The 57,671-nt window shown below is 48.5% G+C and carries 36 protein-coding genes and 7 pseudogenes (2 of these 43 running past the window's edge); 37 read left to right on the forward strand and 6 right to left on the reverse strand.

Annotation, left to right across the window (positions count from 1 at the left end):
* From agaF to AAHA39_RS01625, 16 genes and pseudogenes are all read left to right on the forward strand, one after another.
* Window positions 1-376, forward strand: the 3' portion of a protein-coding gene (agaF, locus tag AAHA39_RS01555) for a PTS galactosamine/N-acetylgalactosamine transporter subunit IIA (RefSeq protein ID WP_320656407.1). It extends 65 nt beyond the left edge of the window; the window shows 376 of its 441 coding nt (coding positions 66-441); its start codon lies beyond the left edge, outside the window; its stop codon occupies window positions 374-376.
* On the forward strand, window positions 377-1,576 hold the full coding sequence (nagA, locus tag AAHA39_RS01560) for an N-acetylglucosamine-6-phosphate deacetylase (protein ID WP_320656406.1): 1,200 nt from the start codon (window positions 377-379) through the stop codon (window positions 1,574-1,576).
* On the forward strand, window positions 1,567-2,421 hold the full coding sequence (locus AAHA39_RS01565; RefSeq protein WP_320656405.1) for a tagatose bisphosphate family class II aldolase: 855 nt from the start codon (window positions 1,567-1,569) through the stop codon (window positions 2,419-2,421). The genes nagA and AAHA39_RS01565 overlap by 10 nt, the downstream gene beginning before the upstream one ends.
* A gap of 38 nt (window positions 2,422-2,459) precedes the next feature.
* Window positions 2,460-2,930, forward strand: coding sequence for a PTS N-acetylgalactosamine transporter subunit IIB (agaV, locus tag AAHA39_RS01570; protein ID WP_320656404.1), 471 nt, complete (start codon window positions 2,460-2,462; stop codon window positions 2,928-2,930).
* Between the two features lie 9 nt (window positions 2,931-2,939).
* The gene (gene agaW, locus AAHA39_RS01575; protein WP_320656403.1) at window positions 2,940-3,728 is read left to right on the forward strand and encodes a PTS N-acetylgalactosamine transporter subunit IIC; all 789 of its coding nucleotides are present in this window, start codon (window positions 2,940-2,942) and stop codon (window positions 3,726-3,728) included.
* A 1-nt stretch (window position 3,729) separates the two neighbouring features.
* The gene (locus tag AAHA39_RS01580) at window positions 3,730-4,569 is read left to right on the forward strand and encodes a PTS system mannose/fructose/sorbose family transporter subunit IID (protein WP_320656402.1); all 840 of its coding nucleotides are present in this window, start codon (window positions 3,730-3,732) and stop codon (window positions 4,567-4,569) included.
* Window positions 4,570-4,589: 20 nt separating this feature from the next.
* Entirely contained in the window at window positions 4,590-5,318 is a 729-nt protein-coding gene (locus AAHA39_RS01585; protein WP_320656401.1) for a sugar isomerase domain-containing protein, read from the forward strand.
* 14 nt (window positions 5,319-5,332) lie between these two features.
* Window positions 5,333-6,064, forward strand: a complete 732-nt coding sequence (locus AAHA39_RS01590; protein WP_320656400.1) for an SIS domain-containing protein — start codon at window positions 5,333-5,335, stop codon at window positions 6,062-6,064.
* A 65-nt stretch (window positions 6,065-6,129) separates the two neighbouring features.
* Window positions 6,130-7,962 (forward strand): hypothetical protein, encoded by a 1,833-nt coding sequence (locus AAHA39_RS01595; protein WP_320656399.1) that lies wholly within the window; start codon window positions 6,130-6,132, stop codon window positions 7,960-7,962.
* A gap of 143 nt (window positions 7,963-8,105) precedes the next feature.
* A pseudogene (locus AAHA39_RS01600) lies at window positions 8,106-9,443 on the forward strand (IS4-like element ISAeme15 family transposase).
* A gap of 132 nt (window positions 9,444-9,575) precedes the next feature.
* Window positions 9,576-9,668, forward strand: a pseudogene (locus AAHA39_RS01605) (IS5/IS1182 family transposase); the annotation flags it as partial.
* Between the two features lie 978 nt (window positions 9,669-10,646).
* Entirely contained in the window at window positions 10,647-10,925 is a 279-nt protein-coding gene (locus tag AAHA39_RS20550) for a LysE family transporter (protein WP_446699561.1), read from the forward strand.
* 617 nt (window positions 10,926-11,542) lie between these two features.
* Window positions 11,543-11,998: a VOC family protein gene (locus tag AAHA39_RS01610; RefSeq protein WP_320657427.1), complete on the forward strand. Its 456-nt coding sequence runs from the start codon at window positions 11,543-11,545 to the stop codon at window positions 11,996-11,998.
* A 75-nt stretch (window positions 11,999-12,073) separates the two neighbouring features.
* Complete coding sequence (locus AAHA39_RS01615; protein WP_342689988.1) at window positions 12,074-12,571, forward strand: Atu1372/SO_1960 family protein; 498 nt, start codon at window positions 12,074-12,076, stop codon at window positions 12,569-12,571.
* Window positions 12,572-12,681: 110 nt separating this feature from the next.
* Window positions 12,682-13,218, forward strand: a complete 537-nt coding sequence (locus tag AAHA39_RS01620) for a YbhB/YbcL family Raf kinase inhibitor-like protein (protein ID WP_320657417.1) — start codon at window positions 12,682-12,684, stop codon at window positions 13,216-13,218.
* Window positions 13,219-13,259: 41 nt separating this feature from the next.
* The gene (locus AAHA39_RS01625; protein ID WP_320657416.1) at window positions 13,260-14,054 is read left to right on the forward strand and encodes a DoxX family membrane protein; all 795 of its coding nucleotides are present in this window, start codon (window positions 13,260-13,262) and stop codon (window positions 14,052-14,054) included.
* Between the two features lie 320 nt (window positions 14,055-14,374).
* Here the strand turns inward: AAHA39_RS01625 and AAHA39_RS01630 are convergent, their stop codons facing one another.
* Window positions 14,375-15,271, reverse strand: a complete 897-nt coding sequence (locus AAHA39_RS01630) for a LysR family transcriptional regulator (protein WP_320657415.1) — start codon at window positions 15,269-15,271, stop codon at window positions 14,375-14,377.
* Window positions 15,272-15,414: 143 nt separating this feature from the next.
* Here AAHA39_RS01630 and AAHA39_RS01635 point away from each other — a divergent pair, with 143 nt between their 5' ends.
* The 9 genes and pseudogenes from AAHA39_RS01635 to AAHA39_RS01675 form a co-directional block, all read left to right on the forward strand.
* On the forward strand, window positions 15,415-16,089 hold the full coding sequence (locus AAHA39_RS01635) for an SDR family oxidoreductase (RefSeq protein WP_320657414.1): 675 nt from the start codon (window positions 15,415-15,417) through the stop codon (window positions 16,087-16,089).
* 17 nt (window positions 16,090-16,106) lie between these two features.
* Window positions 16,107-17,219, forward strand: a complete 1,113-nt coding sequence (locus tag AAHA39_RS01640; protein WP_320657413.1) for an MFS transporter — start codon at window positions 16,107-16,109, stop codon at window positions 17,217-17,219.
* A 113-nt stretch (window positions 17,220-17,332) separates the two neighbouring features.
* Entirely contained in the window at window positions 17,333-17,755 is a 423-nt protein-coding gene (locus AAHA39_RS01645; protein WP_320657412.1) for a VOC family protein, read from the forward strand.
* A gap of 128 nt (window positions 17,756-17,883) precedes the next feature.
* Complete coding sequence (locus tag AAHA39_RS01650; protein ID WP_320657411.1) at window positions 17,884-18,669, forward strand: glycine betaine ABC transporter substrate-binding protein; 786 nt, start codon at window positions 17,884-17,886, stop codon at window positions 18,667-18,669.
* Window positions 18,670-19,413: 744 nt separating this feature from the next.
* Window positions 19,414-20,511: a response regulator gene (locus tag AAHA39_RS01655; protein WP_320657246.1), complete on the forward strand. Its 1,098-nt coding sequence runs from the start codon at window positions 19,414-19,416 to the stop codon at window positions 20,509-20,511.
* 200 nt (window positions 20,512-20,711) lie between these two features.
* Window positions 20,712-24,542, forward strand: a complete 3,831-nt coding sequence (locus tag AAHA39_RS01660; RefSeq protein WP_320657245.1) for an ATP-binding protein — start codon at window positions 20,712-20,714, stop codon at window positions 24,540-24,542.
* A gap of 393 nt (window positions 24,543-24,935) precedes the next feature.
* Window positions 24,936-25,730: a winged helix-turn-helix domain-containing protein gene (locus tag AAHA39_RS01665; protein ID WP_320657244.1), complete on the forward strand. Its 795-nt coding sequence runs from the start codon at window positions 24,936-24,938 to the stop codon at window positions 25,728-25,730.
* A 10-nt stretch (window positions 25,731-25,740) separates the two neighbouring features.
* The gene (locus AAHA39_RS01670; protein WP_320657243.1) at window positions 25,741-26,265 is read left to right on the forward strand and encodes a hypothetical protein; all 525 of its coding nucleotides are present in this window, start codon (window positions 25,741-25,743) and stop codon (window positions 26,263-26,265) included.
* A 37-nt stretch (window positions 26,266-26,302) separates the two neighbouring features.
* A pseudogene (locus AAHA39_RS01675) lies at window positions 26,303-26,428 on the forward strand (IS5/IS1182 family transposase); the annotation flags it as partial.
* 29 nt (window positions 26,429-26,457) lie between these two features.
* Here AAHA39_RS01675 and AAHA39_RS01680 read toward each other — a convergent pair.
* On the reverse strand, window positions 26,458-27,945 hold the full coding sequence (locus AAHA39_RS01680) for a PhoPQ-activated protein PqaA family protein (RefSeq protein WP_320657242.1): 1,488 nt from the start codon (window positions 27,943-27,945) through the stop codon (window positions 26,458-26,460).
* A 745-nt stretch (window positions 27,946-28,690) separates the two neighbouring features.
* Here AAHA39_RS01680 and AAHA39_RS01685 point away from each other — a divergent pair.
* Together AAHA39_RS01685 and AAHA39_RS01690 are read left to right on the forward strand one after the other, a co-directional pair.
* Window positions 28,691-29,560: pseudogene (locus AAHA39_RS01685) on the forward strand (IS630 family transposase); the annotation flags it as partial.
* Window positions 29,561-29,729: 169 nt separating this feature from the next.
* A pseudogene (locus AAHA39_RS01690) lies at window positions 29,730-29,873 on the forward strand (IS630 family transposase); the annotation flags it as partial.
* A 210-nt stretch (window positions 29,874-30,083) separates the two neighbouring features.
* Here the strand turns inward: AAHA39_RS01690 and AAHA39_RS01695 are convergent.
* The 3 genes from AAHA39_RS01695 to AAHA39_RS01705 are packed head-to-tail and all read right to left on the reverse strand — an operon-like array spanning window position 30,084 to window position 35,637.
* Complete coding sequence (locus AAHA39_RS01695) at window positions 30,084-32,210, reverse strand: type I secretion system permease/ATPase (protein ID WP_320657241.1); 2,127 nt, start codon at window positions 32,208-32,210, stop codon at window positions 30,084-30,086.
* Window positions 32,211-32,212: 2 nt separating this feature from the next.
* Window positions 32,213-33,577: an HlyD family type I secretion periplasmic adaptor subunit gene (locus AAHA39_RS01700; RefSeq protein ID WP_320657240.1), complete on the reverse strand. Its 1,365-nt coding sequence runs from the start codon at window positions 33,575-33,577 to the stop codon at window positions 32,213-32,215.
* Window positions 33,574-35,637: a type I secretion system permease/ATPase gene (locus tag AAHA39_RS01705; RefSeq protein ID WP_342689989.1), complete on the reverse strand. Its 2,064-nt coding sequence runs from the start codon at window positions 35,635-35,637 to the stop codon at window positions 33,574-33,576. Before AAHA39_RS01705 ends, AAHA39_RS01700 begins: the two co-directional genes overlap by 4 nt.
* A gap of 452 nt (window positions 35,638-36,089) precedes the next feature.
* Between AAHA39_RS01705 and AAHA39_RS01710 the strand changes: the two genes are divergently transcribed.
* The 3 genes from AAHA39_RS01710 to rtxA are packed head-to-tail and all read left to right on the forward strand — an operon-like array spanning window position 36,090 to window position 50,741.
* Window positions 36,090-36,419 (forward strand): peptide chain release factor 1, encoded by a 330-nt coding sequence (locus tag AAHA39_RS01710; RefSeq protein WP_320657239.1) that lies wholly within the window; start codon window positions 36,090-36,092, stop codon window positions 36,417-36,419.
* A gap of 19 nt (window positions 36,420-36,438) precedes the next feature.
* Window positions 36,439-36,900, forward strand: a complete 462-nt coding sequence (rtxC, locus tag AAHA39_RS01715) for an RTX toxin-activating lysine-acyltransferase RtxC (protein WP_320657238.1) — start codon at window positions 36,439-36,441, stop codon at window positions 36,898-36,900.
* Window positions 36,901-36,917: 17 nt separating this feature from the next.
* Complete coding sequence (rtxA, locus tag AAHA39_RS01720; RefSeq protein ID WP_320657237.1) at window positions 36,918-50,741, forward strand: MARTX multifunctional-autoprocessing repeats-in-toxin holotoxin RtxA; 13,824 nt, start codon at window positions 36,918-36,920, stop codon at window positions 50,739-50,741.
* A gap of 129 nt (window positions 50,742-50,870) precedes the next feature.
* Here the strand turns inward: rtxA and AAHA39_RS01725 are convergent.
* Window positions 50,871-51,502, reverse strand: a pseudogene (locus AAHA39_RS01725) (IS3 family transposase); the annotation flags it as partial.
* 61 nt (window positions 51,503-51,563) lie between these two features.
* Between AAHA39_RS01725 and AAHA39_RS01730 the strand changes: the two are divergent.
* The 7 genes and pseudogenes from AAHA39_RS01730 to AAHA39_RS01760 form a co-directional block, all read left to right on the forward strand.
* A pseudogene (locus tag AAHA39_RS01730) lies at window positions 51,564-51,725 on the forward strand (ATP-binding protein); the annotation flags it as partial.
* A 596-nt stretch (window positions 51,726-52,321) separates the two neighbouring features.
* Window positions 52,322-52,840, forward strand: coding sequence for a thiol peroxidase (gene tpx / locus AAHA39_RS01735; protein ID WP_320657236.1), 519 nt, complete (start codon window positions 52,322-52,324; stop codon window positions 52,838-52,840).
* Between the two features lie 14 nt (window positions 52,841-52,854).
* On the forward strand, window positions 52,855-53,481 hold the full coding sequence (locus AAHA39_RS01740; protein ID WP_320657235.1) for a peroxiredoxin: 627 nt from the start codon (window positions 52,855-52,857) through the stop codon (window positions 53,479-53,481).
* 69 nt (window positions 53,482-53,550) lie between these two features.
* A complete protein-coding gene (locus AAHA39_RS01745) occupies window positions 53,551-53,769 on the forward strand; it encodes a hypothetical protein (protein ID WP_320657234.1) in 219 nt (72 codons plus the stop codon).
* Window positions 53,770-53,816: 47 nt separating this feature from the next.
* The gene (locus tag AAHA39_RS01750) at window positions 53,817-54,341 is read left to right on the forward strand and encodes a fimbrial protein (protein WP_320657233.1); all 525 of its coding nucleotides are present in this window, start codon (window positions 53,817-53,819) and stop codon (window positions 54,339-54,341) included.
* A 147-nt stretch (window positions 54,342-54,488) separates the two neighbouring features.
* Complete coding sequence (locus tag AAHA39_RS01755) at window positions 54,489-56,906, forward strand: fimbria/pilus outer membrane usher protein (protein ID WP_320657232.1); 2,418 nt, start codon at window positions 54,489-54,491, stop codon at window positions 56,904-56,906.
* Between the two features lie 2 nt (window positions 56,907-56,908).
* Window positions 56,909-57,671, forward strand: partial view of a fimbrial protein gene (locus AAHA39_RS01760; RefSeq protein ID WP_320657231.1) — the 5' portion only. 299 nt of this gene lie beyond the right edge of the window; the window shows 763 of its 1,062 coding nt (coding positions 1-763); it begins with the start codon at window positions 56,909-56,911; the stop codon falls past the right edge of the window.

Here is a 57,671-nt window from a genome sequence, read left to right on the forward strand (position 1 = left end):
GATCCTCGGTGAGCAGCCATATGTGGCGGCAATTGATTTTCCTGAATCATCGACCACCAGCAAATTGGAGCATCAACTTGCAGAAGCCATTTCGGCAGTAGAGCAGGGGGATGGTGTGGTGTTTCTCACTGACTTGCTAGGGGGAACACCTTTCCGGGTGGCCTCTTTGTTATCAATGGACGCTCCCAAACGAGAAGTGATCACCGGAACCAATCTCCAGCTGTTGTTGGAGATGCTGCTGGAGCGTGATGGCCTGAGTGTCAGTGAATTTCGTGTTCAGGCCCTCGCCTGTGGTCACCGGGGCCTCACGTCGCTGGCGGATGAGATGAGCAAAGAGCGCCATGCTGATGCCGCTCTCGTCGAGGAGGGCATTTAAATGGCCTCACGGATCCGTGCCCGTCGCCTGCTGACCGAACAGGGTTGGCTGGAACATCAGGAGCTGACCCATGAAGGGGGCATCATCACCGCCATCGTCCCCATCATTGATGGCGATCCGGTGCGGGATGTCGAGTTGCTGGTGCCAGCGCTGATCGATGGTCATGTCCACGGCGGAGCTGGCGTCGATGTCATGGATAGCGATGGTAACGCATTGGCAACCTTGTCGATGGCCAAGGCAGCAGAAGGGGTCGGCGCATTTCTCGCCACCACGGTCACCGCACCGCTCCCCGAGATAGAACAAGCCCTTGCTCACATTGCCGATGGCGTTGCCCGCGGCATGCCGGGCGCCGAGCTGCTCGGCTGCTATCTGGAAGGACCCTACTTCACTCCGGACAACAAGGGTGCCCACGATCAAGCGCTGTTTCGGGAGCTGGATGTGTCCGAGTTGAACCATCTGCAACAGCTGGCTCGCGGCACCCTGAAAGTGGTGGCGCTGGCACCAGAAAAGCCCAATGCCATCACGGCTATTCGCCATCTCGCCGCAAACGGCGTGCGGGTGATGCTGGGCCACTCGGCGGCGGATCACGACACCACCATGGCGGCGCTGGCAGCGGGCGCTTCCGGGCTGGTGCACTGCTTCAACGGCATGCGGGGTATGCACCACCGCGAGCCCGGCATGGTGGGCGCGGGTCTGGTCCATCCCGATGCCTGGCTGGAGTTGATCGCTGATGGTCATCATGTCCACCCGAGCGTGCTCAAACTCTGCCACTGCTGCGCCGGTGAGCGCCTGCTCCTCATCACCGATGCGATGCGTGCCGCTGGCATGCCAGATGGTCACTACCTGCTGGGCAACTATCGGGTCGAGATGAAAGAGGGAGTGGTTCGCACCGAGGCTGGTGGCCTGGCTGGTAGCACCCTTACGTTGCTCGATGCCGTGCGCAACATGGTCAATCTGGCAGGCGTCCCGCTTACCGATGCCATCCGGATGGCATCACTGGCCCCGGCACAGATGCTCGGCATTGCCGATCGTCTCGGTTCGCTAGCAGTTGGCAAACAGGCCAACCTGCTCGCCCTCACCACTGAACTCAATCAACAACACATCTGGGTGGCTGGCCGGGAAATTGATCCCGTCCACTTCGCCCCCCTTTTCTCAGGATCTCGCGTCAATCAGGACGCTCAGGAGTCACTATGTATCTGATCTCTTCCCATGAAATGCTCAAAGATGCTCAGCGCCGCGGCTACGCCGTACCTGCTTTCAACATCCACAACCTGGAAACCGTGCAGGTTGTTGCCCGCACCGCCGCTCGCATGCGCTCTCCGGTGATTTTGGCTGGCACTCCGGGTACCTATCGCCATGCCGGGGTCGAATATCTGGTCTCCATCTGTCAGGCAGCTGCCCATGAGTACCGCATTCCGCTGGTGCTGCATCTGGATCACCACGAAGACGAGCAGGACATCCACAGCAAGGTCGAAGCGGGCATTCGCTCGGCCATGATCGATGCCTCGCACTTTACGTTTGAAGAGAACATTGAAAAGGTGCGCAGCGTGGTGACGTTCTGCCACCGCATGGGCGCCAGCGTCGAAGCCGAACTGGGCCAGCTGGGTGGTCAGGAAGATGACCTCATCGTTGATGCCGCAAATGCCAAATTTACCAACCCGTTGAAAGCAGCTGAGTTTGTCCGCCGCACCGGCATCGACTCACTGGCCGTTGCCATTGGCACCGCCCACGGCCTCTACAAGGAGGAGCCCCGCCTCGACTTCGCCCGCCTCGCCGCGATCCGCCAGCAGGTGGATATTCCGCTGGTGCTGCACGGCGCCTCCGGCGTACCGGAAGCCGATGTGCGCCGCTGCATCGAGCTCGGGATCTGCAAGGTCAACGTTGCGACCGAACTGAAGATAGCCTTCGCCGATGCGATGAAAGCCTTCCTTGGCTCTCATCCGGATGCCAGCGACCCGCGCCAGTATCTGGTGCCCGCCATGGCAGCAATGGAAGAGGTAGTCGAAGCAAAAATCCGCATGTGTATGAGCGATAACAAATTATAAAAGTCGATATTAGTAACGTGAAATAAAGGATTACCACTATGCCAAATATTGTTTATACCCGTATCGATGAACGAGGATTACATGGTCAAGTCGCTGTAGGTCATGGCCCTCATTCTGGATGTAACCTGATTCTTTTTGCCAATGACGCGGTTTCGCAAGATCCTGCACAGCAAGCTTTGGCAAAAATGTCGGCTGGTGAATTTGATACCCGTTTTTTCAGTTTGCAGAAAACGATTGATGTCATTCATAAAGCTGCGGACCATCAAAAAATATTCATCCTTGTTCGTACACCTCAGGATGCATTGATCCTTGTTAAAGGTGGTGTGCCGATTAAGAAAATAAATGTTGGAAATATGCATTACAAGGAAGGGAAAGAGCAGGTTCATGCAACGGTGTCGTTGGATGATAATGATAAAAGTACATTCAGAGAGTTGGTCGGTCTCGGGGTTTCTTGCACCATCCAACGTAACCCATCAGATACTCCAATAAATATTGAACAATACTTGTAAGGTGAAAACATGGATATTTTAACTGTATTCGCCATTGCCCTGTGGGTTGGCTTTGCCGGGCTTGATTATTATGGCTCAGGGTTGATGTTTGGTCGGCCTATTGTCACGGGGACGGTTGTTGGTCTGCTGATGGGGGATATTGAGTCAGGCCTGTTAATTGGTGCGACGTTAGAGCTGGCCTGGCTTGGTTTAATGCCATTGGCTGGTGCTCAGCCACCTAATGTCACTATCGGATCTGCAGTTGGTGTTGTTTTCGGGATCCAGTCTGGATTGTCCCCAAGTGCTGTAGTCGGTGTTGCAATACCTTTCGCGATATTGATGCAGCAGTTGACCGTCATTCAATTTACGGCTTTTGCTACCTTGATGGCCAGAGTCGATAAAATGGCGGATAAATGTGACATAAAAGGGATTGAACGAGTCAATTACCTTGGTATGGCCGCCTACTTTTTCACGTTCTTCATCTGTGCCTTTATCCCGACTTACTTTGGTGATGTCGTTGCAAAAACAATTGTTGAGCAGGTGCCGAAGGTTATCATCGAAGGGTTAAGTATTGCTGGTGCCATGATGCCTGCGTTGGGTTTTGCAATGCTTTTGAAGATGATGTTGAAAGAGAGAAAATATACTCCATTTTTCATCATCGGCTTTGTCTGTGCGACATTTTTGAAGTTGCCCGTTATCGCTGTTGCGCTTCTTGGTTTGTCTGTCGCAATTATTGATTATTTTAATCATGCCGAGCGCAAGAATAGCAAAAATAAAGTAACTCCGCTTGACAATGAACAAATGGATGAGGGCATTTAATATGTCACAGCACACTGAAAAAATGATGAACAATGAAGAGTATCTTGACCAGGACACTAACGCAGTTCTGGACCAGAAGATTATGAGGCAGTCTTGGCTGCGGATGCTGTGGGTTCAGGCTTCTTTTAACTATCAAAGGATGCAATCATCCGGATTCCTCTATGCGATGTTACCAGCATTGCAGCGAATTCATAAGAATAAGCATGACCTCTCATTGTCATTGAAGCTGCATAACGAATTTTTTAATACTGCACCTTGGCTGGTTACTTTTATGCAAGGGGTTATCCTTGCCATGGAAAAGGGCAAGCAACCAATAGAAACCATCCGCTCTTTCAAAGTGGCGGCGATGGGACCATTAGGCGGTATTGGTGATGCAATGTGTCAACTGACAATATTGCCTATCACTGCTTCTATTGCAGCAGCCTTGGCATTGGATAAAGTTTATATCGCGCCGCTTATTTTTCTGTTGCTCTTTAACCTGGTTAGATTTGCAATATACATCCCGTTGTTTAACTATGGTTACAAATTAGGGCTCAATGCGCTTGGTTCTTTGAAGCAGCAAAGTGATGCATTTAGTCGTGGTGCAACAATTCTTGGTCTGACAGTGGTAGGTGCACTCACGGCATCATTTGTCAGGGTTAAACTAGGTGCTGAAATTCATCTCGGTGACTCGGTATTGAATATCCAGGATGGGATTTTAGACAAAATCATGCCGAATATTTTGCCTCTTATTGTCGTCATTGGGTGCTACAAGCTGATCATGCGTGGGCTATCACCTGTAAAAATGATGCTTGGCATGATTGTTGGTTCAGTGTTACTGCATTATGTCGGAATACTTTAATAGATATATGAGAGGACAACATGATTAAGTATATAGATAACTGTAAAGCCATTATTGAGAAAGTGATGGCGAATGAAGGGACTAGCATTGAGAATGCTGCGAAACTGATGAGCAATGCAGTTCAGCATGATGGTGTTATTCATGTTTCTGGTGGTCACTGCCATATCTATGCGATGGAGACATTTTATCGCGCCGGTGGTTTGGTGCCGATCAACCCTCTGCTACCACATATTTATTCTACCGCGCCGCGAACTCAGGCTTATTCAGATCATATTTATGAAGTTGAAGGTGTTGGGACGACCATTTTTGAAGACCAGCGGGTGACTGTGCATGATTGTGTCATTTTGGCCTCGATTGCAGGGCGTACAATTCCGACGGTAGATATCGCTTTGGCGGCCAAAAAGCGTGGGCTTCCGGTGATCGCATTGCAATCGATGGAGTTCAGCAAACGGACAAAACCAAAACACTCTTCCGGTTTGTTTTTGAGTGATATCGCAGATATTACGATTGATCTCAACATCCCGTATGGTGATGCGGTCATCGAATTGGATGGACTATCCGAAAAATGTTGCCCGGTATCATCCATTATTGGTTTTTCAGTTATTCAAGCATTAGTGACACAGACGGTATGCAATTTGGCTGAGGCGGGGGTAACACCACCAGTTTGGGTTAGTTCAAATCTGGATCGTGGTGATGCGATCAATAAAAAGCATATTTTGTCTATGAAAGGCCGTGTGAGTTGCCTGTAATTGGAGATGGTTATATGTACAAAAAATATTTGACTGACTTGCTACAACATATTGATGCGGTAAAAGATCAGCAAGAGGTAATTGAACAATGTGCTGTAGCGATGGCCAATTCAATCATAAATGATGGAATGATCCATGTTACAGGTTGTGGCCATTCGCAAATGTTTGCCCATGAGATGTATTTCCGTGCTGGAGGTCTGGTACAAGTCAATGCTATTTTGCCACCTGTTCTGGCATTATCTCCCTATGCTCCGATGAGTACTTTTGCTGAGCGGCAACATGGGTTGGCGGCTATCGCGCTTGATGGTGAAAAAGAGTTGCGCCAAGGCGATATATTGATCGTGGTATCTACCTCTGGACGAAATCCGGTACCAGTGGAGTTTGCTATGGAAGGTAAAAAACGAGGCTTGACCGTCATTGGTTTGACTTCATTTGCATTTACTCGTTCAGTTACATCAAGGCACCAGAGCGGTAAAAGACTGGAAGATGTTTGTGATTATGTCCTGGATATGGGGGGCGTGCCCGGAGATGCAATTATCCCGGTTCCCAATCATGATTTTTCAACCGGCTCAATTTCTTCCGTCATTGGCTTTACTATCTTGAATAGCTTGGTATGTGAATGTGTCAAACATACTATCAAGCTGGATAAACAACCGCTGTTATGGCGCTCTGTGAATGCTGTACAAGCAGCTGAGGTCAATAAAGGAAATCTTGACAAGTATAAGAATCGAGTTACCTGCATGTAGTTTAATTGTGGTATTGCCTGCGTGTGGTGGGCAATATCATTTCTTCTAATGACATGGAGTTTAAGATGAAAATACGCTCACAACTTGTTGCTGGGGGGATAATTGGCTTAAGTTGTTTATCTATTCAGTATGCCAATGCCACCGTTACTGCTACACACACACCTCCGGTAGCGGTTCATTTAGTTAATGACTCTCCCGGTTTTTCATTCATTGATGAAACTGGGAAGTATTTCTATCATGACACCCTGTCACAATATAATAAATATAATCCAAATAATGCTGATCACGCTTGGCGTTTCTTCAGTGCAAAGAACTATCAAGAAGCCAGTGATAACATCAAAGACAAGTTGCACGATTACAACGAAGTTAAGAAAATTTATGACCAGGCAACAGTTCAAAATACCGTCCCATTGTGCACTAATACGCCATTGATGAAGCGTATACAACCCCAGGGGAGTGGTTATGATTATATAAACTATTGTGGATTAATGGATGTGTGGGTTGATCCTGATAGCGGAGATTGGTATGGCTTGCTGCATGATGAAATTTTTGGCCTGACCCCAAGATACGATGCAATTGAACTGGTTAAGTCCACGGATAAAGGGGTGAATTGGGCAGTAACTGATGTTATTCAAACTTCCCAGTATGGTATGAAAGACTCTCGAGATGAGGCGCTTGGTCAGACCTACAATTATGGTGGTGGTGACCCTCGGCTGTTTGTCGATTATGCATCAGGTTATTTCTACGTATTCTACACCAGTCGCGTAATGAACCTCTCTGGCTGGTCCGGGTTTAGCTCGTTCATGCAAGAGCATGTCATGAGAGCGCCAATATCAGGCAAGATGTCACCAGCCAGTTGGCGGAAGTTTCATAATGGACGATGGGAAGAGTTTAATACTGATGATTACTCTCTGGGTAATACCGGGCCTGCCAGTAATATTGTCTCAGTAGATGTGTCAGCCAATGGATATTTTTCACCCGAGTATGATCCAGAATCAATGAATGGCACTGCATCAGAATTGGTAGCTCAGGGGAAATTGGTTAACTCTCCCTTGCGGGTGGCCAATGTTGCATGGAATAGCTATTTGGGCAAATATATTGCCACACCGGAGCCTTCATCAGGAGTACAAAATGAAGGTAAGGCGCCTCTGGAATTTTATGTGACTGATAGCTTGTCAAGTCAGAAGTGGGCGACGCTATTAACACTCAATGATTATATGACTCGGTCCTGGTATCGCTTCACGATGGATCCGCAAGTACAAACATTGTCCAACTTCATTGTGGGTAAAACAACCAGAACGTATTGCTATATTGACTGCCAGAAATATGATGGTGAATATATTGATGTTACCTTCCAAAAAACTGACACAGATAATCAAGCGCTTATAGAGGAAAAACTGTTACGTAATCGTGATGGCGAGGTACTGACGGCCGATAGTCGATTCAATCTGACGGTGAAGCATGGACAGGCTGATGGCGATCTCTCTTGGGGACTCGTGAACCGGCAAGATGGTTACTACCATGTCGTGGCTTATCCGGCAGGACATGTGGATCAGAAAAGATACTTGGGCATTACTGAGTCGGGTGATGTCAATGACTCAAGGCGTTGGGGGGCAGAAGTCGGGCTGGTTGCAGACCCTTGCCAAGGGGTTGAGACCTCGGATACCTGTTTGAACTCACAGTGGGTCAAAGTATCGACAGTGCAAAGCCGTAATGACGGCAGTGAGCAACGAGATGGTAGCTATCGTCTGGTAAACAGGTTCAGTGGGTTGACGTTGAGTTTTGATTCAACTAAGGCGCTGAATCAACAAGTCACGGTATCTCCCTTCCGCTCCTGGGATTGTACCGATTCGACATGCAAGGATAGAACCAAGGTGACATCGCAGATTTTGCAATAATTCAGTATCTGCCTGAACATATCTTTTTATTTTACAATTTAAAGAGCCACCCAAGGAGTGCAATGCTGATCAGTTAAGGATCCATTGACCGATCCTTCTGCTGTAGGACAATCCGGAACCAGTCATTGGTTCCGGATTTTTTTATGTCTATTGCAAACGACTTGAACGATGTTGTTGAGGCATCTGGCGACATGCTGGCTCGGCTGGCCATTTTTGCCGACCATATTCCCGACGAATGGATTACTGCCGCTGCCGACTTGTCTGAAAAGGCCACTATTCGCCGCCGCCGCTTACCTTCTGATATGGTCTTGTGGCTCGTCGTGGGCATGGCCTTTTTTCGCAATGAGCCCATCTCCGAGGTCGCTCGGCGCCTCAATATCTGTGCAGAAGGGTTGGCCAATGATGCCTAGCTCGCGGACAGTGCCCTGTCTCAAGCCCGTCAGCGACTCGGCAAACAGCCGCTCGAGTGGCTGTTCAAGCAGTGTGCCGATGTGTGGGGGCGGGAACGTTATCCTGAAGACCATTGGCACGGTTTACAGGTCTTTGCCATCGATGGGGCCCTGTTCCGAACCCAGGATATGCCTGAACTCAGAGCACATTTCGGCTCGGGTAACACCTCAACCAATCGGCAGACACCCTATCCGATGCTGCGGTTGGTCACGCTCATGAATGTCCGCTCGCATGTCATTGCCAACGCGGCCATCAGCCCGTACCGCAAAGGGGAAATCCCCCTGGCCAGCGAGTTCATTCACTCATTGCCGGACAAATCGGTGACTCTGCTGGATAAAGGCTTCTTCGGTGCCGACCTGTTGCTGCGTATTCAGGCCGAAGACACCGACCGTCACTGGCTCATCCCGGAACGCAAGGGGCTGGTATACACGGAACTGGAGCGCTATGGCGACGGTGACCGTCTGTTGCAAATGACGGTCTCGCCTCAGGCTCGCAAGAAAAACCCCGAGTTACCGACGCACTGGCAAGTTCGTGCAGTGACCTATGAGGTGGCCGGCAAGGAGAAAACGGTCTTTACCTCCCTGCCCGTGGCGCGATTCAGCGCAGCTCAGGTGGCGACCCTGTACCACGAGCGCTGGGAAATCGAGCTGGGATACCGGGATATCAAAAGTGCGATGCAGCACAACGCCATCACGCTGAGAAGCAAGAAAGTGGACCTGGTCTATCAGGAGCTGTGGGGTTTGCTGCTTGGATACAATCTGGTCAGGCGGGAGGCGAGCCAGGCCGCCGTAGCTCATCAGCGAGCGCCCAATGAGGTGAGCTTCAAGTTTGCCTGTCAGTTCATCGCGAACCAGATGGCAGTGATGGCGGGCGCGTTATCGCCAGCCCATCCCCCCCGGAGGTTGGCGGAGTTACGGGGCTGCATAGGCGTCATGTTCATAGAAAAACGCCCCAGGCCATCGAGACCCAGGGCGGTGAAGATATCAAAGACCCGTTTTCCGGTAAATCGCAATGCGGCTCCGCTTAAGTGAACAGCATTGACCCAAGGAGTGGCTCTTCTACATTAGTTCCTTAATGCGTTGTTGCCTATAATGATGCAACTTGAATGGAACTAACTGCGAACTTGGTGAGCTGATCACCACCATCCTCTTCAAGTCAGCATCATGGGCATATCGCTTCACCCCATCACCAACAGGTCTAAATACAACAAGCCTCCGATTTATCGTGGCTCTCTCATCTTATGGGTTGATGCCGAGGTCTGAAAGCCTAACATCAGAAAAATGGACTACTTTTCATATTGCTATGACATAGCCGCCATCTGCCATCAATGCTGGACGATACAAGGAGTCTTAATAACTATAGTACGGCTAAGGTGTAGCCCTATTCGGACCAGTTATTTGAATAAGCCAGCCAAAGCTCAGCATCGGCAGAACCAGCTGTGGCAGCCTGTCCCGTTGATAGGAGTGGCGGCATGTTTGGCTTGCTGTAGCTGGCTATCCATTTGAGTTTTCAGTGTGTCTAGGCAGCAGCCTTGTACTCGGATGAGCGGTATTTATTTTTTATAAAAATTTTTTATTACACTTTGACCTACTTTGCATTGATCATGTCTACGTGTTGGGCGTTGGGCCGCCATGGCCATGGTTGCTTCAACTTCAACTTCAACAACCAAACCTATTCTCTTATTAAGTTATCACAGGTTATTACAGAATGCCTTCAATCAGAGATTCAGAAAATATATATAGTGATTTAGATAGGCGTTTACGTGAAGCAATCGATAATTGGGATCCACAACGCCCTAGGCGCTGGATGGTTAAATATGGTGGTTGGCGGATCGGAAAACGCTCTATCCTCACACTGCGATATTGTGAGCTTCGAGATACAGCACAAGCTTTATTGATGCGCTATTAACGAGTTATCATGATATCCCCGATGCTTATTCATGAAGGGAAGCTCAATTGTCTTACTTTCGTTTATAGATGAATGCGTTAGCGTATCTGTTGTTTATTGGAAGTAAGAATCTTATCGATCTTGCCGCCCTCGGTTATGCCTAAATAATATTTGATGTTGCTAATATTACTAGTGATGGTGAAATATGACGCTTGCAACTTTGTTTACATTTACCTTGGCTACATTATCCCAGACATTATCAATTGGTCCTGGTGTTACACTAATAATTCTAATATATATTAACAAAAATGCATTTGATGCTATGAAATCTAGTATTTTCAATACGGCTGGGAGAGCTCTGCGTTATTGTTTTAACATTAATAGCAATATCTCAAACAGCAAACATTCAACACTATTTAGAGTATTTTAAACTCTTTGGTGGTTTATTCCTTTCTTGTATGGGAGCAGCAGAGTTATTAAGGGTGACAAAAAAAGACAAACAAAAACATCAAACAAAAACCACATTTCACCCTTTTTTAATTCCAGTGCTAAACCCCAAGGCTCTATTGTTTTTCGCCAGTTTCATCCCTTCATTTATTAACTCGCCAGATAGCTTCGATATGTAGTTTATTATTCTGGGGGGTATTTTTTTATTTGTGTCATTCATGTCTGATATTTTTTTTATTATGTTAATATCACATGTGCGTCATTTCCTTTCTGAAAGAATAGTTTTTTATTAAACGCTGTAAGCTCTCTGTTTATCTTAATTACTGGAGTTTATTTCATTACCACGTGCTTGTTATCTTTTTATCCTTGAACAAGTAATTATCATGTAAGGTAAGGCCGGGGCTCGGCTAGCCGGTAAGGTGATAACTAAATTCTGTGTGCATCAACTCAGTTCTTTTTTTTTGGGGGGGGGGGTTGACAACTAATGCAAGCATACAAACTAGACTGAATCATCCTTCAGCCGGTGGCCTACTATTCGGATCCGCTATTTAGGAGGATTTACTTTGGCTAAGTGTAAACATTTACTGGTAATTTAAATACAGTAATTGAGAATGTTGTAAAACTTATAGACTATTGCTGTTGGAACAATAGAGATATGCAAATTCATCAATATACAAGTGTGTGGTAATGGCGTTATGGTTTGACAGATCCAAGTCATAAAATGGATCCGTGGTACTATATGCTATATTATATCTTTATGTAGATTTATTTCTACATTCATATTTCAGGAGGAAGTATGAATATACAAGGGCTAAACCACTTTACAATTCGCACCACACTCGTTAATGAAACTGCAGATTTTTACGCCAAAGTGATAGGGATGGAAGTTGGTCCACGCCCAGCATTTTTGTTCCCTGGTGTATGGATGTATGCAGGGGGAAAACCTATCCTACATATCGTGTCTTTTATTGAGCCTAATCAACATATGGATGCCTACTTAGGCCAAAAAAAATTTGCAGAAGGTTCTGGTTGTGTCGACCATATATCTCTTCAAGGTACTAATTTATCAGAAATGCAAGATCACCTAATTGCTATCGGTGAGTCATTTCGTGAAAGAATTATTCCTGAAATATTTGAACATCAACTGTTCCTTGAAGACCCTAATGGGGTAACTATTGAGCTGATTTTTCCATTCTCTCCTGAAGATAGAGTGATGGGGGTGTCCATGCCAGAGATGATGTTTATCTCATGATAAAAAATTAATTTAAGTAATGAGGAATACATTGTTTATTCTACAAATTTATATAACCCACGGCAGGGTATAAATATGGATATTGTCATTACACCAGAAGGCCGTATTAAAGAGTTAGGGGTGAAATTACCAATGACGGCTCCAGCATTGGGTCATTATGAACCATGGTGTATTGTTGGAAATACGTTTATGACATCAGGGCAATTCCCATGGATAGATGGAGACCTGAAATATAGAGGTCGATTAGGCAAGGATATTAACTTAGAGCAAGGTTATGATGCCTGCCGTCTTGCTGCATTAAACGCTATATCTCAACTTAAATCAGCTGTCGATGACCTCTCTAAGGTTTCTCGAGTATTTAGAATAGAGGGGGTGCTCAATGTAGCTGAAGGTGTTGATTTTCATCCTAAAGCGTTAGATGGGGCATCTGATATAATTAATTCTATTTTCTCTGAGCGCGGTCGGCACACAAGGATGATTTGGACGAATCCAGTTATGCCAATGAACAGCGTCTGTATTGTTTATATTTTTGCTGAAATATGTAAAGAACCTTCATTTTGTAAACAACAATGAGATCACCTATTTAAAGTGATAATCATACGCAGATTAAATGATTTTCATGTGAACTTTTGAAATTGCCATCTTGGCTCTAAAACTACGTTTTTATAAAAGTGAGGAAATATATGAATTTTAAATCAAAGAGCGTTTTGTTTTTATATATTCCTTTAATCAGTGTCGGGGTTTCGGCTGCAGATTTTAATCTGTCTAGCCAAGATGTTAAGGATGGGGAAAACATACAGGTTAAGTTTCTTGCAAATGATTTTGGTTGTACAGGTGATAACTTGCAACCAACCCTTTCATGGAGCAATCCGCCAGATGGAACCAAAAGCTATGCCATAACATTTTATGATAAGGATGCAGATACTGGTAGTGGTTTCTGGCACTGGATTGCTATCAATATCCCACAAAATGTAAACACGCTAGTTGGATCTAACTCTCCTTCTGGTATGGTTGTGAAAGCAAATGATACGGGTAAGAAACAGTATTTAGGGCCTTGTCCTCCAGTCGGTGAAGTGCATACCTATAGCTATACAGTACATGCGTTGGATACAGATAAGCTGGAAGCTCCCGCTGATACGACAGCCCCGCTAACTGGATATTTCATTAATAAGCACACAATTTCAAAGGCTTCTCTTAATCTACGTGTGTCTCGTAGTTAGTAACTGTTTTATATAGATAAGGAAAATAATAAGGATAACTTATGAAAGACAAGATGTATTGGCTAGTGGTCTTGACAGGTATGATATCATTTGTATCTGTTTTGACTTGCATAAATCAGTTTGATGGTGCTTGGTCAACAATCTGCATGTTGTTATTCTCAATGTTGATTCCTCTGTCCGCACTGTTCTTTCGTCGAAATAATGTTGTTTGGTTTCTATTTGCCACTTTTTTTACAACTATTGTGGTCAGAAACGCAGATCAACATGACTGGTCACAGGTTGGTTGGTGGACGGCACTAACATATTTACCATTGTTGCTACAGCTAATTTTTATCTTGCATGAAGGGTATCAAAAAAATGGCTCGCAGTCGATGGTGCTCTCTTTTATTCGCATGTTCATCGGTTTTAACTGGCTGACTCACTGTACGGAAAAATTGTTTGTTTCTAATCATGATGCTGGATTGGTAGGTTTTTTTCAAACAGTGGTTGGGCCCAATACTTTTGGTACCATATTGAGTGAGCAGCTTGCTATTAATATGATTGTTTTGGGGGGAGTTGTGGAGCTGACTGCCGCGATTTCTCTAGGACTCGGTGTGCTATCCCGATTTGGCGCCTTAGCGGCTGCTCTCTATCTGATTGCGGCTGAAGTAATGAGTGGACATTTTGGCGTGGGGTACACTTGGATGCTGCCCGGCGGGGGATGGGAAGTGCCGTTTTACTTCTTTATGGTGACAATACCCTTCATGCTGCCTCATAGTGGTGGTGCTCTCTCATTGGATAAAGAATGGCAGTTGTCACGTCGACTGGACATCATCGGTAAAGCCACTGGATTTTAAGACCGGAGTGATTGTTTTTCGATATGGAGCATTATTTAAGGTATTTACTACGGTACGGTTAGTTGAATTAATGCTCGTGTAGTATTCATGCCTCATTACCATGGCCAGAGCACTGTTAGCCTGGCCATTTCCTGCGGAATAAACATTCAAAACTTATTCTTTTATTGCCTGTATACTGTTATTTACTTCACCCAAAAGATCAAATTATCTTGCATGTTAAGCCTTGCTGAAACGCTTTTTCAGTATTAGCCGACAGTCTCAACCTGAAATAAAAGTGGATAGTGTTCCCTTTATTTAATTAAACGTGCTTAATTGAACGATCATGATTGAGAGTCTTCATCACCTAATCGAGTAGCTATAGTATTCATTAATGCTCTAACTCTACGTGGCTGGTTTCGGCTTAATGGATAGACCAACTGTAAACGTGAAGGAATGGCTGAGAAGGAGGCCAATACTTCTACTAATGTCCCTCTAGCTAAATCATCCTGTACATCCCACCGAGATTTGAAACAGAGCCCCAGTCCCTGCAGGCACCATTGACGTACCAGCAAGCCATTGTTAGTTATTCTTGGTCCGGCCACGAGCACTCGATAGGGGGTTCCATCAACGGTAAACTCCCAGCTACGAGCTGGGTTTTCCCCAAAGCGCATCACCAAGCAGTCGTGCTGCAGCAACTCTTCAGGATGACGGGGGACTCCCCGTCGCCGTAAGTAGTCCGGAGAGGCACACACTATCCTAGGATTTTGTCCAAGAGAGATAGTTCGAAGAGAACTGTCAGCAAGAGTTCCGTAGCGAAGTGCGAAGTCGAGTCCTTGGGTCACCAGATCAACATAACCATCGGTCAGATTGAGATCAATGGTGATGCCAGGGTGCATATCAATGAACTGATCCAGCAAAGGGACCAGCCTGGTTGTCCCCAGATCTACCGGTGCACTGAGGCGAATTGGGCCAGTGATCTCTTGACTGCCAAACTGAATGCGACGTTGTAGATCGTCAGCATCAGCCAGTAAGCGGCGCCCTTCCTCTACCAGCAAACGTCCCTCCTCGGTGAGGCTGATGGAACGCGTTGTGCGCGTCAGCAGGGCTACCCCATAGTGACGTTCCATTGCTGCGAGGCGTTCGGACACGGTAGCAGGGGAGAGTCCCAGCTCGCGTCCTGCGGCGGAGAGTCCCCCTTTCTCAACGATGGTCAGGAAAAGTGCCAGATTATCTAACATGACTGTTTGCCATTCTCGAAATATGAATTCAATTTTAGCGAGATTATCAGAAATACCTGTCGAATATATCCTCTATTTATCTCATGCCAACCTGTGATGACCCTCATCCGGATTGGCTATCTGCACATTTTAGAGAGGAATCGATGATGTCATTTACTGCACAAACGCTTTCCGTGGTGATCGGTGGTCATAGTGGCATTGGTGAGGCGGTCGCCGCCGCCCTGAGTAACAGACCTGGCCGAGTGATCGCAGCCAGTCGCCGCGATGGGGTCGATGTGACCGACCCTGCCACGCTGGAGGCATTCTTCCTGCGCCATGGCCCGCTGGATCATCTGGTGATCACCGCAGGATCTCAGGCACCGGGGGGCCATTTTTTGGCCCTCGACGCCGCGGCCGCCAAGTCGGCTTTCGACACCAAATTCTGGGGCACCCTTGCCATCATCAAGGCAGCCGCTCCGCACTTGAAGCCCAATGGGAGCATTACGCTGACCTCCGGCTTTCTGGCCCGCAAAACGGTGCCCGGCACGCTGGTCAAAACCGCCATGAACGCTGCGTTGGAGGCCAGTGCAAAAATCCTGGCGCGCGAACTGGCTCCCCTGCGGATCAATGTCGTCAGCCCGGGCCTGACCGATACCAGCGCCTATCAGCTGATGTCCCCCGAGGCACGCCAAGCAATGCTTGAGCGGGCCGCCACAACGCTGCCTGCCGGTCGCTACGGTCGTGCGCAGGACATCGCCGCAGGCTACCTGCTGGCTATCGACAACTCCTTTATGACCGGCGCCACCATCGATATCGATGGTGGCTCCCTCATCAATTGAACATCAGGGGAACCAAGATGAACCACTCCAACCGATTACCGGGCCAGATCTGGATCCTGACGCTCTCGGCCTTTGCGATTGGCACCGCCGAATTCGTAATAGCAGGCATCCTGCCACAAGTGGCCGAAAGCCTCGGAGTCAGCGCAGGTGGCGCAGGCAACCTGATTACCATCTATGCGCTGGCCATTGTCATTGGTGGTCCCATCCTGACCCTCTGGCTGGCACGCTTCGACAAAAAAAGGGTGTTAATGGGCCTGATGGGGCTGTTTATCATCGCCAATCTGCTCTCGGCCTTTAGCGACGACTACCTGATCCTGGCCATCAGCCGGGTGCTGGCTGGTCTCACGCAGGGGCCGTTCTATGGCATCGGTGCTGTGGTCGCCACTCGGATGGTGCAAGACAAGATGGCTGGGCGGGCGGTTGGTCAGATGTTCGCTGGCCTCACCATTGCCAACGTGCTTGGCGTTCCCGCTGGCGCCTGGATTGGCAACAGTTTCGACTGGCATACCACTTTTCTGGCCGTCGCAGCTCTGGGAATTGTCGCATTGATCGCCATCACCGTTGCCATCGAGCGCCAGCCAAAGGAGATCCCCACCTCCATCACCAGTCAACTCTCTGCATTTCGCAACTGGAACTTGCTCGCCAGCCTGCTCTTCACCGTGCTTGGCTGGGCCGGTTTTATGACACTCTACGGCTACATCGCCCCCTTGGCAGAAGATGTCGCCGGATTCGACCGCTCAGCGATCACCGGCGTGCTGGTTGTAGTGGGTCTGGGTCTGGTGCTTGGCAACAATATCGGTGGTCACAGTGCCGACCGCAATCTGAAACGCTCTCTGCTGCTATGGCCACTGTTGACAATTCTGACGCTGCTGTTGCTCGGTGCGGTAGAACACTACTCCTGGTTGTTCCTGATTGCGGCCTTTCTGTTTGGGGTTGCCACCTTTGCGAACCTGCCAGCCATGCAGATGAGGGTCATGAAATATGGCAAGCAAGCACCTGAGCTGGCCGCGACAGCCAATATCTCGGCATTCAACATCGCCAATGCGCTGGGGGGATCATCGGCGGTACTGTGGTCGACAGTCACTTCGGTCCTGCTTCCTTACCCTTCTTTGCCGCCCTCGTACCGCTGATGGGATTGCTGTTTATCCTGAGCCAGGAGCGCAGTAGCCGCCGTGCCGCGCTGGCTTGCTGACCATTTTTCGCCATGACCATCGCCCTCCAGAGGGGGCTAACAGGAGCCAAGATGACTGTACGAGCCATCGACCATCTCACGCTGCGCACCCGCGCGCTGGAACAAACCGTCGCCTTCTATCGGGATGTTGTGGGCTTGCAGGAGGGGAGCCGCCCACCCTTTCCTTTCGCTGGACGCTGGCTCTATGCCGATGGTCGACCACTGCTGCATTTGGTGACCAGCGGCACCGATGAGGGATTGGCAAACTACCTTGGTTTGCGGGGCGAGGAACAGGGTAGCGGCTGCATCGACCATATCTCCTTGCGTGCAGAAGGTGCTGATGAGGTACAGGCCCGCCTGTTGCGCCTTGACATCCCTTTTGTTAGCCGCCAAATCCCGGAGCGGGGCGAACTGCAACTGTTTTTGCAAGACAACAACGGCGTCATGGTTGAGCTGCTGTTTCTGGATGAAGTATCCCAAGAGGACGGGAGATGACCAACTGACGTGATTTCATCAAAGGGGGGGCCGCCATCGCTATGCTGGCGGCAGCGAGCATGTCACTCAACGCTCGGGCATTGACACTCCCGAACACTATTCAACAATTGTACAAAGGAGACGGCCCCATGATCAGGCTAGGTATCACAGATCTATCGTTTCATCGCATGACCGGAGCGTTGGTTGCCGCTACGCTCGAGCAACTAGGTTATCAGGTTACTCGCAGCTATGCGTCTCATGAGGCCAACTTTGCTAGGCTGGCCAGCGGAGAGATCGACATGTTGGCATCAGCATGGTTGCCCTCCAGCCACGGCATCTACAAGGCGCGTGTCGAACAACAGGTCGAAACCCTCGAGTTGGGGCTGCACTATCAGCCCTACGCCCTTTGGGGAGTACCGGACTATGTGTCCGCCGGGCAGGTCACCGAGGTAGCAGATCTGCTGCGCCCTGAAGTTCGCCAGCGTATGACACCATTGATCCAGGGCATTGGTCCGGGGGCGGGTATCAGCCGTTTCTCTCGCCAGATCATGGCGGAATATGGCCTTGAAGCTGCTGGTTACCGCTTTTTGAACGGTTCGCAAGAGGAGTGCTTAGCCGCATATGAACAGGCCGTTGCCGAAGAGCGTTGGGTTGTCGTGCCCCTGTGGCGCCCCCAGTTCCTCCACGCAACCTACCGGATCCGTGAATTGAAGGAGCCTAAAGGGTTACTCGGTGGGGTAGATCGGGCAGTGTTATTGGTTCGCTGCGATCGACTTTATCTGCTAGCCAGCGAAGATATCAGCCATCTTGATCGCTTAAGGTTTGATAACGCTATTATTGAGCAGCTTGATCATAGTGTAAGTCGTCTAGGAGTATCACTTGAGTTGAGTGCCAAAAGATGGATTGAGCAAATGGATTTGCTCCGGATTTTGTAGCCATTCAGAGTTTGTAAAGTTGATACTCAGAAAAAGCCTGTCAATGCCCACCTATTATTCGACAAACCACACCTTGCCGGTTGTCGTGCGGGGCTGTTTCGTGAAGGAGGATGATTTATTATTTTTTATAATTTCCTACTGAGCGTTAACTGCTGTAAAACGCAATAATACCTTTTCATTAACGTGTTAAAAATTGACAAATCTGTTGATTTGCAACTCTATTTTCTATGATAAGTAGTTCTGTTTTTTTTGGTGGGGGCTTTTACTAAAGGCTTTTAATTAATATGAATTATTTAGTTAGACGGTTTAAAAGGGGCGGTCGGCGCTAGTAGGAATATTAAATTCTGTGGTCGTTATGATACTCTTGGAATTAAAATTATGGTTGAGCATTATTAATGATGTGCGTATTAGATTTGAAAGGTGGAGAGATTAATAAAATGGTTAAAGTGATATTGTGATTACGCAGGTCGTGCTAAGAGCTTATGCTTTCATTTTGTGTGTGAATATTACGTTGTGTTTAGTGTTGTATTTTATTGTGAATTCTTGATATGTAATACTGTTGTAATGTGTCTTTCTGTTTTTTAAGTTTTTTAAAGCTAATGTGTACCATGTAACCTAAATCTTGGCTTTTATTTAATAATCGTAGATAAACAAACGTCCTAAATTTGTTGTGCTATACTTAGAACAACTTTAAGAAAGGAAGTTTTTTCATTCTGTTTTTATATTTGAATTTGGGGTGGTGTGATGGGGTTTATTGATTTTTTCGATAAAAAGCTAAAATTGTTAGTTGTTGATGATGACAGTGCTAGTTTAAATTTACTGACTGCCCTATTGAATCCCCGTTATCATGTAATGGTGGCTAATAATGGCTATAAGGCTGTTTCAATAGTTTTAAATGAGTTCCCTGATTTAATATTGCTAGATATAGAAATGCCAGATATAAATGGTTATGAGGTATGTCGACAAATAAAGTCAAATTTAAATGCTAGGCATATACCGATAATTTTTCTTACTGCTAAAAATGATATTTTAGACGAAAAGTTTGGTTTATCTCTTGGTGCGGTAGATTATATTGTCAAACCGATTAGTCCACCAATATTATTAGCAAGGATTGAAACGCATCTTCAGTTAAAATTAGCGTATGACTTTTTACGTGAAGAAAACAAAATTTTGGAGTTGGAGGTTAAAAAACGGAGTAAAGATATAATTGCTCTTCAAGAAGTTATAATCTTAGCTATGGCTACTTTAGCAGAGACTAGGGATCCAGAAACAGGTAATCACATTAAGCGTACTCAACATTATATAAATGCTTTGGCTACGTACATGCAGAGTCATTCAAACTACTCATCTGAACTCAATGAACAATATATTGACTTATTGTTTAAGTCAGCCCCGTTGCATGATATTGGGAAAGTAGGTATACCAGATCATATATTGTTAAAACCAAGCAAGTTGACTTCTGATGAATTTGAGGTAATGAAAACCCATACAATAATTGGTTATAAAGCAATCACTTATGCAGAGGCTAACTTAGGCATTTCAGAAAGTTTTCTTTCTATAGCAAAAGATATTTCATTGTATCACCATGAAAAATGGGATGGCTCAGGTTATCCATTTGGATTAAGCGGTGTTAAAATACCACTCTCGGCTCGAATGATGGCAGTGTGTGATGTTTATGATGCATTAGTTAATCGTCGGGTTTATAAGAGTGAAATGTCTCACGAATCAGCGGTCCAGTTAATTTTTGACGGAAGGGAAGGGCATTTCGATCCTGATGTTATCGATGCGTTCATTACTATATCACCACAATTTAAAGACATAGCAGAACGTTTTTCTGATTAATTGTTGGTGGGGTGATTATGCGGCCATCTTTAATGGTGACATTGTTAATAACTCTGTTTGTTATGCTGTTTTTTTACATTTTGGATTCAATATACTTTTCAGTTGAGAAAATGAAATATAAAGAATCTATTGATGCTAGAATTTTTAGAATATCCGACAATCTACAGCAACTGACCCTCTCAAGCAAAGGGATGGGGGCGGTGCAACTGGCTGGCCGCCTAAACCGCGAGATCCAGCAATTCTCCCTGCTTGAGCGGGGGGATCTGAGCCCAAGCGAGGTATTGCAGGTGTTGGCGCAGGGTGTGAAGGCAGATCATGTCTTTGTCACCAATAAAACAGGGGTGATTGTCCGTGATTGGGATGCGATCGGTCGCCATGTTGTCGGGCAAGATGTGTCGTTTCGCTCCTACTTCAGACAAGGGATCCAGGGGCTGGAAACGGTTGATGCCGGGGTTAGCCTCAATACCGGTAAGCGGATGATTTATGTTGCGGCACCGGTCTCTCACGATCGGGCACTAAAAAGCGAAATTTCCGGTGTGGTGGTAGCGCGCTATGAGATGGCGCTGCTCGATACCTTTCTGGCCGGGTGGGGCGATATCATCGGTTTGCTGGTCTCGCCCGATGGGGTGGTGATGGCCAGCAATAAGAGCGACTGGCAAATGGCGGTGGTTGGGCCGAATTCTGCCGTCAGGCAACAGCAGCTCTTTGCCTCTCGCCAGTACGGACACTACTTTGCTCCGGATCGCCAACCGGTGATACTGCCTGCTCTCGATGGCAGTGAGGTCAGGATTGGGAAGGATAACTATCTGGTGAGCCGCATGCCTATCGAGTGGCACGATGCCAAAGGGCAGTGGACGCTGCTGCTGTTGGGCAATGTGGATCATGTCGTGTCAGGATGGCGCCGAGTAGCCTTGTTCGGTACCGCCCTGTTGATCTGTCTGATCTCGGCCCTGCTCTGGCAGGGGCGGATGTTGCGTCGTCGCAGCATTCGCGAGCGCAACGAGCAGTTCGCCTTTCAGCAGGCGTTGATCGATACCTTGCCACACCCTCTCTTCTATACTGACAATCAGGGCCGCTTGTTGGGGGGGAATCGCGCATTTACTAGCGGATTTGGTGGCGCCCGGCCGGTCGAGGGCAAGCTGCTGGCGGAGTTGCCGCAACTGGCCGGACTGGATGCGGTGGATGAGGGCAACACCTTGCAGAGGGTGGCGGGCAGTCAGGCCAGAACGCAGCATGAGGTGCGTCTGCTCTCGCCGGATGGTCGTCCTCTGGACATGCTCTATTTTCTCTCGGGGATCGAGCTTGCTGAGAGCGAGCGAAGTGGTGCGGTCGGCAGCCTGGTCGACATCACCCCGATCCGTGCCGCCGAGCAGGCCATGCGAGAGGCCCATGACCGGATAGCGGCAGATCGCCAGCGGCTGCACGAGAGCGAGCAGCGGATCCAGTCCATGGTGCGCAACGTACCGGGTATGGTCTATCGCTGCTTGCCTCATCATCCCTGGACCATGTTGTTCGTCAGCGACGAGGCGGAAAAATTGACCGGCTATCCCGCCAGCGATTTTGTCGGCGTAGGCAACAGCCGCGATTTTGGTGACTTGATCCATCCCGATGACCTCGAACTGAGCAACCGCAACACCATCGAGGCCATTGCCGAACATCGGCAATATATCAACGAATACCGCATCTTCGATCGCTGGGGTCAGCTCCGCTGGGTCTACTCCATCGGACTCGCCACCTATGATGCCCAGGGCAAGGCCATCTATCTGGACGGGATCATCTTCGATTTCAGCGATCGCAAACAGGCAGAGGCCGTCATACTAGAAGCCAGGCAGATCGCCGAAGATGCCACCCGAACCAAGAGCGAATTTTTGGCCAACATGAGCCATGAGATCCGCACGCCAATGAATGCCATCATCGGCATGGCCCATCTGGTGCTGCAAACCAACCTCTCCCCCGAGCAGCACAACTATGTGAGCAAGATAGACAGAGCGGCGAACAACCTGCTCGGGATCCTCAACGACATCCTCGACTTCTCCAAGATGGAGGCGGGCAAGCTGCAGCTAGAGCAGGTGGATTTCCAGCTCAACGAGGTATTCGAGTGGTTGGCTGATCTAACGGCGTTTCGAGCTCGGGAAAAGGGGCTGGCGCTGCTGTTCGATCTGGCCGGTGACCTGCCTGACCGTTTGTGCGGCGATCCCCTGCGGCTTGGCCAAATCCTGCTCAACCTGACCAGCAATGCGATCAAGTTTACCGAGCAGGGAGAGGTGATCGTCCGGCTGGCACGCAGTAACGAGCGCGATGGCGAGATCTGGCTACAGGGCTGTGTGCAGGACAGCGGTATCGGCATGACGGCTGAGCAGTGCCAGCGTCTCTTCCACTCCTTTGAGCAGGCTGACAGCTCGACCACCCGCAAATATGGTGGCACCGGTCTTGGTTTGGCCATCACGCACAATCTGGTGCAACTGATGGACGGGGAGATCCGGGTGGAGAGCAACCCGGGGCTGGGCAGCGAGTTCCACTTCCGTATCTGTCTCGCCACCCTGGCGGATAAGGGTCATGAAGAGCAACGTGTGGCCATGCCGCTGGCGCCGCAGCGTCTGTTGTTGCTGGAGTCGTGTCCTGCTTCGCGAGCGGCCATTCTCCACCAGCTGGCGGCGCTGTCTGTTGAGCTTGTCTGCGCGGACGAGCCCGCCGCGCTGCTGGCACTGCTGCATCAAGGCATCGCGGCGGGCAAACCCTGTGAACGAGTGATGCTGGGCTGGCAGGATGGAGATAGCTGGTTGCCAGAGGTGCTGCAGGAGGTTGGCACGCTGGCAGCGCCGCCTGCGATCTTGCTGATCACCTCGGGCGATCCCGCACCGCTTGCCAGCCATGTTGCTGGGCTGGGGTTGCCGCCGTGTGATGTGTTGGCCCATCCGTTTACTCCGCAAGCACTGCGTCAGGCGCTAGCGGGCGATACCGTGGGACGGGAGGCGTTATCGGATGCAAGCCCCCATCATCAGGTTGCGATGCCCGCTCATGGGCTGGCGGGGGCTCGTCTGCTGTTGGTGGATGATAACGACATGAACCGGGAAGTTGCACTGGCCCTGCTGGGCAAGGAGCAGATCTCCCTGGTCTGTGCTTGCGATGGGGCACAGGCGCTCGCCCTGCTGGCGCAAGATCGCGGGTTTGACGGCATCCTGATGGATTGCCAGATGCCGGTGATGGACGGGTACACCGCGACCCGGTTGATCCGCGCCGATCCGGCGCTGGCCGGGATCCCCATTATCGCCATGACCGCCAGCACCATGGCAGGAGATAAAGAAAAGGCGCTGGCGGCAGGCATGAATGACCACATCGCCAAACCCTTGAATATGCCGCTGTTGCTGGCGACCCTCTCGCACTGGATCACACCCGCCAGACCGCTGGCTGCCGCCAGCAAGTTGCAGGTGACTGACGATGCGAACCCTTGGCAAGGCGTGCCCGGCCTTGACGTGCAGCGGGGCATGGCCGTGATGGGGGGCGACAGTGCGCTCTACCGCAATATGTTGCAGCGCTTTTGTAACGGGCAGCAGGGGTTTGAAGCCAGTTTCCACTCGGTGTGGGTGTCGGATGACAAAGTCACGGCCCGGCGTCTGGCTCACACCCTCAAGGGCAGTGCCAGCACCATAGGGGCGACCGGTGTGGCGGAGCAGGCGGCGCAGCTCGAGCAAGCCTGTGAAGAGGGGGATGATGCAGGGGTCGCAACCCGCTTGCCATCCCTGATGGCTGAATTGACGCCCCTGCTGTCTGGGCTGGAAGCCGCGCTAGCAGCGTCCCCAGTGACGGTGGCTGCCCCCAGTGGCATCGATGCCGAGATGTTGGCGGCACAACTGCAGCTGTTGGGGGCCTTGCTGGCACAGAGCGATGCCCAGGCATTGGCGCTCTGCCAGCAGATAGAGGCTGATCTGGCAGGCAGTACATCGCCGCTGCGGGTTGCGTTTCAAGAGGTGAACCGGGCGGTTAACGAGTTTGAGTTTGAGAAGGCACTGCTGTCGCTTCAATCGTTGTGAGTTTGTTAATTTTTAATTAGAAATAATTATTTCATAAAGCTTCAGTGGACTGCTAATTTAGTATGTTTAGTTATGTCTATCCATTGCTCTCGTATCGCTTCTACAAGTGACCTAGTGCTGGTATCGTACGCTGAGACCTGTCACTTAGGGCTTTGCCGTCAGATTGCACAAATGCGTTACACCGTAAGGCTCTCGGAAAGGTATAGCCTAATTAGGAACAATTTATTTGGAGGTGACGATATTTTTAACAATTTCTTTGATCTCAGTTGCGCATTTATTTACAACTTATTAGGAATGATTTTTATAATTGCAAGATTTTTATAGTAAAAAGCAAAAATCAAGCGTGAATTAAATTTTCTTAATGATGAATGAAAAGAAAAGGCAGTTGATATAATGGACATCATACAAACTGATGAAGTATTAACCTATCACTTCGGTGATTATGTATTTGATGTCAAAAAGCGAGAGCTGATTTTCTGTGCCGACCAGGACAACTTGCAAAACGCGCGTGTGGTGCGCTTGTCATCGGCAGAGAGCCTCATCTTCAGTTATCTGCTCGATCACCATGATGAGGTGTGCGACAAGGATTTGTTGCTCGATATCGGCTGGTTGGGTCGCCCCATCAGCCCCAACTCCCTGAACGTGGCCATCGCTAATATTCGCCGCCACTTCGCCTCATCCCCCCAGACGCTGGATATCAGAAGTACCCCGAAAAAAGGGTACTCCCTTCATCTTAACTGCAAGATGAAGAGCTATTACGGCAAGGCACTGCCAACAGAGAGTGAGCCCTTGTCCGAGCCGGTAAGCGAGCCCACGCCTGCAGTGGCTGTGCAGTCACCGTCGACACCACCAAGTTCTGACCATGAGGTCATCAAAGAGCCTGCTGCCGCCGCTCCCCGTTCTTTTGGTAAGCGGGCCAAACTTGCCTTTCTCAGCGGCATCGGGCGGCCAATGCTGGTCAAGAGCCTGATGTACGTCAATCTGCTACTGGCTGTGCTGGTGGCGTTTGTCGCCAGCTATCTCCATTTCGAGTGGCTCCATGTGCACTGTACCGACTCGCCGACCGGCGTTGTTTGCCAGATGGAGGCACGGAGCGACGTGCCACCAGTCAAACCGGCATCGCTGGTGCTGGTCTCCGGCCACCAGGTTCGCGTGCTTTCCTATAAAGAGCTTGAAAAAACGCTGTAAGGGATCTCTGATGAAACGAACGCTGAAAAATTCCTTGCTGCTGTTGCCACTGCTTGTCGTGCTGCTGTTTGTGGTCGGGATGTTTATCAACAGTTTGGGCTGCCATTACGACCTGAAAATGTCGGCCAATGGAGTCAACTATCACGGGGTGTGCCGCTGGGGCAAAATTACCGTGATCGAAGAGGAGGAGGCGACCAGGGAGAAGTGGCGGGTGACCGGTTTTCAACTGACCTTCTTCAACCAGCTTGTTTACCTCATCGACAGTCGTACCCAACTGCACGAATCGGGTAACGATGACTCCTATCTCAATGAGTACAACCTGATCCAGTCGCAATATGCGCTGGTCAACTATGCCTGGGTGCCGCTGACTGAAAACAAGGTGGCGATCTTCCAGCGCGATCCGGTGCATGAGGTCGTGATTGCTCAGCGAGATGGCTGGTTCGATCTCTACCGCTGGTTCTTCCCCCCGGCACCGCTGGTGCCTGTTCAGCGGGTTTATAGGATGATAGTGCCTCCTCACTTGGCATCTGATTAGATGCAGTGGCTTCTAAGTTAGTTCAATTTAAGTGGCATTGATGACGGGCAAAATCAGTCTGCGAACATACAACGGTCAGGTAGGGGAAGTGATGGCGTATTATGTTGGTGCGATCAACAAACTGAACACCCTTGGTCTGCTTGTCAGAAAGCCCCGAGTGTAACGGTCACTTGGGGCTGGGGAAGTCATGACTTACTGGCTGATTTGAGTAACAACGCCCCGACCCGGAAGAGTCTGGCAGGCCTTGTCTGCAGGCGGAGGGGCTTCTTCCGGATATTTCTCGTTCGGCGTAATATATACCTGTGTTGTGGCTACATACCCGTCACTGAAGGTTGCTTCAATGTAAGTGGCCTGCCATCCGCTGTCTGGAGTTGTTAACAGAATGCTGACTGTATCACCGGTGGTAGTCTGACTGACGGGTACAGAGTTGTATTTAACACCGCAGGCATAACGAAAGTCCCTTGCTGCCGGGTTCCTAGCTGTCCACTGTAAAACGGTTACTGGCTTCTCTGAGAAACTGACCATCAGCTTTGTTTTTCCGTACCCACTGCTTTGTACTTTTTCCGTAATTTCAGGGAGCTTTTGCTCTCTCTGAAAACGGTTAACGAAGGTAGTCAGCGATCGTTCTGCAACGGTCAAAATGCTATAATGTGTGGAGTTTGGTACAACCCGCAGGGACTTCTGACCAAGTAGCCGATCATAATAAAAATGGCTGTTGTCAGGAACATAGAAATCATCACCACTGGCATTAATGATGTACTTTTCAATTTTAAGGCGCCCGCCCATGTCGGTATTCAGATAAGAAAATGGATCTTCTAGCTTAATTAGGCTTGCAAATTCATCAGTATGAATCCGCAGATCAATGCCCTGTTGATAATACGGATAAAAGGCTACGGGCCAGTTTTTCCCATATGACTGATAGATGTGTTCAAGAGATTTTTTAGTGTTCAGCAGATCAAAAGCAATAGGAATAACGGCATCAACATCCGGATCAGACAGCGCAGTCAGCCATGCCGCCCAGCCGCGTTTGGAGGCTCCCGTGACTATAAATTTAGTAATTTTTTGTTGGGTGAGTTCTGTCTTCGCCAGCCTAAATGCCTGTGATACTGACGCTGCCATAGGTATATGAAGAGATGCGTTTTGATATTGCTGAGTGTCTCCCATGAACAGTTTCCAGCTGTATGCCACACTATAATCTTCAGCTAGAGGATCTGCTAACCCTTTATAGCGGAGCACTTGATTAGGGACGTTACTGACTGCTATCACAACAGTTTGTGTGGCAGCCGCAATCCGTGACAGTTCTTGCTCACTGAAGTTTGTGGGTTCCACAGGACTGCCTGAACCATTGTTGTTGCTGCCATTATTTATAACAACGAGTGCATTTTTTTCTCTGGCTGAATCAGGAATATAGATATCCACACCATGTCTCCATAGTTCCGGATAGACAACGCCCTGTGGAGACCACGACTGTGAATTCAGACTATACCTTTGCAGCATAACTCCGAGTAGTTGTTTTTTTTCCAGGAGAAAATAATCAAGAGGAAGTGACGCCAGTGATGCCCGGTAATCAGAAATAACATGCGTCAGGTTTGTTAATTTATGATTCTCTCTAGGGGAAGACAACACCACATAAACAGGTGAGCTCAACAAAACAGCCAGATAAAATGGACTAATTCTCATCAAAAAACTCCTTTAATAAGGTTAAAAAATGATTTGTTACAAGTTGCTAAGTGGGGTAGATTAGTGATTTACTTGAGCTGGCGGGTGAAGATAAAATAAAGCAAGCTCCTTAAATAATAGAAAGTGGCCAGAACCATGCATCCATTATTCATACAGAAATAAAGTTGCTTTGTTTTTATTAACTCATGCATTTTTCCTATGCCTATGGCCCCTTCCACTTTACTTTATAACTTTCGCATCTGGTATTAACACTGCCCCTGGAAATTATTTAGGTAGCCATCTTGCCACCAAAAAATATCGATATCAGCCCCCTCCAGGGGCATTAACTCCTCATAGCTGAAGAACTTGATGTGTTCGGGATCCTACAATTTTAAAGTTATAGCAGGTTACGAACTTCAGCATGTAACGAGCCTTGCTCATATGTGTTTTAATATTGAAATGCTTATTAGTGCGTAGGCCTTATAACCAGATGCCCTTGGTATAGATTTTACCATCCTTAGGTTTTGTATCGAAGAAAACAACTTTCATCTTCACACCTTGAGCGTAAAAAAATCCGTAAGTAGATGTAAGTATAGCGTAAATATTACACCTTTCGAGCAGTTTACGGCGAATTGTTTCTCTAAAAAGCTGTTCCGAATAGTAGATCACTGGAGGAAGGGAACTCAGTCCAGTTTGTGCGATCTCATTAGTCGCCAAACAAAACAAGCCACACCCAAAGGACTGAGTTGATGCCTGTCCTACCCCCCTGTCACGGCCACAACGGCGCCGCATTCACAAAATCATCCATGCCACCCGTGATAAAGGGCATGCTCGTCGCTTGATGGCCATCTTGCTGTTACATGAAGGACGCACGATCACTGATGTTCATCACCTTACCGGCGCTGCTCGCTCGACCATCGGCCGTTGGCTTCGGTGGTATCGGGATGAAGGCGTGGGGGCTCTAGAAGTCTTGCCGGCTGGCCGTGCCCCAGTCTTACCTGTCGCCAAGATTGTCACCTTACTGGTGCTGCTCATGCAGTTTTCCCCGCAAGATTTTGGTTATCAGCGCAGCCGCTGGTGTACTGAGCTATTGGCCATCAAAATCAATCGGTTAACAGGCCTCAATATGGCTGCCTCCACGCTCCGTCGATGGTTACCTCGAATGGGCATTGTCTGGCGAAGGTCCGTGCCGACCTTGCGGATAAAAGACCCAGCCTATCAGGAGAAAATGGCGGATATCGACGCGGCACTGGCCCGCTGTGATGCCGATAATCCGGTGTTTTATGAGGATGAAGTCGATATAGACCTCAATCCCAAATTAGGGGCCGACTGGATGTTCAGAGCGCAGCAAAAGCGGGCTGTCACACCGGGACAGAACGCCAAACATTACCTGGCAGGCGTTCTCCATGCAGGCAATGGAAGAGTACTTTACGTCAGTGGGATAAAGAAAAACTCATCCCTGTTTATCGCTATGCTGGAGAAGCTGCGTCGCCACTACCGACGAGCCAAAACCATCACGCTGATCCTCGATAACTACATCATTCACAAAAGCCAACAGACCGAGCGATGGTTGAAGAAGAACCCCAAGTTTTGTTTAGTGTTCCAGCCAGTTTACAGTCCTTGGGTTAATCACCTAAATAGCTGTTCCGAATAGTAGATCACTGCACTCGTACCGCTTCTACAGGTGACATGGATCACACATCGTCGCTGGGCCTTGTCACCTCAGGCATTGCCGTCAGATTGCACAAATTCCTTACGCCACAAGGCTTCTGGCAAGATGTAGCACTATTAGGATCAGTTATTTAGAACGGCTGTGGCACAAGTTACATGAAACCATCACGCGCAATCATCAATGTAGAGGAATGGCCAGCCTGCTGGCCCGAGTGAAACACTTCATGGATACCGTGTCTCCTTTCCCGAGGAATAGCTATGGCACAGCGAAGGTGTAGCACTATTGGGATCAGTTATTTAGGTTCGTGTTTGATAAAGGTGGTGTTAATATTTTTTTTCGTTTTTTGACCGATTGTAGTCGTGGCGATGATTTTATTGTTATCTAGTGAATCCAAAACCTAGGGCATAGAGACAGTGTTTGCTAAAGCAATTCTTATCCCTATGCGCTATCGATAAATAATAAAAACAATTTCCTTAATTGAAGTCATTCACTCCATTTGTTTATGCCAGAGTTTGGCATAAAGACCTTGAAGTGCCATCAGTTCATTGTGGGTACCAGATTCGACAATTCTACCCTCATTCATCACAAGAATACGGTCGGCATCACGTAGAGTATTAAGTCGATGGGCAATACTTATGAGGGTTCTCCCACGCCGGATCTCCGTCATATTTGCCATGATAGCTGACTCAGATTCATAGTCGAGAGCAGATGTAGCTTCATCGAGAAGTAGAATTCTTGGGTTAGCAAGCAGTGCTCGAGCCAAGGCGATACGCTGGCGCTGCCCTCCTGAAAGGCGTGCGCCTTTCTCTCCGACTTGTTGCTCGAAGCCTTGGGGTTGCTCAAGAATGAATGGTAGAGCTCCAGCCAGCTGAGCGACCTTCTCGATCTCGCCTTGACTGGCGTCTGGACGACATATACGGATGTTGTCGGCGATGGTGCCGGAGAACAGCACGCTCTCCTGCAGCACCACGCTCATGTTACGGCGTAGTGAGACGGGATCGGCGATGGCGAGATCCATATTGTCCACCAGTACCTGACCATGCTGGGGCACATAGAGCCGTTGTAGCAACCGGGTTAGGGTACTCTTGCCGCAGCCGGACGGGCCCGTTATCCCTATGAACTGCCCTGGCTCAATAGTGAGTGAGATGTTGGCCAGCACCTCGGGAGAATCCTGCTGATAGCGAAACCGGATGTGGCGAAACTCAATGGCGCCCTTTAGAGCGGGCACAGAGGCGAGCCCGTTGTTGCCATGTTCCGGCGCCTCGTCGAGGATGTCGCCGACCCTGCGCAGGGCGATCAGGGTGTGTTGAAAATCCTGCCACACTTGGGCTAGCCGTAGCACCGGCTGGGTGACGTGGCCAGCCAACATGTTGAAGGCAACTAGCTCGCCAGGACTTAAACGGCCATTCAATACTTCGTCGACGCCGAGCCAGAGCAGCAGGGCTGCGGTGATCTTTTGCACCAGTTCGATGACTTGACCGGCTGCCAGCCCCATCTTCTTGGCCTGAAAAGCGCGCCTGAGCTGATGCGCCAGTAGGTGTTGCCACTCCTGATAGAAGCGGTGTTCGGTGGCCGTGGTCTTGATTGTTTCGATACCGGTGATCGCCTCGGTCAGAAAGCTGGTGGCATCGGCATCCGCTTGATACTCCGCCTCAACCTTCTTGCGCACCAGTGGGCCTATCAGCAGCCAGAGTAGGAAGTAGACTAGCAGTGAGCCCAGTACACATGCTGTCAGGCGCGGTGCATAGTGAAACATGACCCCGACAAATAGCAGAATGAACAGCAGATCCAGCACCAACATCAGGGTCGAGCCAGTGAGGAACTGGCGGATCTGGGCCATTTCCTTGACCCGGGCGATGATCTGGCCGGTCTGCCGGGTCTTGAAATAGCCGATGGGTAGGCCGACTAGATGGCGATAGAGCTTGCCGGAGAGCTCTGCATTGACTTGGTTGGCTAGGTGGCCAAATACCTGGCCGCGCAGAAAGCCGTAGAGTGGCTCGGCGCAGGCCAGCGCCACCATAGCCAGTGCCAGTACGTGCAGGCTGCCTAGGCTGCGCCCCACTAGTACCTTGTCTATGATGTTCTCGAACAGTAATGGGCTGGTGAGGGCGATGAGCTGTAGCAGGATTGCGAAACAGAAGACGTCCCGTAGCTGTTTCTGCTGGCGCAGCACTGCCGGGCTGAACCAGCCCAGATCGAATTTGACTTCCGTCGGAGTGAGATCCTGTTGGGCCAATAACAGATAGTGCCACTGCGCCGCCTGGGCAGGGCTCGGCAGCGGTTGGAGTCCGCTTGTCGCGGTCGCGGGATCATACAGCTGCCAGCCCTCCGGTGTGATCGCTGTGATGGTATACCAGCGGCCATCCTGCTTGAGCAATGCTGGTAGTGGCAGCGCTGTGAGCGGGCAACCCGGGCCTTGCGACAAGGCGCTGCGCAGGCCAAGGTGGGCGGCGGCTTCCCGCACAATCAGATCAGGTGGAGCGAGATCGCAACCCAAGGCGTGGGCCAGCTGATCGGCATCGGCCGTCAGCATCAGTTGATGCGCGGCGTGGGCGAGGGCTGCTAGGGCACCATTAGCTATGGGGGAATTATCTGTGGTGTGGGTCTGGTGCATCTTCATCGCTCCCGCAGTGCCTCGGCTTGATACTCACGGATGGGGCTCAACAGATAGTCGATGACCCGGCGGCGATCAGTCTTGATCTCCGCCACTACCGACATGCCGGGGGTGAGCTTGACGGACTGGTGGTTGATCAGCATCTCATCGCGGCTCAACTTGACCTTAGCGGCAAAGACCAGTCCCAACTGTTCATCTGCTGTGGCGTCGCGCGACACGCTCACCAGCTCACCATCTATGGTGCCGTAGCGGGTGTAGGGGAAGGCGTCAACTTTGATGCTTACCGCTTGCCCTTCGTGCACGAAGCCGATGTCCTTGTTGAGGATCTTCACTTCGGCGAGCTGTACCCCTTCGTTGGGCACGATAACCAGCAACTGCTGGGCAGGCTGGACCACTGCGCCCTGAGTGTGGATGGTCAGTTGCTGTACCGTACCAGCCACGGGGGCGCGGATTACCTCCAAGTGCTCCCGCTCGTGCAGCTTGGCGAGTTCATGCTCGATGGTGGTCAGTTGCAGCCTAGCCTGCTGGAGTTTCTCGATCCACTCCCGCTGCTTTTGTGCCTTGAAGCCGATCAACCGCTCCTGCAAGCTCTGCTGATGGGATTGCAGCACCTCAAGCTCCGCTTGCTGCTGAGCCAGCTGGCGCTGGGTTTCCAATAGCTCTTTTTCCTGTTCCAGATACTCCATCCGGGAGATTGCTTGGGACTGGCTAAGAGTCTGACGAGCCTGCAGACGGGGGCGGATATTGGCCAATAGGGTAGTGAGAGAGGCCATGTCTCCACGCCTAGCGGCTTGGTTGGCCTTGTTGATCCTCAGCTCGGCCTTTAGGTTGCTGAGGGTGCTGTGAAATTCGCTCTGTTCGCTTTGGTAGTTCTCCTCCAGTGCTTGCTGTTGCTCCAGAGTGAGCTTGGCATAGTCAGGATGTTGGTCGGGTACTTGGTCGTAGTATAGCGACTGGTAGCGAATCAACATCTGATATTGGAAGACCTGGTGCTGGCGCAAGCGGTTCAGATCTTGGCTGATACCCAATGTATTGAGGGTCAGTAGCGGTGCATCGGCGGCGACCGCTTGACCATCTTCCACGTGGATACTGACCACCCTTGCCTGCTCGTAGGACTGAATTATCTGGCTGCGACCAAAGACCAAGAGGCGGCCGCTGGCAGTGGCCTGGATGTCGAGATTGCCCCAACAAGCCCACAGAAGGGTCAGCAGTACACCGGCACTGAGGGTCAGCGCTGTGATGCGAGCAAAGGGAGATGGAGGGGTCTCGGCTAATGCTAGGTGGGCTGGCAGAAAGCCGTAGTGGGTATCGACCTGCCGGGGCAGACGGGGTCGGTGCCAGCGGGTCATCCAGATTCGCATATTCATAGGGTTTCCTCGTGCAGGTCCTGTTGCAGCCGCCACAATCGGGAGTAGTGCCCTCCTCGTGCCAGCAGGCTGGCATGATCACCCTGCTCCACGATTCTGCCGCGTTGCAAAACGATGATGCGGTCGCACTGACGTACGGTTGAGAGACGATGGGCGATGATGATAACGGTTCGGCCGCGAGCGATCTGACGCATGTTGTGCTGGATCAGTGCCTGGGACTCATCATCGAGGGCACTGGTGGCTTCGTCAAAGATGAGGATCCTTGGGTCAGCCATCAGGGTGCGGGCGATTGCGATGCGCTGGCGCTGGCCGCCTGAGAGTGAGCACCCCCCTTCTGCTAACACAGTATCGTAACCAAGGGGCTGCCGAAGAATGAAGTCGTGGGCACCGGCTAGGCTGGCGGCACGAATTATCTCGTCCAGGCTGGCATGGGGCATCGACTGGGCGATGTTGTCTCTTATTGATTTGTTGAATAGGTGATTTTCCTGCAGTACCACGCCCATCTGCTGGCGCAGGTGATGGAGTGAGAGCTGGCGGATGGGCTGGCCGTCGATGAAGATTTCGCCGTGCTCGGGTTGGTAGAGGCGCAGTAGCAATCTGGCCAGGGTGCTCTTACCTGATCCCGAGCCACCAACCACCCCGAGTGTTTCGCCGGATTGGATGGTGAGGGATAGATCATCGATGATGAGCGGGGTGTCCGGCTTATAGCGAAACCGCACCTGTTCCAGCCGAATGGCTCCGGCGCTCACTTGACCTACGCCGTCACGTTGGTGTTCGGGGGGGAGGTTGAGCATGTCACCGAGCTTGTTCACCGCGATCCGGGTCTGGATGAACTGGCTCCACAGCTCGACCAGCCGTGACAGGGGCTGAGCCACGTGGCTGGCCATCATGTTGAAGGCGATGAGCTGGCCGATGGTAAGCTGCAGGCTGATCACCTCGCTAGCTCCGAGCCAGAGGACGCAGGCGCTCACCAGCTTCTGCAACCACATGACGCCGTGCTGTGAGGTGTTGTTGAGCTCCTGAACCCGGTAACCAGCGGTCACCATCTGACAGGTTTGCTCATCCCAGCGCCGTACGAAGCGCGGTTCTAGCGCGAGGCTCTTGAGGGTTTCTGCGCCGGCGACCGTCTCGTTCAAAAAGGCTGTATTGGCTGCTGCGTGGCTGAAATGCTGTTCGACCGCCTGCTGCATACGCGGCGTGACCCACCAGGCGATCAGCACATAGGCGGGGATGGAGAGCAGGATTATCAGCGTCAGCATGCCGGAGAGACTGGCCATGACCGCCAAGAAGACGAACATGAACAGTACGTCCACCGTCAGGGTGAACATGGTGCCGGTCAGGAACTCGCGGATGGTGTTGAGCTCCTGCACCCGGGTCACAATAGCTCCTACTTGACGGCTTTTAAAATAGAGCAGAGGAAGGGCAAACAGGTGCTGCACCATGCGCAGGCCGAGCTGGATGTCGATCCGGTTGGCAGTGTGGGCGTACTGGTACTCCCGTAATCCGCGTAGACAAACCTCTACTAGGGCGGTGATCAGGAGCCCGAACACCAACACATCCAGCGTCGACCAAGCCTGATGCACTAGGACCTTGTCCATGACGACCTGAAAAAAGAGCGGAGAGATCAGCGCCAAGATCTGTAAGATCAGCGAGAACAGTAATATCTCACATAACAGTTGCTTTTGTTGTAAGAATGCTGGGATGAACCAACGGATACTAAAGAGTGCTGAGGAATCCTGGACTAGGATCAGGTTACCGCTCCACCGAGCGAGGAGTTCCTCACGCGAGATGATTTGAGTAACACCATGTACTGGATCCAAGATTAACGCTTGTTCCCCTTGCAGACTCGCCAGAACAAAACCTTCATCTGAATGAGTAAGTAGTATTGCTGGGAGGGGTAAGCGATCAATTCTGTTTGGTCTTATACTGCATTGCCTGATATTTATTTTGGGGTTTTCATCATTGTTCTTTGCAGAGCGAAAATGAGTGTGGTCGCTATCTTTTTTGAGAGTTTTTTTTATTATCTCTATAGATGCCATAACGGATTTTTTACGTTCCATTATATGTGATGCCCTGTTGAGTCAATTTTTAAATAAATCTGGCGGATAATTTAAACATTGACCTGGATATTAAAAGAGCGGCGGATCATAATTGCTGTAAAACGTTTTTGTCAAACTGTTTTTTTCTTTCTTTGAAACGGAGTGTAACCTCCTGTGTTGGTGTGTTAGCTGTTATCCGTAATTGTGTTTTTGATTTATTAAATTGGTTTTTTAACTCTATTTTATGGAGTTTTTACTCTTTTTTTTGCACGGTGATGAATTGATTTTTTTTGATTTTTAAAATATCGTTGAATTAATCATTGTTAGGAAGGGAGGTGAATTTTAGTGCAACGAACCTAATGTCCTAATGTGTAGTACTTTAGTGTAATGACTCAAGCTAACTTTATTTTGTTTATTGTTTTGGGCCTCTTAGGGGTCTTTCTGTTTTTAATTGGAAAATTATTGGAGTTAATGTGATAGAGCAATTCGTACAAACAGTTTCAAGTGTTAACTATAACAAGGGAATTTTTTCTCTCTATTTCGTAGGGCAGGATCCTCTCAAAATGTCGCAGGGCGTAATGGCCGAGAGTGACAATGAACTGGTACTGAAACAGACCATTCACATGCCTTTTGCTGGTTTTATGTATATGGTTTCAATGGTAAAAACCATGCTTGAAGATCCACGCATGGTTTCTGAGTTTGACAAGTTGATTGACGCCGGCTTGATCCCGACAGCTTCTTCTGAAGAGTTGCAAGTCGCTTCGGAGTCTAATATTCAGACCACGCCTCGTAAGAAAAAGTAGAATTTAGGTTGGGGAGCTAATGAGGTTTGATTTTCAATCAAAAGAACTGAATTGGCAACAAAAACAACATATGTTGGGAGGTATCATGCTGCTCAGTCAGCGCTCCTCCCTGCATCGGAGTTATTTTGTTTCCCAGTGGCAGCAACGTATATTGCCGGCACTTGAGTTTAATCAGTTCTGTTATTACGAAGACTCGCACGGGCGCCCGGTTGCATTTTGTAACTGGGCGTTTGTCTCTTTATCCATTCGTGACGCCTTACTGTCTGGTGAGCGGGAACTGCTCCCAGAGGATTGGCAATCTGGCGACCATATTTTTATTCCGGAGATGATAGCGCCATATGGACATGCTCGCGCTGTGGTGAGCGATCTACGTCGCCGGGTTTTTTTGCCATGGAAAGGGCAGCGGGTGTGCACCGTACGGGCTTATGTTCATGATGGTTTTGAGCATTGTGCTCGTAGGGTGCAGTGGTTTTCCATTTAATCATAATGAGTTAATTCATGGGTTCTTTTGTCACTTTTTGTAAGAGTGTAGGTTTCGCCGTTACCGGGCACTATTGGGGAGATAACGGAGATGATGATATAGATGCCTATGGTGCCGGTGGTGTCGTGAAGGCCTATGGGGGTGACGACACCATCCGGGTTGGCGCCATTGGGGTCAAAATCTATACCGGCTCTGGCCATGACTCTGTCTATGGCGGGGCTGGTTATATGAATGTAATTGATGACTGCGGTAACCTTACTGTCAAGGGGGCGGCGGGCTATGCCGACATCAGCAAGTCTGAGTCAGGTAATATCCATTTTGCCGGCGCTAGCGGCGCGACTAACATCGAGCACCTGGGGCGCGACGGCGACATCCGCTATCAGGGGGGGGCTCTTGCCAACATCCTGACCCGCAAGGGGATTAGTGGCAACGTCAGCTTCGAGGGGGTCGGGGGTTACAACAAGCTCTGGCATCAGACCGACAGGGGCGATCTGACCTTCAGTGGTGCCGGTGCGGCTAATAAGATAGATCGTACTTGGCACAGCCAGTATCAGGGGTCGCATGGCAACATCAGCTTCTATGGCGCCGGCGCGGCCAACCTCATCAGCTCCCAGGTGGAATCCGGCAATATATCCCTGAACGGGGCCGGCGCCTACAACAAAGTGTTCCGCAAGGGACTCGAGGGGGACGTCACCTTCAACGGCGCTGGTGGCTGGAATGAAATTTCCCGTCTGCGTCATGAGGATGATGCCTATCTGCAGACCCGTGGCGATATCCGTTTCAACGGCGCCGGGGGGTACAACCGGCTGCAGTCCGATGTGGCCGAGGGCAACATTCACTTCAAGGGGGCCGGGGGGTACAACCACCTTTCCCGCAAGGGCTTTGGCAGCGATAGCTCGCCCTTTGTTGGTGCTAGTGCTGATGAGGTAGCGTTGACTACGGCCACGATGGGCGGCAGCTGGATTAAAAAGCCCCAGACGGTCACGGCCATCAAGTCGACCCAGCAACCCAATACCTACCTGTTTGCCTTCTTCGATGGCATGCACACCAAGATAAACCGGGTCGAACTCTTCCACGAGGGCGAGCAGGGTCCCCTGCGCTATCTCTCCACCTCCTGGTACAAGGAGGGCGATCACCTCGCTAGCCTGGCCAGTCGTCAGATCAATGAACAGCAAGGATTTACCTCGACCCGTACCGACGGCGCTTATCGCCTGACGGATCTGGTGTTTGAACGGCGTCAGCGCATCACACTGCAGGCGGTGGAAGCGGAACTGACCGAAAACAGCTGGATCAACTACGGCGGTGGCGTGAGCGTGGCCGCCGCCGATGTCACCCTCTCCACGGCCAACATGAGTGGTCATGCCATCTATGAAGATGGCACCAAGGTTGCTGTCAGAGCGGTGAAATCCCGGGCGCAGGCCAACACCTATGTGTTTGCCAAGCAGTTTGACCCCTACACCAAGATCGTGGTGGTGGAGCTGGCCAACGACAGGGAAACCGGTGCGCTCAAGTACCTGTCCAGGGCCTGGTACAAGGAGGGCGATCACATCGCCAGCCTGGCCGATCAGGTCATCTCGGAGCAGACGGGTTTCAGTGCCATGTTCCCGGGGGGCTATTCCCTGAGCGAGGTGCACTATCAGCTTGATACTGTCACGGCTGTGTCGGACCGGTTGCCGGCTACTCGCGAGTTCTCCAGCCAGCTGTTGCTGCCCCATCAGCAAAGCGGCGGCAAGAGCAAGGGCGATATCTTCTTTGACGGTGCCGGTGGCGGTAACGTCATCGAATCAGACGCGACAGAGGGCAACATCCATTTCAATGGTGCCGGTGCGGCCAACGTGCTGATCAAGCGCGGCCAGCGTGGTGATCTGGTGTTCCGTGGGGCTGGCCTAGCCAACGTACTGGTTCACCAGGGCACCCAGGGACGGATGGATGTCTATGCCGCCGGCGTGGCCAACGTGCTGGTGCGTAGTGGTGACGGTGAGTACCTAGTCCGTCTGCTGGCCTATGGCAACATCTCAATACAGCAGGGCCGTGGTGACAGTCAAGTGGTCATGCTGGGCGGTTACAACACTCATACCCAAATCGGTTCAGGTAAGGGCTTGTGGCTTGCTGCTGGTGGCTTCAATGTCATGACACAAGTGGGTCAAGGGGATGTCACTTCGGTACTGGTTGGTGGCGTAAACGTACTGACTAAAATGGGTGATGGTGACGTCACTGCGGGTATGCTTGGTGGCGCGAATGTGATTACCCATATCAGCAGTGATGAACAATTATCGAATACCACGACAGTGGCACTCGGCGGCGCAAATATTCTCACCAAAAAAGGCAAAGGCAATACCCTTGCTGTGATGGGCGGTGGTGCGAACGTACTCACCCATGTCGGTGATGGCAGCACGACGGGTGTAATGGTTGGTGGTGCGAATATCCTAACGAAAGTCGGGAATGGTGACACGACTGGCATTATGCTTGGCGTTGGCAACGTGCTAACTCATGTTGGCGATGGCCAAACCCTTGGCGTAATGGGCGCCGCAGGCAACATCTTCACTAAAGTGGGCGATGGAACTTCGATTGCAGCCATGATTGGCGCCGGCAACATCTTTACCCATGTGGGTGAAGGTAATGCTTGGGCCCTGATGGGGGGCTTAGGTAACGTCTTTACCAAAGTGGGCAACGGTGATGCTCTCGCGTTAATGGTGGCAGAAGCTAACGTCTTTACTCACATTGGCGATGGCATGTCGGTGGCGCTGATGTTAGCCAAAGGTAACGTCGCGACAAAAGTCGGTAATGGAACGACACTCGCGGCTATGGTGGGGAACGCCAACATCTTTACCCATGTCGGTAATGGCAATACGTTTGCGGCGATGATCGGCCAAGCCAACATCATGACCAAAGTGGGCAATGATCTCACGGCGGCGCTGATGGTCGGCAAAGCGAACATCATGACCCATGTCGGCGATGGCACCAGCCTAGGGCTGTTCGCTGGTGAAGTGAACGTGATGACCAAAGTAGGTAACGGCACAACGCTAGCGGCTATGTTCGGTAAAGCCAACATCATGACCCATGTCGGCGATGGTTTGACCGGTGTCTTAGCGCTGGGCGAAGCCAATATCGTCACTAAAGTGGGTGATGATTTTATGGGGGTGGTGGTCGCGGCGAAAGCCAACGTCGTGACTCATGTCGGTGATGCCACTACCGCAGCTGTATTGGCGGGTAAAGGCAATATCCTAACCAAAGTAGGTGAAGGCACAACAGTAGGCTTATTGATCTCGGATGTCGGCAACGTGATGACACACGTTGGTGATGGCACCACCATTGGTATTGCTAAAGGTAAGGCCAACATCATTACCAAAGTCGGTGATGGTTTGGGTGTTAATGTCGCTTGGGGTAAAGCCAATGTGTTGACTCACGTCGGTGATGGGGATCGTTACAACTTCGCCAAAGGCGAAGTCAACGTCATCACTAAAGTGGGCGATGGTCAAGAAGTCTCGGTTGTGCAAGGCCAAGCCAACATCATTACTCATGTCGGCAATGGTGATGACTACACGGGAGCTTGGGGTAAAGCCAATGTCATTACCAAAGTGGGTAATGGCCGTAACGTAGTGCTAGCCAAAGGTGACGCTAACATTGTCACTCAAGTGGGCAATGGTGACAGTTTCAACGCACTGTGGAGTAAAGGCAATATAGTTACCAAAGTGGGTGATGGTATGCAGGTGACCGCCGCAAAAGGCAAAGCCAATATCACCACCACCGTCGGAGATGGCTTGAGTGTTACCGCCGCCTATGGTGATGCCAATATCAACACCAAAGTCGGTGATGGGGTATCCGTCAACGTCGCTTGGGGCAAATATAACATCAACACGAAAGTGGGTGATGGGCTCAATGTCGCCGTGATGAAGGGCAAAGCTAACGCTAATATTCACGTTGGGGACGGCCTCAACATCAATACCTCCTACGCACAAAACAACGTCGCCATCAAAGTCGGTAACGGCGATTTCTACAGTTTGGCGGTGGCATCGAGCAATACCAGCAGCAACAAGCTCTCTGCCTTGTTTGATAACATCAAACAAACCGTACTTGGTGTCGGTGGCAGCCAAGCCATCAACTACCTAGTCCAAGGCGATGAAGCCTCCTCATCTGGTACGCATAAAGGTCGTGGTGCGATTGCAACGCCTGAAATCACCAAACTGGGTGGTTTCCAAATGGATTTCAATGAGGGGGCTGGCTCTGACCTAGGTGATAGTCTCACGGGCAGCGTGACTAAGGTCGATACTCCTGATCTCAACAAGATGCAACATGTGCTCAATGTTGATGATTCTTCCGTGCAAGCTCCGAATCTGATTGTGAATGGTGATTTTGAGCAGAGCGAACACGGCTGGCAATCTACCCATGGGGTTGAAGCCTCCCATGCAGGCAGTGCGTATGGCGTAGAGGGTGAAGGTCACGGCGCACGTGTGACCGAGCTCGATACTTATACCAACACCAGCCTCTATCAAGATCTGACTAATCTAACGCAAGGTGAAGTCATTGCGGTGAGCTTTGATTTTGCAAAACGCGCTGGCCTCTCTAATAACGAAGGTATCGAAGTTCTTTGGAACGGCGAAGTGGTCTTCTCATCGTCGGGTGACGAATCTGTTTGGCAGCAAAAAACCTTAAAACTGACCGCGCATGCCGGCAGTAACCGTATCGAATTCAAAGGCACAGGCCACAATGATGGGCTGGGCTACATCCTAGATAACGTGGTGGCGAAATCAGAAACATCACAACAAGCCAATGCAGTAAGTGAGCACGCGACACAAAACCAAGCGGCGCAGAATGCTCTGTCCGATAAAGAACGCGCAGAAGCGGATCGTCAACGGCTAGAACAAGAAAAACAGAAACAGCTCGATGCTGTCGCGGGTTCGCAAAGCCAGTTGGAAGCGACCGATCAACAAGCCCTAGCACACAATGGTCAAGCACAGCGTGATGCGGTGAAAGAAGAATCAGAAGCCGTCACGGCTGAGTTGACTAAGCTGGCGCAGGGTCTCGATGTGCTCGATGACCAAGCAACACATACCAGTGCATCGAGCAACCAATGGCGCAACGATTTTGCCAGCGGCCTGCTTGACGGTGTGCAAGCTCAACTGGATAACGCAAAACAGGTTTCTGGCGAACAGATTGCTGCTGTGAAGCAGACACGAGCGGACAATAACAGCCAAGTCAAAGCGTCGGTTGCGCAATCCGAAGCTGCTGTTGCGAAAGGTGAACAGAATCGTACTGGAGCAGAGCAAGATATTGCGGATGCTAAAGTCGATGCTGCAAAACGTAAAGCCGATGCTTTGGCAAAAAGTAACAACGCAAAACACGCCAAATCCGATGCGCACAATGCGGTAAATGACGCACAATCACGAGGTGACCGTGATGTACAAACTGCTCAAAGCAAAGCCAATCAAGCAAAAAAAAATGCACAAGGGGCTAAGCAGAGCGAAGGCTATCGCCCTGATCGTCAAGGTGTGACGGGTAGTGGCCTTTCTGGTCAAGCACACAGTGTTGAATGTGCAGCTAAAACGGGTAGCCATGTCAGTGCCGACCGTCAGGCCAATGCTGATGGCCGATTTAGCGAAGGCTTAACTGAGCAAGAGCAAGCAGCGCTAGAAGGTGCGACAAACGCTGTTAATCGTCTGCAAATTAACGCAGGTATTCGCGGTAAGAACAGCGGTAGCACAATCACCTCAATGTTCACCGAAACAAACACCGACAGTATTGTGGTGCCAACGACGACGTCTCAGGATGTGGTTCGAAAAGAGATCCGCATTTCAGGGGTGAACCTAGAAGGGCTTGGTGATGCATCCCATTATGCGACCGAATCGTTGGTGGCCCCGCGCGCTGAAGACGCGTTGCCGTTCTACACACTTCGTACCGAACGAAATCTATTGGTGAAAGAATTGGTGCAAGAAGGGTATATAAGCTTCGAAGTGCGAGCATGGCCAGGGACCGATGACAAGAGCAAAACCATTATTCTTGATAATCCGGAAGATGCTGCTCAACAAAAAACCATTGAGCGTTTCATTTTGGCCAATTTCGATAGCTTTGAACAAATGCCAGATGAGCTCTTCTTGGTGGATAACAAGATTATCTCACACCATGAAGGCCGCACGCGTAATGTGGCGCAGAAAGTAGACGGTACTTGGCATTCCAATGCCAAAGTGGAGCTCATGTCCGTTAATGAACTGCTTGATGCAGCTCATGTGACAGGAAAGATCCGAGGTGAAAGTTATCAACAAGTCATTGACGCTCTGATTGAGTACAACACTCATATTGTTGAGCATGCCGACTACGAACTGGGGTCAGTGGAAAAACTCGTCAACCTGCGTAAACAGATTGAAGGCTATGTATTGGGTCATCCGGATTCTGGTCGCCTTGGAGCGATGCGTTCACTGTTAAATCAGGTGAATACGCGTTTAGAGGAAGTATCTGTTCTTACGGACGCTGAGCAAAAGATCAAAGCTCACGATAGCTTTAGCCGTCTGTATGACCAACTTGAAAATGCCCATGTGAAAGAGACTAAACATCTCTACCTGGATGGAAATGGCGACTTTGTTACAAAAGGAAAAGGGAATCTTGGCAATGTCGATCAGCTAGGCGGCAGCGAGGCCGTGCTTGAAAAAGTGAAGTCAGCGGTGAGTAGCGAGTATGGGCAAACTGTTGCCGATACCATCTTTGCTGGACTTTCTGCCAACGACCTTGCCAAAGATGGAAAAGGCATTGATATCGCAGGGTTAAACAAAGTTCATCAAGCCATTGAACAGCACTTGTCGCCGGTCAGCGCCACCCTGTACCTATGGAAGCCAAGTGCTCACAGCAAGTTAGGTCATGCCGCATTGCAAATTGGCCAAGGACGCACGCAACTAGAAGGTCAAGCCGCGGTAGATTTTAACAAGCGCCACTACGTAAGTTGGTGGCCATTAGGCAGCAAGTCCCCCGATATCAGAGACTTCTTGAATGTGGCGACAGAAGATCAGCCTGATCTTAAGTTGCGTTGGAGCGACTTCAGTCAACCTGCGCATCAAAATGACACACTTGTGCATGATGTAGCATCAGAAGAAAACGATGGCTTTGGTTTGCATGATGGCGAGAGCAAACTGAAACGTTTCATAGAGAAGCTCAATGTTGCGAAAGGTATTGACCCCGCATTCAAAGACGCGTCTGAAAGTTGGGCGACTATGCTACTGGGCAACCCAAATATGCTTGAAGCGACAGGCATCCCTGCACATATTTTCCAACGATTCGTCGACCAGTGGAATGACACCAGTTACGACATGATCGACGTAGCAAACCGCTTTGCTGAAGAACTGAGGAATCAAGCTCAAAAAAGTGGCGATCCGGCACTTGTAGAAAAACGCATCGGTAATGTAGCTCGCCAGTTTGCAGAAAGAGAACTTGAAGAGATAGAAACCTTCAAAGCAAGCCAAGCCGATGAAGGTCGAGTGTTCCGCATCAATCTTGAAGGCCTTGATGTCGCGGCGATGCAAGCAGAATGGAATCGTCTAAGCAACGATCCTGATGCGCGTTATCAGTTGCTCACCAAAAACTGCTCAAGCATGGTTGCTAAAGTGTTGAAAGCCGGTGGGGCTGATAAACTCATTGGTCACACATGGCGACCAAAGTTTGGTGTTTGGACGCCGACAGAGTTATTTAACTTCGGTCAGGCGCTACAAGAAGCTCAGCTTGAAATTACGGCGAAAAAGCAGAGCCACCAAATAACGGGTGTTTTTGATGTCTTGTCAGGCAACGAGAAGCAGAAACAAAACGCCGCTATTGAACATGATGGCACGCCCCCGGGCGATAAAGAAAAGGCCACTTTACATGAAGATGTCAAGTCGTCTTTTGATAGTGCAGATATCAATGACATATTGAAGCCTCATTCTGGTGTGATGAACGGTTTGTTGAAAAATGTTGAAAACAAGATCTTTGATCTAAAAGTACAGGAAAAATATCAATCCCGTGATCTAATTCTAGCACCTATTTTGCAACCAGAAACTATCGAGCTGGGCATGCCTGAGGTCGATCAAAAAATATTGGCGGAGGTCGCTGAACGCGAAAATGTGATAATCGGGGTTCGACCTATTGATGAAAAGTCCAAGTCATTGATCGAGTCTAAGATGTACAGCAGTAAGGGTTTGTTCGTGAAAGCGAAGAGCTCTGATTGGGGACCTATGTCTGGTTTTATACCAGTTGAACAGTCATTTGCCAAAGCTTCGGCAAGAAGAGAGCTCGAAAAATTTAACGGTTATGCCGAACAATCCATTGTGACTGGTAATGCGGTAGCTGCTGATCTATATGTCAATCAGACTCGAGTTGATGAGTTGGTTTCAAAATATCATTCATTGACTCCTTTAGAGTTGGATGCAGCGAGCGGTATGTATAAAACAACCGCGACCAATGGTGATCAAACCGTACCTTTCTTCCTGAATAAAGTGACTGTTGACGGCAAAGAGCTGTGGCAGGTTCATTATATAAAGGATGGCAAGTTGGCACCGTTTAAAGTAATTGGTGATCCTGTCTCGAAGCTGCCAATGACAGCAGACTATGACTTGCTAACCGTCATGCATTCTTATGCTGACTTGGGGCCACAAGACAAAGTTAAGTCGCCAGTAACTTGGGAACAGTGGAAAGAATCTGTCACATACGAAGATCTAACTCCTAAGAATAAAGATTTATATGATAGCGAAGAACTTTACAACAAGAAGGATGGAGCAAGTCTTGGCGTTGTGAGTGAACGTTTGAAAAAGCTTAAGGATGTGATCAATACCAGTTTGGGCAGAACAAACGGTTTAGAAATGGTTCATCATGGTGCTGATGATGCGAATCCTTATGCGGTAATGGCTGATAATTTCCCGGCGACATTCTTTGTGCCAAAGCACTTCTTTATGGAGGGCGGTTTGGGTGAAGGGAAAGGTTCAATCCAGACTTACTTTAATGTGAATGAGCAGGGTGCTGTAGTTATCCGTAATCTGCAGGAGTTTTCAAACTTTCAACAGGTCGCTATTAATGTAAGTTATCGGGCATCACAGAATGACAAGTGGAATATAGGGTTAGATGAGCCACTATTCACGGCAAAGCGTAAGTTATCGCATGACTTTATTGATGCAAGAGAAACGCTAGCGAGAAAATTCAGCGGTGAGCTTAACTATTTAGACAAAGACTCTGAATTGAAAGGCGCTGTTATAAATAACAATGAACCTTCTGAAGAGGAACAAGCTGATGTACAGCGCATACCGACAGAACAGGGGGAGGGGGGCAAACTGACTAATGCTAATAGTCAACTTGAAGCGTTAGGCGGTGAACAAGGCAGTAAGATTGTACATACAATTGACACATTACAGCCTTCTGAGATATTGGATGAAGTTATTCGAGTCTTGAATAAATCCTCTACTGTTATGAGTCGGACAAATTTCTATGATCCAAAGAAGTTTGAGTCAGACAGTAGGCGTGTAAAAGCAGAATGGAAGCAGACGCTGACTAATATCAATAATATTAGAAGTATGTATTTCCCACATGACATGGCTCGTTACTTTGAAGCACTAAAGAACTATAACGTGGGCAACTGTGGTGATCGTGCGCTATATGCGGCTCATCTCATTATGAATAAGTATAATTTCCAAGGCGAAGTTGAAATTCTGAAACTGAAAAATGCAGGTGATGGTGATGATCATGTGTTTGTCCGAGTTGGTGGAACATCGGATGCTGCAAAAATCATTGACCCTTGGACTGGCCAGTATTTTGCCTACAGCCAGATTAAAACCTTCCTCTACAACCCGAAGGACAAAAAAGTGGAAGTTCATCAGTCTTTCGATGAACTAAAAACGCTATTTAAGGATCTACACCAGGCGAGTCTAGATAGATTGAGTCGTACTGAAGATGGGCTTCAAGGGCTTGGGCCAAAACGTCGCCCGGGTTTGATGCTGAATCTGAATATTGATACTTCTATTACACCACTAGAGCGCCGTAAATTGGAGTATCAGAAGCAAGGTATCTTAGTCGCGTCGGGCTCTTTTGGGTTGGTGATTCGTGATCCAAACGATGCCAGTGTGTTAATCAAGGATGTTGGTCAGGGATATGAGGCGGCAAAAGTTGAATCTAAGTTCTTTAACCAATTTTACGGTGAGGAAAGTTCACAAGTTTACCAAGATGGTAATGGTGATGTCTTTCTTAAAATGCTTAAGGTACCGGGGATCCCTGTTGCTGACTTATCAACTGAAAAGATGCCTGATAACGCAAAAGAACTGTTCCTTAAAATGGTTTCAGATCTTAGTGATGCAAATATTTATCATCGTGATCTGCACCTCGGGAATGTGATGTATGATGCTGAAAATAAACGCTTTTGGCCAATTGATTTCGAAAGCGCAATTGATTTCAAATCAAATGAACATCTAAAAAATCATCAGGCTGATGCCGCGATGTTTGAAAAAAGTCTGCAGTATTTGGTTAAACAGAAACTGGACAAACTAAATGGCAACTATGTAAAAAACCAGGATGTTCAGTCTTGGAGGAAAATCACGGTTACATCGCAGGCTGATGGTAGTGAAACACGTTTTGATGGCCAAGTGATCGTTCAAATGGAAAATGACGATATAGTTGCAAAAGCAGCTGCCAACCTAGCAGGCAAGCATCCGGAGCATAGCGTGGTTGTTCAGCTAGATTCTGATGGCAACTATCGCGTGGTGTACGGTGAGCCTTCGAAATTGGATGGGAAATTGCGTTGGCAGTTGGTAGGGCATGGCCGCGATCACTCAGAGCACAACAACACGCGCTTAAGTGGCTACAGTGCCGATGAACTTGCAGTGAAGTTAGCGAAGTTCCAGCAGACGTTTAACCAAGCGGAAAATATCAGCAGTAAGCCAGACTATGTCAGCATTGTCGGTTGTTCTTTGGTGAGCGATGACAAGCAAAAAGGTTTTGGTCATCAGTTCATCAATGCTATGGCCTCAAATGGGCTTCGTGTCGATGTCTCGGTACGTAGCTCTGAGGTTGCGGTTGATACCACAGGCCGTAAACACACCGTAGACGTGGACGGTCATTGGGTGCAAAAGGTTGAAACTAACAAAGTTTCGCTAAGCTGGAACGAGAAAGGCGAAGTCGTCGCCAAGGATGTACGTATCCGCAATGGCATTGCGGAAAGCGAAATCGACCTATCTCGTATTGGTGTCAGCGATGTTGACGAGCCAGCTCGTGGTGCTATCGGTGACAATAGCGAGGCATTTGTCGCGCCCGAAAAACGTAAAACGCAGACGCAGACAGAGACTTCGTTTTCGTCAGCAAGCAAAACTAAACTTAGCTACTCAGGTAATATCCAAGTCAATGTCGGTGACGGTGAGTTTACGGCGGTGAACTGGGGGACATCGAACGTGGGTATCAAAGTCGGCACGGGCGGCTTTAAGTCACTGGCCTTTGGTGACAACAATGTCATGGTTCACATCGGCAACGGAGATAGCAAACACAGTTTCGATATCGGTGGCTATCAGGCACTGGAAGGTGCCCAGATATTCATCGGTAATCGCAACGTGAGCTTTAACCTTGGCCGAAGTAATGACCTGATTGTGATGATGGACAAGTCGATTCCGACACCGCCATTGGTCAATCCGTTCGACGGTGCTGCGCGTATTTCTGGTGTGCTACAAAGCATTGCAACCTCGGGTAAAGGTCAAGATTGGCTTGCTGCTCAAGAAAAGCAGTGGACACTGTCTGGTGCGAAGAAATTCGTCAAAGATATGTCTGGATTGGATCAGAGCAGCAGTGTTGATTACACCAACTTGGTTGAACTGGATTCGCAGAATGAACGTAGTAGCCGTGGTTTGAAGCACGATGCGGAAGCGACGCTCAATAAGCAATACAATCAGTGGTTAAGCAGCAATGGCAATAGTGATACCAGCAAACGCAGCCGTGCCGATAAGCTTCGTCAAGCAAATGAAAAGCTTGCGTTTAACTTTGCTGTGGGCGGCCAAGGGGCCGATATCCAAGTCACGACTGGAAACTGGAATTTTATGTTCGGTGATAACATTCAGTCGATTTTGGATACCAATCTGGGTTCATTATTTGGTCTCATGACGCAGCAGTTCTCGGCAACGGGGCAGGCGAAAACAACCTTTACTTATACGCCGCAAGATCTACCGCGCCAGCTTAAGAACAAGCTACTTGGTCAATTGGCCGGAGTGGGCGCAGAGACGACACTGGCAGACATTTTTGGCGTTGATTACTCCACGTCAGGTCACCTTGTTGCTCGTAACGGTGAAGCAGTCGATGGGGTTGCCATTATCAAAGAGATGCTGGAAGTCATTGGAGAGTTCAGTGGTGACCAACTGCAAGCCTTTGTCGATCCCACCAAGTTGTTGGATAACCTGAAATCAGGTATCGACATGGGGGCGGATGGCATCAAGTCTTTTGCCGAAACACATGGACTGAAAGAGAAAGCGCCAGAAGAAAAAGATGACAACACCTCTGTCTCTGTAAATGGTGCCAGTGGGAAAGGTGTACAAAAAGTTGATGATACAAGCACATCTAACACTGCGGTGGCACAAGAGCGAGCCTTTGGTTTGAATTCACTCAATTTACCTAATTTGTTTGCGACCATCTTTAGTCAAGACAAGCAGAAAGAGATGGCGACATTGGTGGAAAACCTCAAACAGAATCTCACTGCCGATCTGCTGAATATGAAAGAGAAAACGTTCGACTTCCTTCGTAACAGTGGACATCTCCAAGGTGATGGGGACATCAATCTCTCCTTAGGAAACTACAACTTTAACTGGGGCGGTGATGGTAAAGACCTCGGAGCGTATCTCGGAGATAACAACAACTTCTGGGGGGGGCGTGGGGACGATGTCTTCTACGCTACTGGGACCTCTAACATCTTCACCGGCGGCGCAGGTCAGGACACTGGGGTCATGATGGGACGGGAGAGCATGATGTTCGGCGGGCAGGGGGATGATGTTGCCGTGCTGGCCGGTCGTATCAACCGCGCCTTCATGGGTGAGGGCAACGATCAGGCCTTCATCTTCGGGGAAGGGGGCATGGTAGAAGGGGGGGCTGGCCAGGATTATCTGGTAACCTCCGGCAACTACAACCAGATAGATGCTGGTGTCGATCAGGACTTCACGGTGACCATCGGTCACCACAACCAGATCCAGCTGGGTGAAGGCGATGACTTTGCCACAGTGTTTGGCAATCACAACCGTCTACTGGCCGAACATGGCAACAACCAGGTCAAACTGATGGGCTATCATGCCACCATTCGGGGCGGGGACGGCCGGGATCGGTTGAGCGCCGATCAGGTCGCCAAGTTCAGCCAGCTAGATGGCGGCGCTGGCGATGATCTGCTGGTGCTGGGCGGTTACCAGAACCAGTTCAGTGGTGGTATCGGCATCGACAGCTTCGTGTTCAGTGGCACAGTGATAGAGAACTTGGTGCATGACATCGGCAAGGAGGATTTCATCGTCCTCAACGATGTCAGCTGGCGGGATCTCTGGTTCAAGCGCAGCGGCTACGATCTGCAGCTGCTGGTCAACCGTCGCACCGACGGCACGAGCGAGCAGGACAAGTTCGAGCAACTGGGCAGTGCCACCTTCAGCAACTACTTCGCCGATAACCGGGCCCAGCTGGTCATCGGGCTTGGCGAGCAGCAGGCTGACAGCGAGCGAAGTTATACCGCGCTTTCCCATCAGGCGGTAGATACATTGATCCAAGCTATGAGCAGTTTTGCTCCTGAAGCGGGCGATATGGGCCTGCTCAATAGCCTCGATGATCAGGCTAATAGCATGGTCCATTTAGCATGGAGTGATGTAAGTAATGGCAGAGCTAGAGTTGCCTGAGTTCGGTAATTAATGCTATGACTCTTGATGCTGTAGATTGAGTAAAGGCATCCTGATACGTAAAAAAACCGAGACATGTCGAGTGTCTCGGTTTTCTATTAATGTAATTTATTGGGCGGGCGGACATCACTCCGCCACCGGCAGGGAATGAGAAGAATGGGTTGTCGCCTTGAATTTGCGCTTTTGTTTGCAAGACAAGCCCATTTCACGGCGCAATCGCCCAATCCGGTCCCGCCCGGCGTAAAATCCTTCGGCGGCCAACTCAGCTTGTAAACGCTCTGCGCCATAGGTCTGGCGCGTCTTGCTGTGAGCAGCCCGAATGGCGACCTTGAGTCGTTCATTTTCTTGTTGGCGCTGTGACGGTGGACGCTGGCGCCAGTGGTAGAAGCCCGCATGAGAGACCTCCAGCACACGACAGATAACGGAAACGGGATAGAAGTCCTGCTGGTTGGCTATCCACGCGTACTTGGCAGTGACTCCTGAGCAAAGTACGCGGCCTTTTTTATGATGTCGCGCTCCATGTTGGCTTGTGCGAGAGCTTTGCGTAGCCGGGCCACTTCAGCCTCCAGCTCGGCGACAGAACGCGCTCCGGGAATGGCCGATATATCCTTTCCTCCTTTGGCTGCGACCACCCAGTTGCTCAGCGTGCCTTTGGCAATACCCAACCTTCTGGCGGCTTCAGCTTGGCCAAGGCCTTGCTCCAGCACCAGTCGAACCGCCTCTGCCCGAAATTCTGCTGAGTAGTGTTCTCTCGATTTCATTAAATATCCCCGATTGTCTCATCGTAACAATCGGAACTGTCTGTGAAAATCAGGATACTTCAGTCAGCTGCCGACGGAAGAGTGGTATGCGAGCATAGGGGACAACACACTGGTAGATGCGATCCTGGACCGGCTGATGCACAACGCTCACCGGCTGTCACTTAAGGGAGAATCGATGAGAAAGAGGAGAGGTGAGTTGACCGAATCTGAACAGTTGCGTTAGAAACGGGATGACGTGAGCGCGTTAAGGATCAGGGGGCACGTTGGCCGGAATGGCTGTTCAACTTCGCCGGAATACGCAATCACCATAGGTTGACCCCTACAAAAGTCCTATCAACAGACTTATAGGTTCAAAAAAAAATCGACAATGTAACGCAGTGCAACAAATTTTTTCTGAAAAAAAGTACTGCTCGAACGATTAATTATTCAATGCTTTTTTGTGTGATACCAATAAGTATCACATGCAAATAGTAAGGGTAAGCACTTGTCGTGAAAACGTTTTTCGCTATTTTTTTTTTTCTCTTATTTTTCATGAGCTTGTACTTACTGCTGTGTCATTAAAGTTTTGACTCTATATTTAGCATCGTTGATTTTGTGCTTTTATTCTAATTTGGAGTCTTGGCACTAATTTATTTAACGCGTTGAAGTGAGTTGCTGTTCGTTACATAAAAAAATAAAACTATAGTTGATTAATTAAACTGTGGTCGTAATATGTGCTCCGTGTTCTGCAGTGATTCAAAAAAAGTTGATGCGTTGATGCATATATCACTGTAGTTCTGCGGCTTCTTCATAAAGACCAACCAAAAGGTAAATATAAACATGAGCATCATGAGTACTAAAAAAATTACATTTCTTGGCAATCCTATCTCCGTAATCGGCTCTTCACCAGCCATTGGTGAGAAGGCAAAAGATTTTGAGCTGATTAATGGCAACTTGGAGAAGGTAAGCCTTAACTCATTTGATGGTAAGAAAAAAGTCGTCAGTGTATTTCCTAGCATCGATACTCCTGTATGTGCTAGTTCAGTAAAAGAGTTTAATCAATTTGCTGCAACAATTGAAAATTGCGTTGTGTTATGTGTGTCTGCTGATCTCCCATTTGCACAATCTCGTTATTGCGGTGCTGAAGGGCTTGATAATGTAGTCATGCTGTCTACGTATCGTAACGATTGCTTCATGCATGACTATGGCACATATCTGAACACTGAGCCATTGGTAGGATTATCCGCACGAGCAGTATTCATTCTTGATGAAGATAATAAGGTGATTTATCACCAGCTGGTTGGCGAACTGACCAATGAGCCTGATTATGAAAAAATCAAATCTATCATTTCAGCATAATACATGAGGTAGAAATGCAATTTTTAAGTAAGTTGAAAGCAATTTCTTTTATTGTACTTTCTGGTATTTCATGTTCCAGTCTCGCTGGCGAGTATGCGACTAGCTCAGAGCACCAAGCTCTTGGGAAAGGGGAAACGGTCACCTTCAATAAGGATGCGACATTTCATTTGGAGGGGATGGCATTAAAGGTAGGAGATCTATTCCCTATGGTCGCATTACGGTCGCCAAATTTGGATGAGGTCATGACTGGCGGCAGTGGCAAGAAGAAAGTCTATGTCGTTGTTCCATCTCTTGATACACCAGTCTGCCAGGTGCAAGTCAAAGAGCTTGATGCGTTGATTAATAAATACAAGGATGACTTCAAAAATGTAGACGTGACCGTGGTTAGCGCGGATACACCTTTCTCACAGGCGCGATATGTGGCCGCTGAGCAGATTTCACCGAAGGTGAAGTTTCTCTCTGACTACGTAGATCACAAGTTTGGTCTGCGTACCGGTACTCAAATTCGTGAATTGAGTCTGCTGTCTCGTGGAGTCTTTGTAGTGAATGACATTGGTGTAATCACATATATGCAACGTGTACCTGAGTTAACAGCTATGCCAGACATGATGAAAGCGATCAAAGCATTGCAAAAGATATAATCGCTTTTGGTGTGAGCTGGCTTAATTAGATAGGTCAGCTCACACAGCAAAATAATCGGCAGGAGAAAAATGAACAACAAGTTAATTGCTATAGTTATTTTTTTATTATTCTTGATTTTAAGTGGTTGTTACTTGGTCGGCGAAAAAAAACACGATAAACATGTCGTGGGGCATGACCATGGTAGTTGTATGTTTAGTCATAACACAAATCATACAGATATATTTTCCATAATAGAGTGTGATATTAAGCCATATAAATCACAGCATGCATTTGATGCATGGTGGTGATTTTAGCGTTTATGATTTTTGTTGTCTAATTGCAAGGGGGTATTCTTATGAAGTTTAACTATGGACGTGCTATAGAATCAAAATTCGGTATTTTTATGTTTGTTTTTTTTGCTTCACAAGCAATGGCTTCTGAGGGAACAATAAAAATTACTGGGCGGGTTTATGAAGCATCCTGTAAAGTGACACAAGATAGTAAGAATATTGTACTCCGTAACATATTGAGAGGCGAGCTTAATGCAAAAGGCAGTTTTGGCCAAAAAAATCACTCAATTGTTATTGAATCCTGCCCAGATAATGTGACGCCTGTGTTTAAGTTTTCTACTGCTGGGGGGCAAGTCCATGATGTAGTTAATGGGCTACTTAATAATTCAGGTCTTCATGGTGCTGCTGGTGTCTATGTGCAATTACAGCAATCAAGTGGAACTGCAATCGATTTCAACAATTTTACGCATTCTCTTAGCAGCGGAAATAATACTATAAATATTAAGGCTGCTTATTATGTTCCTGACGCACAAAAAGTAACTGTTGGTGCCGTAAATTCATCAATAAATTACCAGATAGATTATCCTTAACCGTATATAGATCAGTGCTATTGCCATCTTTTATGTGATTTGAGATTCAAACAAAGAAAAAGTTAATCTAGTCGCTTAGGCTTGGTGTTTCAAATTCGTCATGTTTGGCTGTTATTGTGTGTTGGTGTTTATTTAGAGTTGGTATAGATGTTGTTCAAGTTTGTAAATGTGGTGGCCTGCATGGTTGTATGCAGCAGGAAGTATTTTATCCTCTCTATTTTAATTTTTAGCCAATATCATCGAGTTTATGCTAGCGAGTTTGAAACATCATTTATGGTTGGAAATAACACTGTCAATGATTCATACATATCTCCCTATTCAATACCCCAAGGAGGTTACTTAATAGAGTTGCATGTCTTTAGTAATACGGAAAAGATTATATCACAATTAGTATATCAGAACAGTGATGGGAATGATTATTACTGTTTTGACAGAAAAGGTGTGGAGTTGTGGGGGCTTGCGGTACCTTTAGAAACTAGCGGGAACGAAGTTAATGATTGCATTGATATCTCTAAAGCAATTCCTGGCATCAAGGTAGATGTAAACTTAAAAACATTAACTGGATATGTGAAGATTCCTGACAACTACATATCAAATAGCAGGCCAGAGTCTGCTAAATGGGATACTGGGGTTGCAGGTGCGTTTTTTAAATATACATCAAATGTAGTCAGTGCTCGTACATCAAATGATCATCTATTTGACATAAATGCTAATGTTGAGTCCGGCATCAATTTATCTAATTGGCAGATAAGGCATTCTGGTTTTTATGGCGATGATAGATATGAATTGCAGTCAATGTATTTTAAAACAGACTTGGATCGATATCATTCTGGTTTATTTTTAGGCGAAATAAGTACCTCCCCCTCTCTGCTTGGTGGATTTTCATTTTTAGGAATAAAAGTAGCCAGTGATATTGCCATGCGCCCACAGAATGACATCGATAACAAGTCAAGAGTGTTTGGTCTTGCTGAGACCAGCGCTAATGTCAAACTGTTAAATAATGGTCGGGTTGTTCACCAATCAATAGTGAGCCCAGGTGTTTTTTATATAGATGATATAAAAAGAAACGGTCCATTAGAAATGGTTATTGAAGAGGCTAATGGCGTGGTTAAGCGTTCCACTATTCCTAATTTTTCCATGGATGGTAATGATGAGTCTCTGTACGAATTATCGGTCGGTAAATACAACAGTAGCAGCTCAAGCCAGCCCCTTTTTATGGTAGCTAACTACAAGTTTAGAGTTAATGAGAGCTTTGATATATCAACAGGTGGCTTGATTTCAGATGGATATATTGGTGCTGATATTGATAATAAATTCTATACCCTATTAGGTAATTTTAATATAGGGTCTGTTCTATCGCGAACAAATAAATCGAGTAGTAACCACAGTGAAATATTTCAAGGTCATAAAGTTAGAGTCGCCTATAGCAAGCATTTTTCAGACAGCTCAACATATATAACTACAAGCTATAATAAAAGTTTAAGCGCTGAGTATCTGAGTTTTCAAGAATATGCACGCATTCAGAAGCATATCTCATATAGTGGACATGAAGAAAAAGATAGGTTTGAGATATCTCTTAACCAAGAAACCCCGAATGGTAGACTGTTTCTTATGGGCGGCGTACAAAGGTCAGTTCTCAATATAACAAGCAAAAACTACCATGTGGGATATAATCACGAACTCATTTGGGGGGGCATAAGTACATCGTTAATTCGTCAATCTCGAGAGAATCAAGATGACAACCGTTTTATGCTTGCTGTTGACTTTCCGCTGGATATGAATGGTTATACCAGACTTAGCACCGCAATATCTAATGGGGATAACGAATATGGGAGTATGCAAACATCCCTGAGTGGTAGTTATGGGGCTCTACAACAGAACTCATACCATGTTTCTGAATCGAGAAATATTAGCGGGCCGACACATTATAGTTATGCGGCAAGTTTACACCATAAAACTAATCTTAATGAGTTTGGACTTGGTCTAAGTCACGGCGATAATTATGAAAAACAGTATTTATCGGCTAAAGGGGCCGTTCTTATGGCAAATAATGAAATATTCTTTAGTCATGACCATCCTGAAACTATAGCTATAGTTTCGGCCAAAGGCGCGGAGGGGGCGCTAGTTAATGGTAATGCACAGGTAGCAATCAATGATAATGGCAATGCTATTCATGAGCTCACACCCTATATGAATAATACACTTAGTATTGAACATGATGATACTGATTACGATATAGATGTTGATAATGGACATCGCATAATATCCCCTAGACGGGGGGCAATTATTGTTAGTGATTTTAAAGTAACTCGTAATCGTTTTATTTTGCTAAAAATTACTGATAAAAGAGTTTCTTTTGGTGCTTCAGTACTTAATCATAACAATGACTTAGTTACGCAAGTTGCACAAGGCGGGTTGATTTACATTAATGCCAAGGATAAAAATTTAAAAATAAAATTAGATGATGCTAAGTGGTGCCATCTTGCTAACGTTGAGATAGAGGATGCCAAAAAAAATATTCATCTCAATAAATATCAACGGCCAGTAAGTGTGCCATGTAGTTGAGGTTGCAAAGCTTGATTTTTAAATATGGATCTTTAATAAGGTATGCGGTTGTTATTTTCCTTTTTTTCTCGGGACTAGCTCGTTCTATAGAGTGTCCAGGGATAGATGTAGGGAAAACTTATAAATGTAACTTTGGTACGCCAACAGTAACAAGTAATAAATTTGAAGTGTTCCAGAATATTGCATCTGGAAGCAAAGTTGGTAATATCAGTTTCACTATACCTTATCACTGTAATCTTAATAGTCAGTTGGTGCTTTCATTAGCGATAGACGGTCCACAAAGTGCTCAAAGTGACGTTGGTAACGTCGCATACTTTACAACAAATGTTAACGGTATTCTATTGAGGAGTCAGCGTGCCAAGGAGCATTTAACACAAGGGGCTATCTGGGGTAGAATACCTTTTGCGGTACCTCTTAAGGGCGTTCGCTATCACCATGACCGCCCCTATGAATGTATATCAGGTGTTGGAAGTGTTAATCTTGACGTATATTATTTCCCTGTGGATTCTAAACCGATTGATGTCGGGGAGTATAATGTAAGTTTTATTAATCCTCCTAGAATTTCAGCCACAAGATGGTCTAACCATTCTCATCACCATGATAGTATTGTTACTACGCATCTAAATAGCTTTCAATTAAAGATAAAAAAAACACCTTGCCATGTTAATGACCAAGATTTTTCTCTTGGACTCTTTAATGTGAATGACATAATGGTAGTTAAAAATGCTTCTATCTCAAAAAGTATCAATATAAAGTTATCGTGCG

Source organism: Aeromonas sp. SE22 (genome assembly GCF_038739755.1).
Lineage (GTDB): Bacteria > Pseudomonadota > Gammaproteobacteria > Enterobacterales > Aeromonadaceae > Aeromonas > Aeromonas jandaei.

What these genes read in the sequence shown, in the direction of transcription:
- AAHA39_RS01670 (WP_320657243.1), top strand. Translation starts at nt 25,741, where the DNA reads ATGAAACGAACGCTGAAAAATTCCTTGCTGCTGTTGCCACTGCTTGTC.
- AAHA39_RS01635 (WP_320657414.1), top strand. Translation starts at nt 15,415, where the DNA reads ATGATGTCATTTACTGCACAAACGCTTTCCGTGGTGATCGGTGGTCAT.
- AAHA39_RS01615 (WP_342689988.1), top strand. Translation starts at nt 12,074, where the DNA reads ATGGATATTGTCATTACACCAGAAGGCCGTATTAAAGAGTTAGGGGTG.
- AAHA39_RS01620 (WP_320657417.1), top strand. Translation starts at nt 12,682, where the DNA reads ATGAATTTTAAATCAAAGAGCGTTTTGTTTTTATATATTCCTTTAATC.
- AAHA39_RS01700 (WP_320657240.1), bottom strand. Translation starts at nt 33,577, where the DNA reads ATGAATATGCGAATCTGGATGACCCGCTGGCACCGACCCCGTCTGCCC.
- AAHA39_RS01680 (WP_320657242.1), bottom strand. Translation starts at nt 27,945, where the DNA reads ATGAGAATTAGTCCATTTTATCTGGCTGTTTTGTTGAGCTCACCTGTT.
- rtxA (WP_320657237.1), top strand. Translation starts at nt 36,918, where the DNA reads ATGGGTTCTTTTGTCACTTTTTGTAAGAGTGTAGGTTTCGCCGTTACC.
- AAHA39_RS01695 (WP_320657241.1), bottom strand. Translation starts at nt 32,210, where the DNA reads ATGCACCAGACCCACACCACAGATAATTCCCCCATAGCTAATGGTGCC.
- AAHA39_RS01625 (WP_320657416.1), top strand. Translation starts at nt 13,260, where the DNA reads ATGAAAGACAAGATGTATTGGCTAGTGGTCTTGACAGGTATGATATCA.
- AAHA39_RS01645 (WP_320657412.1), top strand. Translation starts at nt 17,333, where the DNA reads ATGACTGTACGAGCCATCGACCATCTCACGCTGCGCACCCGCGCGCTG.
- AAHA39_RS01565 (WP_320656405.1), top strand. Translation starts at nt 1,567, where the DNA reads ATGTATCTGATCTCTTCCCATGAAATGCTCAAAGATGCTCAGCGCCGC.
- AAHA39_RS01755 (WP_320657232.1), top strand. Translation starts at nt 54,489, where the DNA reads ATGTTGTTCAAGTTTGTAAATGTGGTGGCCTGCATGGTTGTATGCAGC.
- AAHA39_RS01630 (WP_320657415.1), bottom strand. Translation starts at nt 15,271, where the DNA reads ATGTTAGATAATCTGGCACTTTTCCTGACCATCGTTGAGAAAGGGGGA.
- AAHA39_RS01640 (WP_320657413.1), top strand. Translation starts at nt 16,107, where the DNA reads ATGAACCACTCCAACCGATTACCGGGCCAGATCTGGATCCTGACGCTC.
- nagA (WP_320656406.1), top strand. Translation starts at nt 377, where the DNA reads ATGGCCTCACGGATCCGTGCCCGTCGCCTGCTGACCGAACAGGGTTGG.
- AAHA39_RS01590 (WP_320656400.1), top strand. Translation starts at nt 5,333, where the DNA reads ATGTACAAAAAATATTTGACTGACTTGCTACAACATATTGATGCGGTA.
- rtxC (WP_320657238.1), top strand. Translation starts at nt 36,439, where the DNA reads ATGAGGTTTGATTTTCAATCAAAAGAACTGAATTGGCAACAAAAACAA.
- AAHA39_RS01595 (WP_320656399.1), top strand. Translation starts at nt 6,130, where the DNA reads ATGAAAATACGCTCACAACTTGTTGCTGGGGGGATAATTGGCTTAAGT.
- AAHA39_RS01610 (WP_320657427.1), top strand. Translation starts at nt 11,543, where the DNA reads ATGAATATACAAGGGCTAAACCACTTTACAATTCGCACCACACTCGTT.
- AAHA39_RS01580 (WP_320656402.1), top strand. Translation starts at nt 3,730, where the DNA reads ATGTCACAGCACACTGAAAAAATGATGAACAATGAAGAGTATCTTGAC.
- AAHA39_RS01585 (WP_320656401.1), top strand. Translation starts at nt 4,590, where the DNA reads ATGATTAAGTATATAGATAACTGTAAAGCCATTATTGAGAAAGTGATG.
- agaV (WP_320656404.1), top strand. Translation starts at nt 2,460, where the DNA reads ATGCCAAATATTGTTTATACCCGTATCGATGAACGAGGATTACATGGT.
- tpx (WP_320657236.1), top strand. Translation starts at nt 52,322, where the DNA reads ATGAGCATCATGAGTACTAAAAAAATTACATTTCTTGGCAATCCTATC.
- AAHA39_RS01665 (WP_320657244.1), top strand. Translation starts at nt 24,936, where the DNA reads ATGGACATCATACAAACTGATGAAGTATTAACCTATCACTTCGGTGAT.
- AAHA39_RS01745 (WP_320657234.1), top strand. Translation starts at nt 53,551, where the DNA reads ATGAACAACAAGTTAATTGCTATAGTTATTTTTTTATTATTCTTGATT.
- AAHA39_RS01740 (WP_320657235.1), top strand. Translation starts at nt 52,855, where the DNA reads ATGCAATTTTTAAGTAAGTTGAAAGCAATTTCTTTTATTGTACTTTCT.
- agaW (WP_320656403.1), top strand. Translation starts at nt 2,940, where the DNA reads ATGGATATTTTAACTGTATTCGCCATTGCCCTGTGGGTTGGCTTTGCC.
- AAHA39_RS01650 (WP_320657411.1), top strand. Translation starts at nt 17,884, where the DNA reads ATGATCAGGCTAGGTATCACAGATCTATCGTTTCATCGCATGACCGGA.
- AAHA39_RS01655 (WP_320657246.1), top strand. Translation starts at nt 19,414, where the DNA reads ATGGGGTTTATTGATTTTTTCGATAAAAAGCTAAAATTGTTAGTTGTT.
- AAHA39_RS01705 (WP_342689989.1), bottom strand. Translation starts at nt 35,637, where the DNA reads ATGGAACGTAAAAAATCCGTTATGGCATCTATAGAGATAATAAAAAAA.
- AAHA39_RS01750 (WP_320657233.1), top strand. Translation starts at nt 53,817, where the DNA reads ATGAAGTTTAACTATGGACGTGCTATAGAATCAAAATTCGGTATTTTT.